General features: G+C 68.7%; 57 protein-coding genes (2 of these 57 only partly in view). 24 read left to right on the top strand and 33 right to left on the bottom strand.

What is annotated here, in order from left to right; translation table 11 throughout:
* From H4W30_RS34455 to H4W30_RS34470, 4 genes are all read right to left on the bottom strand, one after another.
* A protein-coding gene (locus H4W30_RS34455; protein ID WP_192746387.1) for a tautomerase family protein crosses the window boundary here: on the bottom strand, positions 1-122 show its beginning. It extends 241 nt beyond the left edge of the window; only the first 122 of its 363 coding nucleotides appear in the window; the start codon lies at positions 120-122; its stop codon lies beyond the left edge, outside the window.
* 1 nt (position 123) lies between these two features.
* Positions 124-687, bottom strand: coding sequence for a TetR/AcrR family transcriptional regulator (locus H4W30_RS34460; RefSeq protein ID WP_192746388.1), 564 nt, complete (start codon positions 685-687; stop codon positions 124-126).
* 223 nt (positions 688-910) lie between these two features.
* The gene (locus H4W30_RS34465; RefSeq protein WP_192746389.1) at positions 911-1,492 is read right to left on the bottom strand and encodes an Rv1733c family protein; all 582 of its coding nucleotides are present in this window, start codon (positions 1,490-1,492) and stop codon (positions 911-913) included.
* Between the two features lie 100 nt (positions 1,493-1,592).
* Positions 1,593-4,169 (bottom strand): sensor domain-containing protein, encoded by a 2,577-nt coding sequence (locus tag H4W30_RS34470; RefSeq protein ID WP_192746390.1) that lies wholly within the window; start codon positions 4,167-4,169, stop codon positions 1,593-1,595.
* A gap of 134 nt (positions 4,170-4,303) precedes the next feature.
* Here H4W30_RS34470 and H4W30_RS34475 point away from each other — a divergent pair, with 134 nt between their 5' ends.
* From H4W30_RS34475 to H4W30_RS34485, 3 genes are all read left to right on the top strand, one after another.
* A complete protein-coding gene (locus tag H4W30_RS34475) occupies positions 4,304-5,455 on the top strand; it encodes a beta-ketoacyl synthase N-terminal-like domain-containing protein (RefSeq protein WP_192746391.1) in 1,152 nt (383 codons plus the stop codon).
* Positions 5,456-5,536: 81 nt separating this feature from the next.
* Positions 5,537-6,202: a DUF998 domain-containing protein gene (locus H4W30_RS34480; protein WP_192746392.1), complete on the top strand. Its 666-nt coding sequence runs from the start codon at positions 5,537-5,539 to the stop codon at positions 6,200-6,202.
* A 55-nt stretch (positions 6,203-6,257) separates the two neighbouring features.
* Positions 6,258-6,884: an AAA family ATPase gene (locus H4W30_RS34485; RefSeq protein ID WP_192746393.1), complete on the top strand. Its 627-nt coding sequence runs from the start codon at positions 6,258-6,260 to the stop codon at positions 6,882-6,884.
* A 134-nt stretch (positions 6,885-7,018) separates the two neighbouring features.
* On the opposite strand, the gene H4W30_RS34490 is transcribed toward H4W30_RS34485, so the two are convergent.
* The 4 genes from H4W30_RS34490 to H4W30_RS34505 form a co-directional block, all read right to left on the bottom strand.
* Complete coding sequence (locus H4W30_RS34490; protein WP_192746394.1) at positions 7,019-8,173, bottom strand: 4-hydroxybenzoate 3-monooxygenase; 1,155 nt, start codon at positions 8,171-8,173, stop codon at positions 7,019-7,021.
* A gap of 71 nt (positions 8,174-8,244) precedes the next feature.
* Positions 8,245-9,192 (bottom strand): DNA polymerase domain-containing protein, encoded by a 948-nt coding sequence (locus tag H4W30_RS34495; RefSeq protein WP_192746395.1) that lies wholly within the window; start codon positions 9,190-9,192, stop codon positions 8,245-8,247.
* 71 nt (positions 9,193-9,263) lie between these two features.
* Positions 9,264-9,779, bottom strand: a complete 516-nt coding sequence (locus H4W30_RS34500) for a lytic polysaccharide monooxygenase auxiliary activity family 9 protein (RefSeq protein WP_034317732.1) — start codon at positions 9,777-9,779, stop codon at positions 9,264-9,266.
* Between the two features lie 211 nt (positions 9,780-9,990).
* Positions 9,991-12,441, bottom strand: a complete 2,451-nt coding sequence (locus H4W30_RS34505) for a CHAT domain-containing protein (protein ID WP_378234876.1) — start codon at positions 12,439-12,441, stop codon at positions 9,991-9,993.
* Between H4W30_RS34505 and H4W30_RS43965 the strand changes: the two genes are divergently transcribed.
* Positions 12,433-12,606: a hypothetical protein gene (locus H4W30_RS43965; protein WP_225950757.1), complete on the top strand. Its 174-nt coding sequence runs from the start codon at positions 12,433-12,435 to the stop codon at positions 12,604-12,606. The two genes, H4W30_RS34505 and H4W30_RS43965, sit on opposite strands and share 9 nt — an antisense overlap.
* Before the next feature lie 88 nt (positions 12,607-12,694).
* Here H4W30_RS43965 and H4W30_RS34510 read toward each other — a convergent pair whose 3' ends face one another.
* Positions 12,695-12,868: a hypothetical protein gene (locus tag H4W30_RS34510; protein WP_192746397.1), complete on the bottom strand. Its 174-nt coding sequence runs from the start codon at positions 12,866-12,868 to the stop codon at positions 12,695-12,697.
* A 366-nt stretch (positions 12,869-13,234) separates the two neighbouring features.
* Here H4W30_RS34510 and H4W30_RS34515 point away from each other — a divergent pair, with 366 nt between their 5' ends.
* Both H4W30_RS34515 and H4W30_RS34520 read left to right on the top strand, forming a co-directional pair.
* On the top strand, positions 13,235-13,867 hold the full coding sequence (locus H4W30_RS34515; protein WP_192746398.1) for a hypothetical protein: 633 nt from the start codon (positions 13,235-13,237) through the stop codon (positions 13,865-13,867).
* Complete coding sequence (locus tag H4W30_RS34520) at positions 13,785-14,207, top strand: hypothetical protein (protein ID WP_126737089.1); 423 nt, start codon at positions 13,785-13,787, stop codon at positions 14,205-14,207. Before H4W30_RS34515 ends, H4W30_RS34520 begins: the two co-directional genes overlap by 83 nt.
* Positions 14,208-14,264: 57 nt before the next feature.
* On the opposite strand, the gene H4W30_RS34525 is transcribed toward H4W30_RS34520, so the two are convergent.
* Positions 14,265-14,723 (bottom strand): hypothetical protein, encoded by a 459-nt coding sequence (locus H4W30_RS34525; RefSeq protein ID WP_192746399.1) that lies wholly within the window; start codon positions 14,721-14,723, stop codon positions 14,265-14,267.
* A gap of 156 nt (positions 14,724-14,879) precedes the next feature.
* Between H4W30_RS34525 and H4W30_RS34530 the strand changes: the two genes are divergently transcribed.
* Together H4W30_RS34530 and H4W30_RS34535 are read left to right on the top strand one after the other, a co-directional pair.
* Positions 14,880-15,776 (top strand): ABC transporter ATP-binding protein, encoded by an 897-nt coding sequence (locus tag H4W30_RS34530; protein WP_192746400.1) that lies wholly within the window; start codon positions 14,880-14,882, stop codon positions 15,774-15,776.
* A complete protein-coding gene (locus H4W30_RS34535; protein WP_192746401.1) occupies positions 15,766-16,590 on the top strand; it encodes an ABC transporter permease in 825 nt (274 codons plus the stop codon). The genes H4W30_RS34530 and H4W30_RS34535 overlap by 11 nt, the downstream gene beginning before the upstream one ends.
* A 59-nt stretch (positions 16,591-16,649) precedes the next feature.
* Here H4W30_RS34535 and H4W30_RS34540 read toward each other — a convergent pair whose 3' ends face one another.
* The 3 genes from H4W30_RS34540 to H4W30_RS34550 all read right to left on the bottom strand — a co-directional run bounded on the left by H4W30_RS34540 (position 16,650) and on the right by H4W30_RS34550 (position 18,705).
* Positions 16,650-17,507 carry an oxidoreductase gene (locus H4W30_RS34540; protein WP_192746402.1) on the bottom strand — a complete coding sequence of 286 codons (858 nt, stop codon included), beginning with the start codon at positions 17,505-17,507 and terminating at the stop codon, positions 16,650-16,652.
* Between the two features lie 86 nt (positions 17,508-17,593).
* On the bottom strand, positions 17,594-18,262 hold the full coding sequence (locus H4W30_RS34545; RefSeq protein ID WP_378234877.1) for a TetR/AcrR family transcriptional regulator: 669 nt from the start codon (positions 18,260-18,262) through the stop codon (positions 17,594-17,596).
* Positions 18,263-18,291: 29 nt separating this feature from the next.
* Entirely contained in the window at positions 18,292-18,705 is a 414-nt protein-coding gene (locus tag H4W30_RS34550) for a PGPGW domain-containing protein (protein WP_034317710.1), read from the bottom strand.
* A gap of 144 nt (positions 18,706-18,849) precedes the next feature.
* Between H4W30_RS34550 and H4W30_RS34555 the strand changes: the two genes are divergently transcribed.
* A complete protein-coding gene (locus H4W30_RS34555; protein ID WP_192746404.1) occupies positions 18,850-19,191 on the top strand; it encodes a YciI family protein in 342 nt (113 codons plus the stop codon).
* Between the two features lie 228 nt (positions 19,192-19,419).
* Here the strand turns inward: H4W30_RS34555 and H4W30_RS34560 are convergent, their stop codons facing one another.
* Positions 19,420-20,004, bottom strand: a complete 585-nt coding sequence (locus H4W30_RS34560; RefSeq protein ID WP_192746405.1) for an FMN reductase — start codon at positions 20,002-20,004, stop codon at positions 19,420-19,422.
* Entirely contained in the window at positions 20,001-21,074 is a 1,074-nt protein-coding gene (locus H4W30_RS34565; protein ID WP_192746406.1) for an LLM class flavin-dependent oxidoreductase, read from the bottom strand. The genes H4W30_RS34560 and H4W30_RS34565 overlap by 4 nt, the downstream gene beginning before the upstream one ends.
* 135 nt (positions 21,075-21,209) lie before the next feature.
* Here H4W30_RS34565 and H4W30_RS34570 point away from each other — a divergent pair, with 135 nt between their 5' ends.
* Positions 21,210-22,634, top strand: coding sequence for a glycoside hydrolase family 76 protein (locus H4W30_RS34570; protein WP_192746407.1), 1,425 nt, complete (start codon positions 21,210-21,212; stop codon positions 22,632-22,634).
* On the opposite strand, the gene H4W30_RS34575 is transcribed toward H4W30_RS34570, so the two are convergent.
* Positions 22,618-23,511: a nucleotidyl cyclase domain-containing protein gene (locus H4W30_RS34575; RefSeq protein ID WP_318780716.1), complete on the bottom strand. Its 894-nt coding sequence runs from the start codon at positions 23,509-23,511 to the stop codon at positions 22,618-22,620. The two genes, H4W30_RS34570 and H4W30_RS34575, sit on opposite strands and share 17 nt — an antisense overlap.
* Before the next feature lie 278 nt (positions 23,512-23,789).
* On the opposite strand from H4W30_RS34575, the gene H4W30_RS34580 reads away from it, so the two are divergent.
* A complete protein-coding gene (locus H4W30_RS34580; protein WP_192746409.1) occupies positions 23,790-25,841 on the top strand; it encodes a DNA gyrase/topoisomerase IV subunit B in 2,052 nt (683 codons plus the stop codon).
* Between the two features lie 29 nt (positions 25,842-25,870).
* Positions 25,871-28,357: a DNA gyrase/topoisomerase IV subunit A gene (locus tag H4W30_RS34585; protein ID WP_192746410.1), complete on the top strand. Its 2,487-nt coding sequence runs from the start codon at positions 25,871-25,873 to the stop codon at positions 28,355-28,357.
* Positions 28,358-28,765: 408 nt separating this feature from the next.
* On the opposite strand, the gene H4W30_RS34590 is transcribed toward H4W30_RS34585, so the two are convergent.
* From H4W30_RS34590 to H4W30_RS34610, 5 genes are read right to left on the bottom strand one after another with little or no spacing between them, the layout of a single operon-like run.
* Entirely contained in the window at positions 28,766-29,980 is a 1,215-nt protein-coding gene (locus tag H4W30_RS34590) for an acyl-CoA dehydrogenase family protein (RefSeq protein WP_192746411.1), read from the bottom strand.
* Complete coding sequence (locus H4W30_RS34595; RefSeq protein WP_192746412.1) at positions 29,977-30,846, bottom strand: SDR family oxidoreductase; 870 nt, start codon at positions 30,844-30,846, stop codon at positions 29,977-29,979. The genes H4W30_RS34590 and H4W30_RS34595 overlap by 4 nt, the downstream gene beginning before the upstream one ends.
* 11 nt (positions 30,847-30,857) lie before the next feature.
* On the bottom strand, positions 30,858-31,700 hold the full coding sequence (locus tag H4W30_RS44640; RefSeq protein WP_192746413.1) for a MaoC/PaaZ C-terminal domain-containing protein: 843 nt from the start codon (positions 31,698-31,700) through the stop codon (positions 30,858-30,860).
* Positions 31,697-32,128 (bottom strand): type II toxin-antitoxin system Rv0910 family toxin, encoded by a 432-nt coding sequence (locus tag H4W30_RS34605; protein ID WP_034322070.1) that lies wholly within the window; start codon positions 32,126-32,128, stop codon positions 31,697-31,699. The genes H4W30_RS44640 and H4W30_RS34605 overlap by 4 nt, the downstream gene beginning before the upstream one ends.
* A 17-nt stretch (positions 32,129-32,145) precedes the next feature.
* Positions 32,146-33,339 (bottom strand): lipid-transfer protein, encoded by a 1,194-nt coding sequence (locus H4W30_RS34610; RefSeq protein ID WP_318780717.1) that lies wholly within the window; start codon positions 33,337-33,339, stop codon positions 32,146-32,148.
* Between the two features lie 116 nt (positions 33,340-33,455).
* Between H4W30_RS34610 and H4W30_RS34615 the strand changes: the two genes are divergently transcribed.
* A complete protein-coding gene (locus H4W30_RS34615) occupies positions 33,456-34,163 on the top strand; it encodes an RraA family protein (protein WP_192746415.1) in 708 nt (235 codons plus the stop codon).
* A 64-nt stretch (positions 34,164-34,227) separates the two neighbouring features.
* Here H4W30_RS34615 and H4W30_RS34620 read toward each other — a convergent pair whose 3' ends face one another.
* Complete coding sequence (locus tag H4W30_RS34620) at positions 34,228-35,043, bottom strand: ThuA domain-containing protein (protein WP_192746416.1); 816 nt, start codon at positions 35,041-35,043, stop codon at positions 34,228-34,230.
* A 124-nt stretch (positions 35,044-35,167) separates the two neighbouring features.
* Between H4W30_RS34620 and H4W30_RS34625 the strand changes: the two genes are divergently transcribed.
* Positions 35,168-36,052 carry a LysR family transcriptional regulator gene (locus H4W30_RS34625; protein ID WP_192746417.1) on the top strand — a complete coding sequence of 295 codons (885 nt, stop codon included), beginning with the start codon at positions 35,168-35,170 and terminating at the stop codon, positions 36,050-36,052.
* A 119-nt stretch (positions 36,053-36,171) separates the two neighbouring features.
* On the opposite strand, the gene H4W30_RS34630 is transcribed toward H4W30_RS34625, so the two are convergent.
* Positions 36,172-36,966 (bottom strand): DsbA family protein, encoded by a 795-nt coding sequence (locus H4W30_RS34630; protein ID WP_192746418.1) that lies wholly within the window; start codon positions 36,964-36,966, stop codon positions 36,172-36,174.
* A gap of 2 nt (positions 36,967-36,968) precedes the next feature.
* Positions 36,969-37,457 (bottom strand): MauE/DoxX family redox-associated membrane protein, encoded by a 489-nt coding sequence (locus H4W30_RS34635; protein WP_192746909.1) that lies wholly within the window; start codon positions 37,455-37,457, stop codon positions 36,969-36,971.
* 91 nt (positions 37,458-37,548) lie between these two features.
* Here H4W30_RS34635 and H4W30_RS34640 point away from each other — a divergent pair, with 91 nt between their 5' ends.
* Both H4W30_RS34640 and hrpB read left to right on the top strand, forming a co-directional pair.
* Positions 37,549-38,376, top strand: a complete 828-nt coding sequence (locus tag H4W30_RS34640; RefSeq protein WP_192746419.1) for a glutamate ABC transporter substrate-binding protein — start codon at positions 37,549-37,551, stop codon at positions 38,374-38,376.
* Entirely contained in the window at positions 38,373-40,763 is a 2,391-nt protein-coding gene (gene hrpB / locus H4W30_RS34645; RefSeq protein WP_192746420.1) for an ATP-dependent helicase HrpB, read from the top strand. The genes H4W30_RS34640 and hrpB overlap by 4 nt, the downstream gene beginning before the upstream one ends.
* A 40-nt stretch (positions 40,764-40,803) precedes the next feature.
* Here the strand turns inward: hrpB and H4W30_RS34650 are convergent, their stop codons facing one another.
* Positions 40,804-41,592, bottom strand: a complete 789-nt coding sequence (locus H4W30_RS34650) for an ion transporter (protein ID WP_192746421.1) — start codon at positions 41,590-41,592, stop codon at positions 40,804-40,806.
* A 135-nt stretch (positions 41,593-41,727) separates the two neighbouring features.
* Here H4W30_RS34650 and H4W30_RS34655 point away from each other — a divergent pair, with 135 nt between their 5' ends.
* Genes H4W30_RS34655 through H4W30_RS34665 form a run of 4 tightly spaced genes read left to right on the top strand, consistent with a single transcriptional unit; the run spans position 41,728 to position 44,418 of the window.
* Positions 41,728-42,645, top strand: coding sequence for an ABC transporter ATP-binding protein (locus H4W30_RS34655; RefSeq protein ID WP_192746422.1), 918 nt, complete (start codon positions 41,728-41,730; stop codon positions 42,643-42,645).
* Positions 42,642-43,352 carry an alpha/beta hydrolase family protein gene (locus tag H4W30_RS43970; RefSeq protein WP_318780718.1) on the top strand — a complete coding sequence of 237 codons (711 nt, stop codon included), beginning with the start codon at positions 42,642-42,644 and terminating at the stop codon, positions 43,350-43,352. Before H4W30_RS34655 ends, H4W30_RS43970 begins: the two co-directional genes overlap by 4 nt.
* Positions 43,319-43,675, top strand: coding sequence for a hypothetical protein (locus H4W30_RS43975; RefSeq protein ID WP_225949964.1), 357 nt, complete (start codon positions 43,319-43,321; stop codon positions 43,673-43,675). The genes H4W30_RS43970 and H4W30_RS43975 overlap by 34 nt, the downstream gene beginning before the upstream one ends.
* A complete protein-coding gene (locus H4W30_RS34665; protein WP_192746423.1) occupies positions 43,672-44,418 on the top strand; it encodes an ABC transporter permease in 747 nt (248 codons plus the stop codon). The genes H4W30_RS43975 and H4W30_RS34665 overlap by 4 nt, the downstream gene beginning before the upstream one ends.
* Positions 44,419-44,730: 312 nt before the next feature.
* Here H4W30_RS34665 and H4W30_RS34670 read toward each other — a convergent pair whose 3' ends face one another.
* Positions 44,731-45,276, bottom strand: a complete 546-nt coding sequence (locus H4W30_RS34670; protein ID WP_192746424.1) for a TetR/AcrR family transcriptional regulator — start codon at positions 45,274-45,276, stop codon at positions 44,731-44,733.
* Positions 45,277-45,319: 43 nt separating this feature from the next.
* On the opposite strand from H4W30_RS34670, the gene H4W30_RS34675 reads away from it, so the two are divergent.
* A complete protein-coding gene (locus tag H4W30_RS34675) occupies positions 45,320-46,441 on the top strand; it encodes an FAD-dependent monooxygenase (protein ID WP_192746425.1) in 1,122 nt (373 codons plus the stop codon).
* On the opposite strand, the gene H4W30_RS34680 is transcribed toward H4W30_RS34675, so the two are convergent.
* On the bottom strand, positions 46,386-47,060 hold the full coding sequence (locus H4W30_RS34680) for a response regulator transcription factor (RefSeq protein ID WP_192746426.1): 675 nt from the start codon (positions 47,058-47,060) through the stop codon (positions 46,386-46,388). The genes H4W30_RS34675 and H4W30_RS34680 overlap by 56 nt on opposite strands.
* Entirely contained in the window at positions 47,035-48,639 is a 1,605-nt protein-coding gene (locus H4W30_RS34685; protein ID WP_192746910.1) for a histidine kinase, read from the bottom strand. Before H4W30_RS34685 ends, H4W30_RS34680 begins: the two co-directional genes overlap by 26 nt.
* Positions 48,640-48,754: 115 nt before the next feature.
* On the opposite strand from H4W30_RS34685, the gene H4W30_RS34690 reads away from it, so the two are divergent.
* Genes H4W30_RS34690 through H4W30_RS34700 form a run of 3 tightly spaced genes read left to right on the top strand, consistent with a single transcriptional unit; the run spans position 48,755 to position 50,484 of the window.
* On the top strand, positions 48,755-48,964 hold the full coding sequence (locus H4W30_RS34690; protein ID WP_192746427.1) for a hypothetical protein: 210 nt from the start codon (positions 48,755-48,757) through the stop codon (positions 48,962-48,964).
* Complete coding sequence (locus tag H4W30_RS34695) at positions 48,961-49,710, top strand: hypothetical protein (protein WP_192746428.1); 750 nt, start codon at positions 48,961-48,963, stop codon at positions 49,708-49,710. Before H4W30_RS34690 ends, H4W30_RS34695 begins: the two co-directional genes overlap by 4 nt.
* A gap of 6 nt (positions 49,711-49,716) precedes the next feature.
* Positions 49,717-50,484, top strand: a complete 768-nt coding sequence (locus H4W30_RS34700) for a hypothetical protein (protein WP_192746429.1) — start codon at positions 49,717-49,719, stop codon at positions 50,482-50,484.
* On the opposite strand, the gene hutI is transcribed toward H4W30_RS34700, so the two are convergent.
* The 5 genes in view from hutI to hutH are tightly spaced (at most 4 nt apart) and all read right to left on the bottom strand, a layout consistent with a single transcriptional unit that may run on beyond the window.
* Complete coding sequence (hutI, locus tag H4W30_RS34705; RefSeq protein WP_192746430.1) at positions 50,447-51,589, bottom strand: imidazolonepropionase; 1,143 nt, start codon at positions 51,587-51,589, stop codon at positions 50,447-50,449. The genes H4W30_RS34700 and hutI overlap by 38 nt on opposite strands.
* A complete protein-coding gene (locus H4W30_RS34710) occupies positions 51,577-52,881 on the bottom strand; it encodes a formimidoylglutamate deiminase (RefSeq protein ID WP_192746431.1) in 1,305 nt (434 codons plus the stop codon). The genes hutI and H4W30_RS34710 overlap by 13 nt, the downstream gene beginning before the upstream one ends.
* Positions 52,878-54,074 (bottom strand): allantoate amidohydrolase, encoded by a 1,197-nt coding sequence (locus H4W30_RS34715; protein WP_192746432.1) that lies wholly within the window; start codon positions 54,072-54,074, stop codon positions 52,878-52,880. Before H4W30_RS34715 ends, H4W30_RS34710 begins: the two co-directional genes overlap by 4 nt.
* Complete coding sequence (hutU, locus tag H4W30_RS34720; protein ID WP_192746433.1) at positions 54,071-55,723, bottom strand: urocanate hydratase; 1,653 nt, start codon at positions 55,721-55,723, stop codon at positions 54,071-54,073. The genes H4W30_RS34715 and hutU overlap by 4 nt, the downstream gene beginning before the upstream one ends.
* A 4-nt stretch (positions 55,724-55,727) precedes the next feature.
* Positions 55,728-56,125, bottom strand: partial view of a histidine ammonia-lyase gene (gene hutH, locus H4W30_RS34725; RefSeq protein WP_192746434.1) — the end only. 1,129 nt of this gene lie beyond the right edge of the window; the window shows 398 of its 1,527 coding nt (coding positions 1,130-1,527); the start codon falls outside the window, past its right edge — the gene reads right to left on this strand; the stop codon is at positions 55,728-55,730.

Genomic DNA, 56,125 nt, shown 5'->3' on the forward strand with positions numbered 1-56,125 from the left:
TTGAGGACCTGGAAGCGGTCATCGTCCGGGATGCCGAGCGTTTCGACCATCGCGTCGTGGACCGCGTTGCCGAGGGATTCGAGCTTGCCGGTCCCGATGGCGTCGATGCGGACGAAGGGCATGTCAGTTCTCCTTGGTGGCGAGCAGGCCGAGGGCGCCGTCGACGGCTTTCGCGAACACGTCCGGGGAGCCCGCGGCGCGGGCGAGGATGTAGCCGCCCTGCAGCGCCGCGACCAGCGCGGTCGCCGTGGCGAGCGGGTCGAGCGACCGGTCGAGTTCACCGGCCGCGCGGCCCTCTTCGAGCAGCTCGGCGATGCGACCGGTGAGCCAGCCGAAGAACTCCTCGACCGGCTTTCGGAGCTCCGCGTCGGCCATCACGTCGGGATCCTGGGCGAGCCTGCCGACCGGACACCCCTTGAGCACGGCGCGTTCGCGGCGCAGGTAGACGGTGAGGCGCTCGATGGGCGAGCCTGGGCCGGAGAACTCGGCCTCCGCCCTGGCGCGCAGATCGTCGGCGCTGCGGGCGATCGCGGCGAGCGCGAGTTCGGACTTGCCCTGGAAGTGGTGGTACATGCTGCCCTGGCCGGCGCCGGAACGCTCCTGGATCGCCTTCGGGCTGGTGCCGACGTAGCCGCGCTCCCACAGGAGCTCGCGGGTGCTCTCGATGAGTTTCTCCCTCTTGTCCACGTCGTGACCGTACATACTAGTAGGTACAACTCTCAAGGGGGAGCAAGGGACCTTTGCTACCACTTTCGCGAGAACCCGCAGGTCAGGGCCCACGTCTCCGCATTTAGCCGACCAACTTGCGTCCCCTGCGAGGGCCGACGGCCGCGAAGGCCTCCTTCCCTACCCTCAAAGTAGGCAAGGGGGCCTTCACGTACCTCAAAGCGTTTAGTCGACTAAATGCGCCTCAAGACCGCGAGTCCTGCCCGAACCGCTCCCACTCCCGGCCCCAGGCCGCCCACCGCGCCCGGTTCAGCAGGCACCGCGCGAGCACATACCCCGCCGCCAGCAGCGTCACCGCCGCCAGCCACACCCCCACCCCGACGCCGATCCCCGCGCTGGTCGCGTCCAGCGGCATCACCGGCGGCTCGACCACGGCGCCGGACTCGTCGAGCCATACGGTCACCGCGTCCCCGGCCGACGCACCGAGATCGGCGGCGACACGCGCCTCCTGAAAGTCCCCATCCGGCAACGCCCACCGCGCAGCCACCGAAGCCGTCTCCGCGGAGGGCATCCCGTCGACGCCGATACGGGCCGGCGGAGCGTCCTCAAGCAGGAACGCGGTCGTCGAGTGCCGCGAAGCCGTCTCCAGCGCCGAACGCTCCATCATGGCCGCGTAGGTCTCCGAACCGGCCGCCGCGGCCAGCGGCACACCGAGCAGCGCGATCAGGACACCGAAGACGAGGATCGCCGCCTCGACCCGGTCCGAGCCGCGGGCGAGCGGATTCCGGCCGAGGTGGATCCGGCGCCACAGGTACACGAGCGACACGACGGACCTCCTTCACCGGGTAAGCCTGCGCCGGAGAAAGCCGTCGCGACAGGAGGCTTTGGTCCCGCATCCGGTACCACGTCCACAGTGGCCGCCCGGTTCATCGCACGACGTGTTCGTACGCGCGCTTCAAGTCGTCGACCCGGCCCGGCGGCGCGACCAGGGGCCCCTTCGCCCAATCGCAGCCGAGTTCGTGCAGGACCTCCAGCTGCCGCGCGGTTTCGACCCCTTCGGCGACCACCACGAGGTCGACGGCGTGCGCCATCGCCATGATCCCGGCGACGATCGGCTCGGCGTCGCTCGACCTGCCGAGATCGGCCACGAACGACCGGTCGATCTCGATCACGTTCAGATCCAGGCGGCACAGCTGGGCGAGCGAGGAATACCCGGCGCCGAACCGTTCCGCGGTCACGCGCACGCCGGTCTTCCGCAGCGCGTCGACCGCGTCGGCCGCGTCCTTCAGGGCCGTCTCGTCGACGTCGAGGCACAGGTCCTGCGGCCCCAGCCCAGCGGCCTCCAAGGTTGTCTGAACCACTTGCAGCAAGGCGGGATCGCCCAGTTGGCGGACCGAAAGACTCACATTCACATTACAGTGCACACCATGATCGGCACGCCATCGAGAGATCTCGCGGGCGGCCTTGGCGAGGACCTCCGCCCCGATGACCGTCATGAGATCGCCTTCGTCGGCGATCTCCGCCAATTCCGCCGGATCGATCGGCCCGCGTTCCGGGTGCGCCCAACGGGACTTCGCCTTCACCGCGACCATGGCACCGGTCCGCAAATCGACGACGGGCTGATAAACGGTCTCGACCAGGCCTTCGGCGACGGCGTTGCGCAGATCCTGCTCCAACGCGAATCGGTCTTGTACTCGTTTCCGCATGATCGGCGCATAGAACGCATATCGGCCGGGCCCGAATGTCTTTGCCTGATACATCGCCAGATCGGCGTCTTCCAGCAATTCGTCGGCACTGCGCTGATCGCCCGGTTCGGCGATCACTATTCCAATACTCGTATTTATATGCAGTTCGCGGCCGTGCACGGTGAGCGATTCGGCGAGCCGCCGCTGGAGGTGGTCGGCCAGCGCCCGCACTTCGGCGGCTTCGGTATAACCGGTGGTGATGACCAGGAACTCGTCCCCGCCGAGCCGTCCGACCAGGTCCGAAGGCCCGGCGGCGGCCCGCAGCCGGTCTCCGATGATGCGCAGCACCTGGTCGCCGACGGTATGACCGAGCGAATCGTTGATGATCTTGAACTTGTCGAGGTCGATGAACATCACGGTGGTCGTCCGCGCCGGATCGGCGATCGTGCGGCGCAGGTGGTTCAGCGCGAGCGTGCGGTTCGCGAGCCTGGTCAGCGGGTCGTGGGTCGCCTCGTAGGCCAGCCGTTCACTGATCGCCCGCCGCTCGGTGATGTCGGCGAAGGACGTCAGCACCGAGGGCACGCTCTGCCCCGGCGCCATCAGCGGGCCGGAGGTCAGCGAGAGCCATCGATGGGCGCCGTCGCGCCGCCGCACCTGCACGACCCTCCCGGTCTCGACCTTCCCGGAACGCCGCACGCGCGCGGACGGCAGATCGTCGACGGGCACCGGGGCGCCGTGCTCGTCGTGCAGCCGCAACGTCCGGCTCTCCAGGCCCACCAGGGATCCCGGCGGCACGCCGGCGATGCGATGCGCCGCGGAGTTCGCCAGTTCGATCCGTCCGCCGGGGCCGACCAGCAGCACTCCTTCGTCGAGCGTCTCGACGACGGTGGCGAATTCGGCCTCGGCCCGGCGCTGCGCGGTCTCGTCGGCGCACAGCAGCACGTAACCGTCGAACATCTCGGCCGCCGAGACCCGCACCGCCAGCGCCGTTCCGTCGGCGCTGTAGTGCGTGGCCTGCATGACACCGCCCGCGGCGACGACCTGCCGGGGGCTCATCGGCGCGCCGACGACCTCGGCCACCGGAACCCCGATGACCTGGTCGAGATCGTGGCCGTAGACGGCCTCGGCCGCCGGATTCCAGCTGGTCACCAGCCCGTCGGGAGAGGTCGCGATGATCGCGTCGCTCGCGTGGCCGACCAGCGCGGCCTGAAACCGCAGACCGGCCTCGGCCGCCTTCTGCGTGGTCAGGTCGCGCATGATCACCTGGTACGCGGGTTCGCCCTCCCACGTCGTGAGCACCGCCTGCGATTCGACGGTGACCCGCCTGCCCTGCAGGGTCCGCAGTGTCATCTCCGTCGGCTCGCTGAACGACCCCGGCGAGACCAGCGAGCCGATCCGCGCCAGCAGCGCGTCCTGCGAGCCGGCGTCGACCAGATCCGTGATGTGCATCCCGATGATCTCGGTCGACACCGTCGCGCCGACGAAGCGCATCGTGGCCGAGTTCACGAAGACGACTTTGCCCCGCTGATGGACACAGATCCCGTAAGGGCTCGCCTCCACCATCGTGAGGTATTGCGTTCCCAATGCGCCGCCGTCGGAATTTTGCTCCAAAAGGCGGTACCCCTCACCGAGAAAGGCGAGCGCGGGTTCGCCGCGCTGATCCCTCTCGACGGACAACTCGGTCAGCAGACGGACGAGCGACGCGTGCCGGCCGGGTTTTCCCACCGTGCGGGTCGCGGTGCCGTTCGCTGGCGAGGAATCCTGATCCGAGGGCCGGTGGGTGTCGGGAGTCCCACCGTCGAGATCGTCAGGATCCATCTGATCCAAACCCCCTACTCGACTGATGTAGCTTCCGATTAGATCACTAAATCGACGTAGCCGTCCTCCCCGGACAGCTGATCGGCGCGGCTATTCCACCCCAGCGTTGACTGAATGTAGTTGAAGGGAAACACGTGCGGAGCAAAACAGACATCTGCGGCATCGGCGCCGTAACCGCCTACGGCTGGGGGCGCGAATCACTGTGGGAGGGCCTGGCGAGCGGCGTCCCCTGCGCCCAATTCGCCGAAGGCTTCGGGGAAACCCCGGATCAGCCGGGCTGGGTCGCCCACGTCCCCGAGGGCGGCCGGGCCAGGGACGGCAGCCTGCACGCGCGCGCCCTGCTCGCCGCGGCACGGGAAGCGATCGAAGACGCCGGCGCGCGGGGCTGGACGCCGGGACGCCGGGTCGGCGTCATCTCCGGCGGCGTCCGCGAGGACCTGCGCACCTGGGACCGGCTCACCGAGATGGGCGAGCAGCTCATGTACCGGCGCGAATTCATCGGCATGATGCCCTCCACCCCGATCGCGACGCTCATGTCGGAGTTCGGTTTCCACGGCCCTTCCATGGCCACCTCCGCCATGTGCGCGACCGGCAGCGCCGCGGTGCTCACCGCGAAGATGTGGCTGGACGCCGGCATGGCCGACGACGTGGTCGTGGTCACCACGGATCTGTCCGCGACCAGGCCGATGGTGCGCAACTTCGTGCACTGCGGGGTGGCGGTCACCGACGTGCCTCCGCTCGACGCGTGCCGTCCTTTCCAAGAGGGCACAAGGGGTTTCACCTTCTCCGAGGCCGCGGTCGCGGTGGTGCTGACCCAGCGGAAGACCGAGTCGTACGCGACGCTGCGAGGCGGCGCCATGACCCACGAGGCGCACAACGCGATGGCGCTCGACCCCGATCCGTCGAACGCCATCGCGGCGGTGACCGGCGCGCTGGAGAACGCGAACGCGGCGCCGTCCGACGTCCGCTACCTGAACGCGCACGGGACGGGCACGAAACTCTGCCACCGCACGGAATCCCGGATCCTCGAAGCGGTCTTTCCCAAGGAGACCGAGATCTACTCGATCAAACCGCTGACCGGGCACAGCCAGTCGGGCAGCGCGCTGACGGAGATCGCGACGATCTGCCTCGCGGCCGAGCGGGATCTGGTCCCGGCGCCGAAACCGGTGGCGGACGGGCATTCGCAGCTGATGGACGGGCCGTCCCGGCCGGAAAGCGGGCTGACCGTCAAGACGTCGATCGGGATGGGCGGTTACGTCGCGGCTGTCGTGCTGGAGAACGCCTAGCGACCAATTCGATAACACACGGTCCCACCACCGTCACGAGCTGTCATCATATGGCGACGAGTACTCAGCACGGAGGCGACCATGGGCCCGCGAACGGCGACCGACAACCTTGTCCACAACTACCTGTTCCTGCGGCGTGCCATCGGTTTCCTCGGAACCGGACTGCCCTTCGTGCTGATCTTCGGGAAGCTGATCGTCGACGGCGGCGGCCTGCTCAACTCGATCAGCGGGTACTACTACTCGGGAATGCGGGACGTGTGGGTCGGCGTCATGTGCGCCATCGGTGTCTTCCTGTTGTCGTATCGGGGTTACGGCCGGGTCGACGACGTCGCCGGGAACATCGCGGCCGTGGCCGCCGTCGGGGTGGCGCTCTTCCCCACGACACCGGCGAACGGCGACCGTACGGACGAGATCATCGGTCTCCTGCATCTCGGTTTCGCCGCGGTCTTCTTCCTCACCTTGGCGTTCTTCTGCATCGTGCTGTTCACCAAGTCGGACAAGGAGATCCCCGGCGGCCGCAAATCCGAGCGGAACCGGCTGTACGTCGCTTCCGGCGTGATCATGCTGGTGTGCCTGGCGTTGATCGTGCTGTGCGGGCTGGTCTTCGACGAGCTGACGAGGGATCTGTACCCGGCGCTGTGGCTGGAGTCGATCGCGATCCTCGCGTTCGGTGTCGCGTGGCTCACCAAGGGCGGAACGCTGCTGCCGGACAAGCCGGTGACGGCGGGGACCCGGGTGACCGCCTGACCTGCGCCGCCGAAGGTAAAGGAACCTTTGCCCTCGGCCGGGTCGTTGACGCCGTATGACCGATCGCATCGCATTCCGCCTCGGCCGCCGCGACCTGCTGGTGGTCGCGGGGATTCCCGGGGCCGGCAAGACCACCCTGCTGTCCCGGGCGGCGACCGGCGCCATACCGGTGCTCGACTCCGATCAGGTCCGCGCGCGGCTGCGCGAACGGCTGCCGCCCGCGCTGCCGTACCGGTTCTACCGGCCGGTGGTCCACCTCTGGCATCGCGCGCGGGTCGTCCGGTTCGCGCTGGCCGACGGCGGCCCGCTCATCGTGCACGAGCCCTCGACCCGGGCGACGACCCGCGGCCTGCTGGCCCTGCTCGGCCGGGTGAGCCGCCGCCCGGTCCGGCTGCTGTGGCTCGACGTCACCCCGGAGGACGCCCGCGCGGGCCAGGTCGCGCGCGGGCGCGTCATCCGGCGGCACTCCTTCGCCCGCCACGTCAAAAGGGCCGAGAAGGTGCGCCGGGCCCTGCGCGACGGCTGGGTGCCGTCCGGCTGGCGCGGCGCGCGGATGGTGACCCGCGAGGCCACCGGGGTGCTGCGTTTCGTCACCGAGGAGGAGCCGGGGAGAGACCGCTCAGGCGACGTCCGGCTCCTTCGCGTCGAGCGGCCCGCCGCACCCGCCGTCCGCGCCGGCTAGCGGCTCCGGCTCGGGTTCTTCCGCCGGCACGGGGCGATTCGGGTGCGGGTTCAACGGCGTCCAGCGGATTCGTACCGGCATCGTCGTCCGTCCTTTCCCTCTTCACCGGAATACGGACGCGCCGGGCGATCGGTTCAGATACCCACGTAGTTCTCGGCGAAGAAGTCTTGGTGCGCGCGGGAAACCCGCAGGCTCTCCAGCCGCGCGTCGCGCAGTGCCCGCTGGAAGACGGCCTCGTCGTCGTAGCCGGCGGGGCCGTGCAGGAGGTTGATCATCCAAAGGGAGAACTCCTGCGCGCGCCAGATCCGGGGCAGGCAGTCGGCGGAGTAGCGCTCGAGTGCCGTCGTGTCGCTCTCGACGAGGGCATCGATCAACGCGTGCGCGAGGATCTCGGCCTCCATCAACGCGAGATTCGCGCCCTTAGCCGCGGCCGGGCTGATCAGGCTCGCCGCGTCGCCCGCGAGGAACAGGTTCCCCCGCTGGATCGTGTCCATCACCCGCGACGCCAAGTCCACGATCCGGCGCTCGATGATGGCGCCGCGTTTGAGCTCGCCGTAGCGGTCGGCCCGCATCCGCAGCTGCAGTTCGTCCCAGATCCGGTCGTCTCCCCAGTTCTCCGGATCCTCGCCGCGCGGTAGTTCGAGGTAATACCGTGTCACCGTCGGCGTCCTGGCCATATGCCCGGCGAATCCGTGTTCGTGGATCGCGTAGCCGATCGCGGACATGCTCGGCGGTGCCTCGGCGAGGATCGCGAGCCAGGAGACATCGTGGTCCCGCCGGAAGACCCGCGCGGGCACGGATCTCAGCGAGATCCCGCGCCTGCCGTCGCAACCGGCGATGTACTTGGCACGCAAGAGAAGGTCGTCGGCGATGACCGTCGCGTCCATCCCGGACACCGAGCTGACCTCGGCCCCGAACCTGATCTCCCCGCCTCGGGCGAGGAATTCCGCGATCAGGTCGGTGACCAGGAACTGTTGCGGGTAGACCGTGTGCACCTCGCCGTTCCCGAGTTCACTGTACTTGAGCTCGAATTCGGCCTGATCATTACGAAAGGCACAGGTGTCGTGCCTCAGGCCCTTTTCGAGCAGCCCTTCGGCGAGCCCGTTCTCCGTGAGCACGCGGACACTGTTCGCGGCCAGAAAACCCGCCCTGGCCCGGTTTTCGACATGCTCCCGGCTCCGGCGCTCCAGGATCACGCAGTCGATTCCGGCGGCCCGCAACAGGTTTCCCAGCACGAGCCCCGCCGGACCAGCCCCCACGATCAGTACGTCGGCATCGATCTTCCCCACGAAAGCCCCCAGTACCTTCGCCCGCCCCAGTGCGGTCCAAGGTACACAAAACGCCGTGGCGTCGTGGGTGTTCAGTCCTTCCGAGCGCGCGCCCTCGCCCTGCGTTTCCCCTCGTGCATCGCCACGACACGGGCGATCGGGATCGTGTGTCCCTGCTCGACGAGATCGGCGGGCAGTGTCTGCGGCTCAGGCATCGACTCGGCCCACGGATCCTTGTCCCCCAGGAGCCGCGGCGCCGTGTGGACGGTGAAATCGGCGGGAACCACGTTTTCGAGCTCCGCCCAGGCCACCGGGAACGACACCGTCAGCCCCGGCCGCAAGCGGGGGCTGTACGCCGCCGCGACCGTGTTCCCGCCCGCGCGGGTCGAATCGAGGAAGACCTTTCCCTCGCGGTCTTCCACGATGTACGCGGTCGTCGCGACCGCCGGGTCGACCTGTTCCGCGCGGGCGGCGAGGGCGCGGGTCGCGGCCGCGACGTCCTCGAAGCCTTGTCCCGGCGTCAGCGGGACGAAGATGTGCACGCCCTTGGAACCACTGGTCTTCACCGCTCCGGCGAGACCGGAGTCGGCGAGAGCCTGCCGCACCAGCATCGCGGCCTTCACGACATGGGCGAAATCGTCCCCGGCGGGCGGGTCGAGGTCCAGCACCAGATGGGTCGGACCCGCGTCGGCGTCCGTGGTCATCAAGGTCGGGTGGTATTCGACGGCGCGCTGGTTCGCGAACCACAGCAGCGTCCGGCGGTCGTCGCAGAGCGCGTACGACACCTGCCGTTTCGACGTCTCCGCCCACATCCCGTACCGCTTCACCCAGCCGGGCGTGTATTTGGGCAGGTTCTTCTGCATGAACGGGTCCTGGCCGCGGAGGATGCGGATGACCGAAAGCGGCCTGTTCTCGAGGACCGGGAGCAGGCGGCTCGCGACGGCGTCCAGATAGTCCACCAGGTCACGCTTGGTCGCACCCTCGAACAACGGCTGGTCGAGGTTGGTCAGCTTGACGCCGTCGCGCTCCTCATCGCTCATGAGGTGAGCGTGGCACAAAAAATCTCGTGAGTGGTAGTGACGGCCTCACTACCACTCACGAGAGTCGATACCTAGCTGATGTTGGCGTCGATGCAGGCGTAGAACGCGTTCGCCGTGTCGTAGACGTTCCAGCGGGCGAGGATCTTGTGCCGCCCGCTCTGCTGCAGGTTCACGCTGTGGGTGACCGTGGCACCCGGCTGCGCGCCGCCGTCGTTGAAGCTGGCGACCTTGGCGCCGTCGACGAAGTACTCCCAGGTGCTGGTGCGGTGGCGAGCCGTCAGCGTCCACCGGAACGTGGTGGTACGGCCGAGGGAATGCACCTTCCAGCCCTTGCTGTCGTCGTTGAGGTCCGCGAAACGGCCGACGCCGCCGTTACAGCTCATGAGCCCCTTGGGGCCCTCGACGCTTTGCGGCTCCCATTTGATCGAGCCACAGGAAACGGTGTTCTGCGCGCACTGCGCCTGCCTGCTCGCAGGCGAGGAGACGTAACCGTGCGCGTTGGCGGTGCCCGCCGGGATCGCGACCAGGGCCGCCGGCACCATCGCCGCACCGGCCGCCAGGGTCAAAAGCCGTCGTTTGAAGCTCATGCCTACCCCTTTCCCATCTCTACACCCACCGCGGACTCGAGATTCCTGGGTCACAGCGAGCGAAATACCAATGAAGGTCGGGACACATCCGCCGAAACGCCGAGCGAGCGAATGTGGTCTAGACCATAATTGGTTCAGACGACTCGGTCAAGAGTAACCAACCGGGCACTTGGAGTCGTGAAGATCGAACAGGGGTTGTCAAGCCGGACGTTCAGCCCGCACCCAAACAGACGAACGGTCGCCGGAACGGATCAACGGCGATGGTGTCCGCCAACGCCGTCGCCGGCCCGGCCCCTTCGGCGAGTCCGCGGTGGTAATCGTCCATCGCGGCCGCCGCGGCCTCGTCACCGACTCGGCTCAACGGCGCGATCACCGTGCGCGAACCGCTCGCGAGCAACGCGCTGGCGAAACCGAGGACCTCGTCGCCGGGCCGGATCCGGTTCAGCGCCAGTTCACAGGCCGCGAAGACGACTTGTGCCGGAGGCTGCGCGAGCCCGGCCATCTCGTGCGCGAAGAGCGCGCCGTCGGCCAGTTCCAGCCGGGAGAACAGGGCGTTCTCGGGTTCGTGCGCGCCGTGCGCGGCGATATGCGCGAGCTTCGCGCCGTCCAGCGCGCGCAGGACGGAGGACACGGTCGCGTCGGCTCCGGCCAGCGTATGCGCGGCCCGGTAATGCGTGGCGAGCTTGTCCAGTTCACCCCTGGTCCCGACGAGGCCGGGCCCGCGGACCAGGACTACCTTCCGCGCGCGGGGCATCGCCGACCGCTCCGCGCCCAGCCACGCCGTCGCCGAGGGAGCCACGACGATCGGCCGCGACCGCAGCGTCGGCAGCACTCCCCAGGGAACGGCGAACAGCGGTCCGGTCGGCACGACGACCAGGCCGCGGCCGCCGAGCAGCGCTTCGAGCGGCCGGATCAGCTGGCCGTCCAGCCGTTCGGCCTGTTTGCGCGCCGAAGCGAGCACCGACTGGACCAGCGGCGCCGGCAACCTGTCCGGAGCGAGGGCGTCGAGATCGACGTTCAGCATCCGCGCGGACTCCGCCGCCAGCTCGGCCGAACCGAGCCGTACCAGGTCGCACCGCCCGCCGACGACGACCATCGCCACCAGGTCGTCGTCCGACGACGCGAAACTCACCAGCGCGCGTTCGCCCAGCTCGTCGGCCACCTCCGCGAGCCGCGCGACCGGTCGCGGCCTGCCCCAGCGACCGGTATGCCAGCCGAGCCGATGCGCCTCGCGCAACCGCTCGGCGTGTTTGGAACGCAAGACCGCCGTCGGATGCCCGTCGTGCTGCGCCTGGTGGATCGCCTGATCGAGCCCCCGGACCTCGCCGACCCGCTCCGCGAGCTCCGGATCGGCCGCCACAACAGGTTCGTACCGGTAACTCTGGGCGCGGGTCCGCTCCGTCCAGCCGAACAACCGGGCCGCGTCGGCGCGCTCCAGCACGATCTTGACGGCCAGATCCGCCAGCTCCCGGCCGTGCAACGCCGTCCCGGACACCAGCTCGATACCGCCCATCCGATCGCGAACGCGGTCGAGCTCGGTGAGCCCGGCCCGGATCTCGGCCAGCGCCCTGCTCTTGTCCCCCTCGGCCACCGCGAGTTCCGCACGGCAAAGCCTGCGCAACATCCGGTAATCGACGGAGGTCAGCCGCCCCGGCCGCGGAATCCGCTCGAGCAACTCGGCGGCACGCTTGCGTTTTCCCTTGCGCAGCTCGACCCGGACGGCCAGCATCCGCGCCAGCGCCGCCTGGTCGGCGAGCCTCGGCATCGGCATCCCGTTCGCCGCGCGCAGCGCGCGAGACGTCAAGGTCGGCGGGATCACGTTGGTGCGCAAGGCCTCCTGGACGTCGGCGCGGAGGCCGACGATGGTCGCGTTGGCGACGCAGGTCTGGCAGCCCCAGCGGAGTGTGCGACGCCTGGCCGAAGCGGCATATGTCCGCGCAAGCTCCAGGTCATCGGTCATCAACGCGGCGGTCGCGCGGAACAGCTCAACCCCGCCCAGATCCCTTGTGATGCTCCGCTGCTCCAGCATGACCGGCAGGATCTCGTCGAGATGCACCCCGGCCTCCTCGGCCAGACCCGCGGTCAACAGCGCTTCGGCACGCTCCCACCTCAGCAGCGGCGGGATGTCCAGGTCGAGCGAGCGGTAGATCCTCTCGCTCTCGTCGTAAAGCCGCAGCGCGGCGGGAACGTTTCCGACCCGGAGCTCCAGCGTGCCCAGCGGACGGCGGGCGTCCGCCGCCTGTGCCCGAAGACCGTTCCGTTCCGCGAGTTCCACCGCGCTGGCGAGATCTCGCCTTGCCCGGCGGATGTCGCCCAGCCTCGTGTAAGCGAGTCCTCGAGTGGTCAAGGTGCCCAGGTAGGGATCGAGCGCCCCGGAGGGATCCTTTTCCATGGCGAGCGCGGCCTCTTTGTGCGCCAGCGACGAATCGAAGTACGCCGTGCTTTCCTCGTTCCGCCCCACCGCCATGAGCAGGAGTCCGTAATTGTGGTCGAGCTGGCCGCGCAACTCCGCATAAAGCCTGGGATCGTCCACCGCTTTCAGCAGCAGCCGGACGTCGTCCAGACCGGCGAGGCCGGAAGCGACGCCCCCGCTGGTCTCCGACCCCACAGTCGCGATACTGGAGGCCAGCCGGATGCGGGCGGCGAGCCAGTCGTGCCTCATTCGCTCGGCGACCGGATGGACCGAATCGAGCAAGGCCATACCCCGGCGAAGCAGAAGAATTCCTTCGCGTTGACGGGCCGAACACGCGGCGTCGATACCGGCGCGCTGGAGTTCGCGCGCTTTGCGAATGACCTCGGCTTGATCGAGCTGTATTACCGCCACTGATCTATGACAGCACACTCCGTAGCCGAGAGTCGCCCGCCACCGGTTCGAAACCGGGTGACGGGCGGACCTCTTCAGCCAGGAGCATTGCTCAGGGAGTAGGCGGCGGCGTCTGCGCGCATCCGCCAGGGCAGTCCCGGACCCGTTCGTTCTGGTGCTCACAATCGGGGCTGTGCTGGTGTTCTCCCTGGTCGGGCTTCGGTTGAGCCGGGTCGACCGGCTCCTCTTCGCCGATGGGGTCCTTGACGTCCGTAGGCGTCGACATTTGACGATCTCCTCCCCTGATGATCTTTCTTTGTCATACCAGGCAGCCTCGATTACGACGGCCCCTCTGTCGCAGGCCCTCTTCCTGCGAACGGGGCAATAGTGCCACAACGGAGCAGTGATCGGGAGTTTTTACCTACACTGAGTCATCGTCGGCACCCGAACGAGGGACGCCTATTTAGCGAGCCTCACGATCTCCGCCGAATGGCCGCACCGGCCCGCGAGAGGGCGGAGAATCGAGCTCATTCCACTGCGCCATCCGGCCTAAGATCCAAAACTTCTTGCGACATAAGGGTTTCCGGCCGCAAAACCGGGGAACTCACGGCCTGTCGGGGGTTGACCGGCGAAACATCCGGAGGAGATAACGATGCCCACGTGGTTGGTCATCATCATCGTCATCGCCGCGATCCTTGTGGTGGGCGCGGCCGCTTGGTTCGTCGTCGCGGAACAGCGCAAGCGGCGATTGCGAGAGACGTTCGGGCCGGAATACGACCGTGCGGTCGAGGAGCACGAAAGCCCGAGGAAAGCCGAACGTGAGCTTTCGTCGCGAGTGAAACGACATTCGGATCTCGACATCCGGCCGCTACCGCAGTCCACAAAGGACCGGTATGCCCAGGAATGGGCGCTGATCCAGGAACAGTTCGTCGACCGCCCGTCCGGCGCCGTCGTCGAAGCGGATCGGGTACTGGTCTCCTTGATGGCCGAACGCGGCTACCCGACCGAGGGGTACGACCAGCAGCTCGCGGATCTGTCCGTCCGGCACGCGAACGCGTTGCGGCACTACCGAGCCGGACACGACACGTTGGTGCGCCACAAGGAATCCGAAATGTCCACAGAGGACATGCGCGAAGCGATGAAGCACTACCGCGAAGTGTTCGAAGATCTGTTGACCGATGCCGGCGAAGGAGCGGAAAGCCATGGAAAGCAGGCCCCTGGAAACCGAGGGAACGGAACGCGTCGCGGGGACGACGGATCGGCTCGGCGAGGAACGGACCGCTGACGGCGAGACCGGGCAGGCTTTGAGCACCGAAGATCTGGTGGCCACGGAACCCGAGCGCACCGACGAAGACGAAGCGCAGACGCTGTTCGCCGACGCCGACGTCGATCGGTTCCGGGAGAGCTGGCAGGGTATCCAAACGGCCTTTGTGGACGATCCGCGGCGGGCGGTCAAGGAGGCCGACGAACTCGTCGCGGTGGTGATCCAGAACCTGGCCACGACATTCGCGGACCACAAGAAGGAACTCGAATCCGCGTGGAGCCAGGGCGAACCGGCGACCGAAGACCTCCGGATCGCGCTGCGCCGCTACCGGTCGTTCTTCAACCAGTTGCTGAGCGCCTAACCCAAGGCCTCGTGAGTGGTGAGGACGGTTAGAACCGTCCTCACCACTCACGAGGTTTCAGGCGCCGGTCGTCGATCCGGGCCGGACGATCATCAGCACCGTCACCACGGCCCAGAGCAGGTTGAACATCCCCGTGTACATCGCCACCCGCCCGGCCGTGACCGGTTCCGACGGCGGTTCGGTGTCCAGCGCCGCGAGGATCGCGTTCTGCCCCGGCAGGACGAGCAACGCCAGCACGCCGGCGGCGGCCGCGGTGAGCACGATCGACACGATCACCCACATGTCCCCGAAGACCCGCATGCTGCCCGCCGTCGCCAGCCCGAAGAACGGCACCGCGATCCCGAAGATCGCGTAGACCCGGCAGATCCGGTTGAGCGCGCGAAGCACGGACAGCCCGGATCCCGGTTCGGCGTAGGCCTTGCGTGCGGCGGCGGGGAACATGCTCGCCGCGACGGTGACGGGACCGACGGCGATGACAGCGGCGAGCACATGAAGAATCAGAAGGACTTTCGACACGCCACCGAGCCTATGGTCGTCGCCCCGGCCTCCGGTACCGGTGTTTTCGACAGATGTCGCAGGATTCCGGCCATCCGGCTACGTCCGTCGACGTATGCGCGGTGCCGCCTGTGAACGGATGTGGTGACGGCCTCACCCGGGACACCATTCGTCACCATGAACCTTCCCGTGGACACAGACGAACTCACGAAACGGTACGGCGAGCAACTCGCTGTGGACCGGATGAAGCTGACCGTGCTGCCCGGCGAGATCTACGGCTTCCTCGGCCCGAACGGCGCGGGCAAGACGACGACGTTGCGGATGTTGCTGGGGTTGGTCCGGCCGACGTCCGGCAGCGTCCGGCTGTTCGGCAGGCCGCCCGGTGATCTCGGCGGGGTCGGCGCGCTGATCGAATCGCCGGGCTTCTACCCGTATCTGTCCGGTTCGGACAATCTCAAGGTGCTGGCCCGGTACAGCGGAACGGATCCGCGCCGCGTCGGCGAGGTGCTCGCGATGGTCGACCTCGCCGATCGCGGCAAGGACCGGTACTCGGCCTACTCCCTCGGCATGAAGCAGCGGCTCGGTGTCGCGGCGGCACTGCTGAAGGATCCGCGGTTGCTGATTCTCGACGAGCCGACCAACGGGCTCGACCCGGCCGGGATGGCCGACATGCGGGTGCTGATCCGCAGGCTCGGCGCGGAGGGCTGCACCGTGCTGCTGTCGAGCCATCTGCTTGGCGAGGTCCAGCAGATCTGCGACCGGGTCGGCGTCGTCTCGCGCGGGCGGCTGGTCGCGGAGAACACGGTGGCCGAGCTGCGCGGAGGCACGGTGCTGCACATCGAAACCGACGAGGTCATGCGCGCCGCGGACCTGGTGCGGCACTGGATCGGCGCGGAGAACGTGCGCGCGAGCGGGACCGGTCTCGACCTGACCGTCGACCCGGAACGCGCGTCGTGGCTGAACCGCGAACTTGTCACGGAAGGGATCGCGGTCCGCGAACTGCACGTCCGCGAGCGGGATCTGGAACAGGTGTTCTTCGAGCTCACCGGAGAGGTGGCGGATCATGTGGGGTAGTTGCGGCGCCGAGCTGGCGAAACTCGTCCGGCGGCCGGCGAACTGGTTCATGCTGGGGATCGCGGTCGTGCTCGGGCTGACCTTCACCTATCTGCTGCCGCTCGCGGGCGCGGCGGGTTCGTCGAGCGGCGCGCCCGGTACGGATCGCGGGCTCGCCGCGACCCTTCCGGCGAATCTGGTCGGCAACTCGATCAGCGGGCTGCCGGTGTTCCTCGGGGCGATCCTGCTGGTGATCGGCGTACTGGCCGTCGGCACCGAATACGGCTGGAGCACGTGGAAGACCGTGCTGACGCAAGGACCTTCGCGGCTGACCGTCTACAGTGGAAAGTTGTTCGCGCTGGCCGTCGCCTCCTTGGCGGTCGTGCTGACGTGCTTCGCGACCGGCGCGGTCACAAGTGCGCTCATCGCCTCGTCCGAGGGCGAGCCGATGAACTGGCCGACGTTCGGCTCGCTGCTGACGGGGATCGGCGCCGGCTGGCTGATCGCGATGACCTGGGCGGCACTCGGCGCGGCGCTCGCCATCGCGATGCGCGGGGTGGCGCTGCCGATCGGGCTGGGCCTGGTGTGGCTGCTGGTGGTCCAGAACCTGCTGTTCGGCGTCGCGGCCCCGCTGGTGGACTGGGTCGGCACGCTCCAGCTGGCGCTGCCGGGGGCCAACGCCGGTTCGCTGGCCGCGTCGCTGGGCGCCTCGGGCGCGACGCCCGGCGTCGGGGAACTCGTCGGTGCCTCACAGGCGACTCTGGTCGTGGCCGGCTACCTGGTGGTCTTCGCCGGTCTCGGCGGCTGGCTGCTGCGGCGCCGGGATGTCCTCTGAACGCGCGTGAAGGCCCCCTTCCCTCGGCTCAGCGAAGGGAAGGGGGCCTTCACGCGGGATCACGCCAGGGCGTCGAGGTCGGCGACGACGTCCGCGGGCAGCTCGAGTTTCGCGGCGGCGACGTTCTCGTGCAGGTGCAGCAGCGACGAGGTCCCCGGGATCAGCAGGATGTTCGGCGACCGCTGGAGCAGCCACGCCAGCGCGACCTGCATCGGCGTCGCGTCGACCCGGCGGGCGCAGTCGTCGAGGACACCGGACTGGAGCGGCGTGAACCCGCCGAGCGGGAAGTACGGCACGAACGGGATGTTGATGGCCGCGAGGGCGTCGAGAAGGCCGTCGTTGGCACGGTTCGCGACGTTGTACTCGTTCTGCACGCAGACGACCGGCGCGATGGCGCGGGCTTCCTTGACCTGTTCCGCCGAGACGTGGCTCAGGCCGAGGTGCCGGACGAGCCCCTGCTGCTGGAGTTCGGCCAGCACCTCGAACGGTTCCGTGATCGAGACCGGGATCGGGAAGACGCCGTGCTCCCCCGCGAGCCGCAGGTTGACCACGTCGAGGACGTCGAGGCCGAGGTTGCGCAGGTTGTCATGGACCGCCGAGGTCAGCTCCTCGCGTGAGAGCGCCGAAGGCCAGCCTTTGTCCGGAGTCCGCTTCGCGCCGACCTTGGTGACGATGTGCAGGCTGTCCGGGTACGGGTGCAGCGCCTCGCGGATCAGCTCGTTGGTCGTGTGCGGACCGTAGAAGTCGCTGGTGTCGATGTGGGTGATCCCCAGCTCGACCGCCTCACGGAGGACGGCGATCGCGGCGTCGCGGTCGCTCGGCGGCCCCCAGATACCGGGGCCGGACAGCCGCATGGCGCCGTAGCCCATCCGGCTCACGGTGAGATCGCCGAGGGTGAGGGTGCCGCCTGGGCTCATGGTCGCTCCTTGTGCAAGTGGGTTCGGCTCACCTTATGCAGGCTCGCCCGTCCCGGCGCGTGCGGGAAGGGAGCAAGGGACCTTTGCTACCACTCGGGGCTCTGACCTGCGCGAACAGCCAGACCCACCAGCTGGTTCGCCAGTCCTTCGGTCAGCCCGTCGACGAACATCGCGGGGCCGGCGGGCATCCCGCGCTCGGCCAGGACCGTCGCCACGGCCTCCCCTGGGTTCGCGTAAGGCCACAGTCCCGCGACGAGGATGAAGACGGCCTTCGCGAAGTGCCCGGCCGCTTCGGCGTCCAGCGGGGCATGGGCGCGGACGAGGCCGGCGAGCCGTTCGGTCCGGTCGGCAGCCCGGGTCTTGAACGCCCGGGCGGTCTCCACGGAGATGTTGCGTTCGAGTACGGCGGCCATCGTGCTGATCAGCTCGCACAGCAGGCGCTGCCGCGAGATCGACGTCGCGATGACGGCCGCGACACGCTCGTAGCCCGAGCCGTCGAGGTCGCTCAGCTCGCCTTCGAGCTCGTCGAGCCACGCGACCCAGACCGAGTCGAGGACTTCCAGGAAGACCGCCTCGCGGCTGTCGAAGTACCGCAGCACGTTCGACTTCGCCAGGCCCACGCGGTCGCTCAGTTCCCGCAGGCTGATCCGGGAGACGGGCCGCTCGGACAGGAGTTCGCGCGCCGCACCGAGGATCGCCGCGCGCCGGGCCTCGACCTGTTCCGGCCGCCGAGCGCGCTGGAAGTCGGGGGCCACGCGCCGCACGGTACCAGACCACCCGGCTGTTATTCGGTCTTCGCGGCCCTCCTGGCCTGCACCCGCTTGTAGCTCCAGATCAGCAGCGCGAACAGGATGAGCCCGGACAGGATCAGGCTCGATCCGGTGCTCCAGCCCCCGAGCGGCAGACCGGGCACGAGTCCCCAGACGACCCCCGCGGCCAGCAGGCCCAGCCCCGCCAGCACCGAACCCGCGATACGCAGCGGCGACGAGACGCTGTCCTCGGCCGCCTTCATCGCCCTGTCGCGGATCGGATCGACGTACTTCTCCACCACGGGGAACTCCGAGGCCAGCACGAGCAGGCCCGCTAGCACGAGCAGCAGGCCCGGTCCGGGCAGCACGAGGAGCGCGATGCCGACCAGCAGCAGAACGCCGCCCGCGATCAGGATCAAGACCTGCTTCACGGGTTTTCCGATGCCCACCGTCTTCTCCTCGCCGTCGTCCCTTTCGTCGATTGTGCCGGTCGCGCCGGGAACGCGCTGGTCCGACACGTTCGGGTCATGCCCCTGTCGGTGGCGGACGAGCCCGTTCGTCGGGATGGTGAACAGGTTCAGACAGGAGGACCGATGCGCTACATGTTGCTGATCTGCGGAAGCCCGTACCCCGGCGCGGACGAGAGCGACGAACCGCTGGACGAAAAGACGCGGGCGTGGGTCGACGAGATGACCGCTCGCGGGGTCCGGCTGTCCGGCAGCAGGCTCCGTTCGGCGGCCACCGCGACCACCGTCCGGCGCCGCGACGGCGAACTGCTCGTCTCGGACGGGCCGTTCGCGGAGACGAAGGAACAGATCCTCGGCTACGACCTGATCGAGTGCGCCGATCTCGACGAGGCGATCGAGATCGTGTCGAAGCATCCGGTCGCCGAGTTCGCGACCATCGAGATCCGGCCGATCTGGCCGACCCCCTGACCCGGCTCGTGAGTGAGGGGTGTGTGGATATAGGGACGTTGGATGCCCCTATATCCACACACCCCGTCGCGACCGGACCGGTCACGAAGACCGTGTGGATTTCTGGTCATCCAACGCCCCGAAATCCACACAGTCGTCATCCCGGAGCCGACCCCCTGACCCCGGCCTCGTGAGTGGCAAGGATGGTCCTAACCGTCCTCGCCACTCACGAGAGCAAAGGTCCCTTGCTCACTCCCCCGCGCGCAGCAGCTGCTCGAACGGCACGAACCCGCTGTCCGGCGCCGTGGCCGTCCCCTCCGACGACAGCCGGGCGGCGAACTCCCGTCCCGCCCGCGAAGCCCGCGTGTCGAGGTCGCCCGGAGAAGCCCAGTCCGACGAAGCCGCGTACACCGCCGTCGCGACAGGCTCGGCGCGAAGGTAGGCGAAGAGCGGACGCAGCGCGAAGTCGAGCACCAGTGAATGCCGTTCGGTTCCGCCGGTGGCGCCGATCAGCACCGGCTTCCCGTCGAGCGCCTTCTGGTCCAGCACATCGAAGAACGACTTGAACAGCCCGCTGTACGACGCGGTGAACACGGGAGTCACGGCGATCAGGCCGTCCGCGGAGGTCACCGTGTCGATGGCCGTCCGCAAGGCGGGCGAAGGGAATCCGGTCAGCATGTTCTTCGTGACGTCGACGGCCAGGTCCCGAAGTTCGATCACCTCGATCCGCACGTCCGGCAGCACGGAGGAAACCGCCGCCGAGAGTTTGTCCGCGAGCAGCCGCGTCGACGAGGGCTGGCTCAACCCCGCGGTCACCACTGCGATCGTCGTCATGCCGCAACCTCCAACCGGGAAGCGTGAGTAGGCGCCTCGGGCACGTGCGCCGGGCGGAGCGAGTCGAGTTCCTTGCGCAGCACCGGAATCACGTGCTCGCCCAACAGGTCGAGCTGTTCCAGCACGGTCTTCAGCGGCAGGCCGGCGTGGTCCATCAGGAACAGCTGACGCTGATAGTCACCGAAGTGCTCGCGGAAGGTCAGCGTCTTGTCGATCACCTCTTGCGGGCTGCCGACGGTCAGCGGTGTCTGCTCGGTGAACTCCTCCAGCGACGGCCCGTGCCCGTACACCGGCGCGTTGTCGAAGTACGGCCGGAACTCCCGCACCGCGTCCTGCGACTTCGGCCGCAGGAACACCTGGCCGCCAAGGCCGACGATGGCCTGGTCCGCCTTGCCGTGCCCGTAGTGCTCGTACCGCTCGCGGTAGAGGTCGATCAGCGCCTGGAAGTGCTCCTTCGGCCAGAAGATGTGGTTCGCGAAGAACCCGTCGCCGTAGTAGGCGGCCTGTTCCGCGATCTCCGGGCTGCGGATCGAACCGTGCCACACGAACGGCGGGACACCGTCGAGCGGCCGCGGCGTCGAGGTGAACTCCTGCAGCGGCGTCCGGAACTTGCCGGACCAGCTGACCACGTCCTCGCGCCACAACCGGTGCAGCAGGTGGTAGTTCTCGATGGCCAGCGGAATGCCCTGGCGGATGTCCTGCCCGAACCACGGGTACACCGGGCCGGTGTTTCCGCGTCCCATCATCAGGTCGACACGGCCGTCGGCGAGATGCTGCAGCATCGCGAAGTCCTCGGCGATCTTCACCGGGTCGTTCGTGGTGATCAGCGTGGTCGAGGTGGAAAGGATGATCTTCGACGTCTGCGCGGCGATGTAGCCGAGCATCGTCGTCGGCGAAGACGGCACGAAGGGCGGGTTGTGATGCTCGCCGGTCGCGAAGACGTCGAGGCCGACTTCTTCGGCTTTGAGCGCGATGCGCACCATCGCCTTGATCCGCTCGTACTCGCTGGGCGCCTCCCCGGTGGTCGGGTCGGTCGTCACATCGCCCACCGTGAAGATTCCGAACTGCATGACCTGCTCCCTGGGCCGGGGTTACGTTGCTTGAGCGTTCAACCTCACGCGCGCAAGAAGTATTCCAGACCATCGGCGCGAGCTGAAAGGGTGACTTGATCGGCCCGGAAAGTGGCCGCCCTCACACTCGAAACCATGTGGCTCACCTCCCTGCTTGTGACAACGTTGACATTCGCTCTCACACCGGCCACCACCACTCCCGAACCCACCGTCGCGGCGACGATCTGTGCCAAGTACTGCGACAGCCGCGACCCCGCACTGGCCGCCGGCGAAAGAAGACCCGGCACCGCGTCCGTCTGGGGCCGCGGCATCACGCTGCATCTCTCCGACGGCGACAACATGGGCTGGGGCAGCATCGGCAACGGCGACCCCGGCGACGAAGTCTGGCTCGACCGCTCCTTCGACGGCGGCCGCACCTGGGCGGGCGACAGCCGGATCGGCGACACGAAGATCCCGTCCGGCCAACGCGGCTGGCGGACCCTGATGTTCAACGTCGACGACCCCGCCACCCACCGTTTCGGCGCCCTGCGCGCCTGCGGAAAAGCGAGCAACCGACCGGAAATCGCCTGCACACCATGGTTCCGCACCACGATCGCCGCCAATACCCGGGCCGAAGCCGCGGCGACCGCGCTCATGCAGTTCTACGACAACGGCACCGGGCTCTGGCAGACCACGGGCTGGTGGAACTCGGCGAACGCGCTCACCGCGATCCTGGACTACAGCACCCGCACCGGCTCGCCGAACTACCGCTACGCGATCGCGAACACCTTCGACCGCAACCGCGGCGACAACTTCACCAACGAATACATCGACGACACCGGCTGGTGGGCACTCGCCTGGATCCGCGCCTACGACCTGACGAAGGACCGCCGATACCTCGACACCGCCGTCATCGCGGCGGACTACATGTACTCCTACCGCGACGGGACCTGCGGCGGCGGGCTCTGGTGGTCGACGGCGAAGACGTACAAGAACGCCGTCACCAACGAGCTGTACGTCAAGGTGGCCGCGTCACTGCACAACCGGCTCCCCGGCGACACGCTCCAGCTCGCGCGGGCGCGCGAGGTCTGGGACTGGTTCCGCGCGAGCGGCATGATCAACGGGAGTTCCCTGATCAACGACGGCCTGAACGCCTCCTGCGCCAACAACGGACAGGCCGTCTGGAGTTACAACCAGGGCATCGTCCTCGGCGCGCTGGTCGAACTGAACCGCGCGACCGGTGACGCCGCCCTGCTCACCACGGCCCGGCGGCTCGCGGACGCCTCCACGACGACGTCGCTGCTGCACTCGAACGGGATCCTCCGCGACCCGTGCGAGTCCGGTGACTGCGGCGCCGACGGGCCGTCGTTCAAGGGCGCGTACGCCAGGGGGCTCGGCGAACTGGACCGGGCGCTGGCGGGCAGGCCGTACCGCGCTTACCTGACGCGGCAGGCGAACGCGACGATCGCGAACAACCGCACGTCGCTCGACCAGCACGGCCTGCGCTGGGCGGGGCCGGTCGACAAGATCGACGCCGCCCGTCAGCACAGCGCGCTGGAGGTCCTCACGGCAGCCCTCTGAGCACCGGATCCGGAACGTGCAGCCAGGCGCGGACCTCGGTCTCCTTCTCGTGCACGAGCACCTGCCGGTAGCTCATCGTGTCGAGACCGGGGCCGCCCTGGTCCTGGACGTCCTCGTGGAACCGGTCGGAGACGAGCACCACCACGGGCGACTCGCCCGGCGCTTCGGCGAGCGCGTCGCGCAGCACGCGTGAATCGAGCAGCCGCGCGAGGAGCACCTTCGGCCGTCCCGTCACGCCGTACTCGTCGAGCGCGATCTCCCCGGCGTGGATCGCCACCCGCACCCGGATCCGCAGGCCGGGCTCGGTGGCGACGTTGTACCTGGCCAGTTCCGCGGTCAGCCGTGAGAGAAGCGGATACACCAGGCGGAACTTCGGGAAATGCGGCGGGACGACGACGATCATGCCGTCCCCGGTGTCGCGTTTCAGGCAGGCGTCCCAGGCGATGCCGCTGGTCTCGAAGGCTTCGGCCAGCATGCCGAAGAGCATCCTCCGGACCCGGACGAAGACCTCGCTGCTGCGGCCGACCTGACCGAATCCGGCGATGTCGATCGAGAACAACCCGCAGTGCATGCCGGACTCGACCCACGCCGTCGGCGGCGGATAGAGGATCTTCCGCCGCAGCAGGGCGAGATGCACACAGGCCACGGTGACCAGGAGGATCGTGCCGAAGAGCCAGGCGAACGAGAGCATCGCCTCCGACTCGCCTTCCGCCGCGGCCCGTTCGAGCAGGAGCAGCATCGCGAGGGCGACACCGCCGTAACCCAGCACGAACAGCCAGAGGGCGGCTCGACGAAGGCGGATCGCGGCGTGCGCGACCGGTAACAGCGCGAGCATGCCGAACGACCCGACGACCACCACGAAATACCAGAGACTCACGACGCGTTGTGCGGTCGAGACGCGTGTGGGACCGGTTCCGACGGCCACCTTCTTCCCCCCGTCACCGTGTGACACCGGGAACGATAACGCCTCATCCGAGCCGGGAGGAAGTCGCTTTCCCCAGCCGTGACCCGGCCATCGGGACGGCGTGATGCGCCACACCGGAGGCTCGGGAGGACGAAGCTGTCGGAGGGGACGGATATCCTCCAGTACGGTGTCGCGTTGAACACCACCTCCACGAGCTAGTTCGCGAGCCATGACTCCAGGAGAAGTACCCAGTGACTGCTGAGACCCTGTACGGGGCCGACGACCTGACGCATCTCGAGGGTCTGGAAGCGGTCCGCAAGCGCCCCGGGATGTACATCGGTTCCACCGACAGCCGCGGCATCAACCACCTGTTCTCCGAGGTCGTCGACAACTCGACCGACGAGGGTGTGGCGGGTCACGCCACGAAGATCGTGGTCACCCTGCACGCCGACGGCAGTGTCCAGGTCGACGACGACGGCCGCGGCATCCCCACCGGCACGCACGCCAAATCCGGCCTGTCGGGCGTCGAGCTGGTGCTGACGAGGCTGCACGCGGGCGGCAAGTTCGGCGGCTCCGGTTACAAGACCTCCGGTGGCCTGCACGGCGTCGGCGCCTCGGCGGTGAACGCTCTGTCGCACCGCTTCGACGTCACGGTGAAGCAGAGCGGCAAGGTCCATCAGATGTCGTTCGCGCACGGCGTCCCCGGCGTGTTCGACGGGCCCGGCCCGAAGGCGAAGTTCACCCGCAAATCCGGGCTGAACATCACCGGAAAGATGAAGCGGGGCGAGCGCTCCGGCACGTCGATCCGGTACTGGTACGACTCGCGTTACTTCGAAAGCGGCGCCGCGCTCGACGTCGAAGGCGTCCGCGCGAAGATGCGCAACACCGCCTTCCTCGTCCCCGGCGTCACGTACGTGCTGCGCACCGCCGTCGACGATTCGATCAGCGAAGAGACCTTCCACTTCCCCAACGGCCTCGCCGACATGGTCGACTTCCTCGCCCCGGACAGCGAAAAACCCGTCTGCGGCACGCTGATCATCAATGGTGAAGGCACGTACAAGGAGAACGCGGCCGACGCCAGCGGTGTCATGCAGTCCAATGTGGTGCGTCACGCGGAGGTCGAGGTCGCGCTGCGCTGGGGCACCGGCTACGAGCGCACGGTGGAGTGCTTCACCAACACCATCCGCAACGTGCACGGCGGCACGCACCGCCGCGGTTTCGACCGCGCGGTACTGAAAGCCTTGCAGGACGCCATTTCCAAGACCCGCGGGCTGCTCAAGCCCAAGGAGGAGATGCCGACCGTCGAAGACGTCCTCGAAGGGATGACGGCGGTCGTCCACGTCCGGCTGCCCGAGCCGCAGTTCACCTCGCAGACCAAGGACGAGCTGTCCACCGCCGGCGTCACCCGGGTCATCCAGGGCATCGTCGACAAGCACATCCGCGCCTGGACCGAAGAGCGCAAGACCAAGTCCGAGGCGAAGATCGTGCTGCAGAAGGTGGTCGACGCGGCACGCGTCCGGCTCACCCAGAAGCAGCAGAAGGACGCCGCCCGGCGCAAGACCGCGCTCGAAGGCGCGGCGATGCCGCCGAAACTGGTCGACTGCCGCACCACCGGCGTCGCCCGCAGCGAGCTGTTCCTCGTCGAGGGTGACAGCGCGCTCGGTTCGGCGCGGATGGCGCGCGTGTCGGAGTACCAGGCGCTGCTTCCCTTGCGCGGCAAGATCCTCAACGTCCAGAAGGCGTCGCTCGGCGACACCTTGAAGAACGCCGAGATCGCCTCGATCGTGCAGGTGCTCGGCGCGGGCAGCGGGCGCACGTTCGACCTGTCGACCATGCGCTACGGCCGGGTGATCCTGATGGCCGACGCGGACGTCGACGGTTCGCATATCCGCACGCTGCTGATCACGCTGTTCGCCAAGTACATGCGGCCGGCGATCGAGGACGGCAGGCTCTACGCCGCGATGCCGCCGCTGCACAAACTGGTCACCAAGGGCCGCAACCCGGAAACCCACTTCACCTTCACCCAGAAGGAGATGGAGACCAAGTACGCGGAGCTGGAGCGCGCGGGCAAGCAGATCGTCACGCCGGTGCCGCGGTTCAAGGGCCTCGGCGAGATGGACGCCGACGAACTGTGGGAGACCACGATGAACCCCGCCACCCGCTCGGTCCGCCGGATCACCCTCGACGACGTCGAAGCCGCGGAGAACGCGCTCGAACTGTTGATGGGCGAGAAGGTCGAACCGCGCCGCAACTGGCTGGTCGAATCCTCCGACCGGGTCGACCGCGAAGCCATCGACGCCTGATTTCGCTGCTATTCAAGGAGCTTTGAGCAATGGCACGCCGTAAGGGCACCACCACCAAGGTCGATCCCTCCGCGTTCGACAAGCCCGGCGCGAACGTCTTCGACAACTCGCTGAAGACGGAGATCGAGGATTCGTACCTGGAGTACGCCTACTCGGTCATCCACTCGCGGGCGCTCCCGGACGCGCGGGACGGGCTGAAGCCGGTGCACCGCCGGATCATGCACTCGATGAACGAGAACGGCTACCGGCCTTCGCACGCGTACGTGAAGTCGGCGCGTGTCACCGGCGACGTGATGGGTAAGTACCACCCGCACGGCGAAACGGCGATCTACGACGCCATGGTCCGGCTCGCACAGGACTTTTCGCTCAACGTGCCGCTGGTCGACGGGCACGGCAACTTCGGCTCCCCCGACGACGGACCGGCCGCCTCGCGATACACCGAGGCGCGGCTGTCCCCCGAGGCGATGCTGCTGGTCGGCGAACTCGGCGAGGACACCGTCGACTTCCGGCCGAACTACGACGGCTCGCTCGAAGAGCCGTCCGTGCTGCCGGCTGCGTTCCCGAACCTGCTGGTCAACGGCACTTCCGGGATCGCGGTCGGGATGGCGACCAATATGATCCCGCACAATATGAGCGAGGTCATCGGCGCGGCGCGGTGGCTGATCAACCACCCGAACGCCACCCTCGACAAGCTGATGGAGTACGTCCCGGGCCCCGACCTGCCGACCGGTGGTTCGCTGCTGGGGCTGGACGAGGTCCGCCGCGCGTACGAGACCGGCCGTGGCGTGGTGCGCATGCGCGCCAGCGCCGAGACCGGGCCGCTGGAGGGCAGCCGCGGCCGTCAGGCGATCACCATCACCGAGCTGCCGTACGGCGTCGGCCCGGAGAAGGTGATCGAGAAGATCACCGACGAGGTCAACAAGTCCAAGCGGCTCACCGGCATCGCCGACGTCAAGGACCTCACCGACCGCGAGAACGGCACCCGGCTGGTCATCGAATGCAAGGTCGGCGTGAACCCGCAGGCGCTCCTGGCGGATCTGTACCGGCTCACGCCGCTGGAGCAGTCGTTCGGGATCAACAACCTGGTGCTGGTGGACGGGCAGCCGCAGACGCTGGGGCTCAAGGCGCTGCTGGAGGTCTTCCTCAGCCACCGCTACGAGGTCGTCACCCGCCGCACGCGGTACCGGCGCCGTAAGCGTGAAGAGCGTCTGCACCTGGTCGACGGTCTGCTCATCGCCCTGCTCAACATCGACAAGGTGATCAAGCTGATCCGCGAGAGCGAGAACGCCGCGGCCGCGAAGGACGGCCTGATGAAGCGGTTCAAGCTCTCGGAGATCCAGGCGACCTACATCCTGGACACCCCACTGCGGCGGCTCACCAGGTACGACCGGATCGAACTCGAAGCCGAGCAGGACAAGCTGCGCGCGGAGATCGCCGAGCTGTCGAAGATCCTCGACGACGAGTCGGTGCTCAAGAAGGTCGTGTCGGCCGAGCTGGCCAAGGTCGCCAAGGACCACCCCACCGAACGCCGCACCGCGCTGATCGACGGCGACCTCAAGGAGGTTCTCGCCGCGTCGAAACCGTCGGGTCCGCTGGAGGTCGCCGACGATCCGTGCCAGGTGATCCTGTCGGCCACCGGGCTGGTCGCGCGGACGGCGGCGGAGTCGGAGGAGGCGTCGGAAGTACGGCGCCGCAACGGCCGCGTCAAACACGACTCGGTGTCCGCGGTGGTCCATTCGACCGCACGTGGTCAGGTGCTGCTGGTGACCAACCGCGGCCGTGCGTTCAAGACCGACGTGCTGCCGTTGCCGGTGCTGCCCGAGCAGGCGGGCACGGTGTCGCTGCGCGGCGGGATGGCCGCGAAGGAACTGGCGCCGCTGGAGAAGGGCGAGCGCGTCATCGGGCTGGCCCCGCTCGGCGAACAGGCGGCCGGCTCCCCCGGTCTGGCGCTCGGCACGAAGCACGGTGTCGTGAAGGTGTGCGCGCCGGAATGGCCGGTCCGCTCGGACGAGTTCGACGTGATCAGCCTGAAGGACGGCGACGAGGTCGTCGGCGCCACCTGGCTCACCGACGGCGAAGAGACGCTGGCGTTCCTGTCGTCCGAAGCGTCACTGCTGCGCTACCCGGCTTCGCTCGTGCGGCCGCAGGGGCTCAAGGGCGGCGGCATGGCCGGGATCACCGTGCGCGGTGAAGCGGAAGTGGTCTTCTTCGGCGCGATCCGTACCGACGACGCCGAACACGGTGAGCCGATGGTCGTCACCGCGACCGGCGCGAGCGTGAAGGTGACCCCGTTCAGCGAGTACCCGGCCAAGGGCCGGGCGACCGGTGGTGTCCGGGCGCAGCGGTTCCTCAAGGGCGAGACGCGGCTGGTCGTCGGCTGGATCGGCCCGCGTCCCGCCGGCGCCTCGCGCACCGGTGACCCGGTGGAGCTCCCCGAAGTCGACATCCGCCGCGACGGCTCCGGCCACGCCCACCCCGGCCCCGAGGTCGTCGGTCACCTCATCGAACGGGACTAGCCCCGCCCACGCGAGCCCTAACTCCGCACTCGCGTGATCGGGGGCGTAACTCACGTGATCGGGCGCGGAACTCGCGTGATTGGAGCCGGAACTCACCCACCACCCGAGTTCCGCCCCCAATCACGCGTGATACGCCCCCAATCACGCGAGTCACGCCCCCAAACACACGAGTTACGCCCCCAATCACGCGAGCTGGCCACTCAATCACACGAGCCGTTCGCCCAAACACGCGTGTCGGCCATCCAGTCACGCGTGTCGGCCATCCAGTCACACGTGCCGTCCGCCCGATCACGCGTGTCGTCCGCCCAAACACGCGAGGCGGCCCATCGGTCACCGGCCAGCCGACTCCTCACGCGGTAGCAAAGGTCCCTTGCTCCCCCGCGGCCCGTGCCCACCGCATTCAGAGGACTAAACGCGAGGGCTCAGGAGGCCTTTCGCGATGTGAGTCACCTGAATCTCGTTGCTCCCCGCGTAGATCATCAGCGACTTCGCGTCCCTCGCCAGCTGCTCCACCCGGTACTCCGCCATGTACCCGTTCCCGCCGAACAGCTGCACGGCCTCCATCGCCACCTCGGTGGCCGCCTCCGACGAGTACAGCTTCATCGCCGAAGCCTCGGCCAACGTCGGCATCTTGCCCGCGCGCAGGGTCTCGATCAGCTGGAACACCATGTTCTGCACATTGATCCGCGCGACCTCCATCTTCGCCAGCTTCAGCTGGATCAGCTGGAACCGCCCGATCTCCTGCCCCCACAGCTTCCGGTTCTTCGCGTAGTCCACGCAAAGCCGATGACACTCGTTGATGATCCCGAGCGCCAGCGCCGCGACACCGATCCGCTCGACGGCGAACCCGGACTTCACCTCGGCCTTGCTGTCGCCGTCGCGGCCGGTCTCGGATTCGCCGAGCAACCGGTCCCGCCCGAGCCGGACGTCGCTGAAGAACAGCTCACCGGTCGGCGAGGACATCATGCCCATCTTCTTGAACGGCTTGCCCTGCGTGAGCCCGGGCATGCCCTTGTCCAGCACGAACGTCAGCACCTTGCGGTCCCGCACGTCCGAGCCGTCGTCGAGCTTCGCGTACACGATGATCGTGTCGGCGTAGGGCCCGTTGGTGATGAACGTCTTCTGTCCATTGAGGACGTATTCGTCACCGTCGCGCCGCACCGACGTCTTCATCCCGCCGAAAGCGTCCGAGCCCGAGTCGGGTTCGGTGATCGCCCACGCGCCGACCTTCTCGAACGTCGCCAGCCCGGGCAGCCACCGTTCCTTCTGCGCCTGCGTGCCCTTGGTCAGGATCGTCTGCGCGGTCAGCCCGATGCTCACGCCGAGTGAGGCGACGATCCCGAGACTCACCCCGGCCAGTTCGCTCACCGCGATGAGCGCCATCGCCTCCTGCCCACCGAACGCCAAGCCACCGCCACCGGACCCACGCTCCTTCGACAGCAGTTTCGACACCGATTCCCGCGCGAGCGCGTCGATGCCGAAGGACGCGAACATCTTGCGGATGATGTCGTACGGCGGCAGCGTCCCGCTTTCCAGCGCGTCGAGGTGCGGCCGGATCTCCTTGTCGATGAACTCCCGGATGGCGTCCCTGATCAGCAGTTCGGTCTCGGACCACTCGATCACGGCAGCCTCGCGGCGATGTCGTCGATCTCCCAGGCGGCCTCGGTTTCGATCACCTTGACGTCGTGCCAGCCCGCGAGTTCGGAGATCGCGCCGCCCTGCACCGCGAACACCTTGCCGGTGAGCGGGCATTTCTCGGTCGCGAGATAGGCCACCAGCGGTGAGATGTTCGCCGGGGAGAACGCGTCGAACTCCCCTTCCTCGACCTCCTGCGCGAAGATCGCGCCCATGCCCGGCGTCGCCAGGGTGAGCCGCGTGCGCGCGATCGGCGCGATCGCGTTGACCCGCACGCCGTAGCGCTCCAGCTCCTCGGCGGCGACCAGCGTCAGCGCGGCGATCCCCGCTTTCGCCGCGCCGTAGTTCGCCTGCCCTGCGTTCGGCAGCGTGGTCCCGGACGCCGACGCGGTGTTGATCACCGAGCCCGCCACTGGTTCGCCGGCCTTGCTCGCGCTCTTCCAGTACGCGGCCGCGTGCCGCAGCACCGCCGCGTGCCCCTTCAGGTGTACCGCGATCACGGAATCCCATTGGGACTCTTCCAGTCCCGCGATGAACGCGTCGCGCAGGATGCCCGCGTTGTTCACGACGACGTCCAGCCTGCCGAACTCGCCCACCGCCTGCGCGACCAGTTCCTCCGCGCCCGCCCAATCGGCGACGTTGGCCGTGTTCGCCACGGCCTGCCCACCCGCCGCGCGGATCTCGTCGACGACCTCCTGTGCGGGCCCGGTGTCGCTGCCGCTGCCGTCGTTCGCGCCGCCGAGGTCGTTGACCACGACGCTCGCGCCCTCCCGCGCGAACAGCAGCGCGTGCTCGCGGCCGATCCCGCGTCCGGCGCCGGTGATGACGGCGACCCGCCCCTCGAGTGCTCCCATGGCTTTTGCTCCTACTCCGCGAATTCCGCGAGGCCGTCCTTGATCACGACGGTCTCGCCGACGGTGGTTTCGAACGCGTAGCTCCCGGCACCCGCGCTCCAGATGGACGTCGTCAGGTCCTGCCCCGGCAGCACCGGCTTGGCGAACCGCACGGCGAGCCGCTTCAGTCTGTCCACATCGGACCCGGCGACCTCGGTCAGCAGCGCCCACGAGGTGAACGCCATGGTGCACAAGCCGTGCGCGATGATCCCTGGCAGCCCCGAATCCTTCGCGACCTCTTCGTCGAGATGGATGGGCATGGGGTCGCCGGCGGCGGGCGCGTACCGATAGGTCTGATCGTCGTCGACGTGCTGGCTGACCTTCGCCACCGGCGCCCGCGCACGCAGGTCTTCGTCGAACTTGTGCTCCGGCCCGAGTTCGCCCCGCGTCTCGCCGGTGTCGAACCCGCGCACGAACAAGGTCACGTACTGCTCGTTGACCAGGTCGCCGCCCTCGGTCCGGCAGTCGAGGTGGATGGTGCCGCGGCTGCCGTTCTTCAGGCCTTCGTAGCCGGTCATCCGCGCCCGTGACACGAGCTTGTCGCCGGGGCGGATCGGCCGGTGGAACCGGAATTCCTGCTCGCCGTGCACGATCCGGCCGAACAAGCCGACCGGGACGACCTCGAGCGCGGGTTCCATCAGCGACTCGAACACCGGCACGATCGCGAACACGGGGCTCGCGACGTCACCCGCGAGATGCGCCGGGATCGGGTCGTTGGTGGCCTTCGCATACTCGATCAGCCGCTCCCGGGTCACCTCGAACCTGGACTCGTCGGTCCACTTGCCGAGCCCGCCGGGGTCGAACCGCTCGGTCACGAGACCAGCGCCTTGAAGTTCTCGAGGGAGGCGTCGAGGTTCTTCTTGCCGTCCTTCTCGACGGCCTTGCCGAGCGCGCCGACGATCATCTGGCCGGCGAACTCCGCGTCGATGCTGGCGAGCGAACCTTCGCCGGAGGCCTCCACCGACAGTTCGAACTTGACCTTCACCCCGGCCATCCCGGTCCCGGAGATCGCCAGTTTCGACGGCGCTTCGAACTCGTCGACGGTCCAGGTGATGGTGTTCGGCATCCCGAGCATCGTGACGACCTCGGAAGCCTGAGCCCCCTTGGAGAACTCGGCCGGCACCTCGCCCTTCCACTTGGTGTGGATGGTCAGCCACTTCTCGAAGTTGTTGGGGTTGGAGAACTCCGCCCACACCTTGTCGGGAGCGGCGGGGAGTTCGACGGAGGCACTGATCTTGCCCATGGTTCTTCCTCTCGGGATCAGCGCTCGGCGCGCTGGTAGGCGGTGACGACGGCGGCGCCGCCGAGTCCGATGTTGTGCTGCAGCGCGGCCTGGACGCCGTCGACCTGGCGTTTGTCCGCGGTTCCGCGCAGCTGCCAGGTGAGTTCGGCGCATTGCGCGAGGCCGGTGGCCCCGAGCGGGTGCCCCTTGGAGATCAGCCCGCCGGACGGGTTGACGACCCACTTCCCGCCGTAGGTGGTGTCCCCGGAGTCGACGAGTTTCCCGGCCTCCCCCTCGGCGCAGAGCCCGAGCGCTTCGTAGAGCAGGAGCTCGTTGGCGGAGAAGCAGTCGTGCAGTTCGATGGCCTGGAAGTCCTCCGCACCGAGCCCGGCCTGGTCGTACACCTGGCGGGCGGCCTGGACGTTCATGTCGTAGCCGATGATGTTCTTCGCGGTGCCGTCGAAGGTGCTGGCGAAGTCGGTGGTCATCGCCTGCCCGACGATCTCCACGGCCTGCCCCGCCAGCCCGTGCGAGTCCACAAAGGACTCGCTGGCGAGGATCGCCGCGCCCGAGCCGTCCGACGTCGGTGAGCACTGGAGCTTGGTCAGCGGGTCGTAGATCATCCGCGAGTCCAGGATGTCCTGCAGCGAATAGCTGTCCTGGAACTGCGCGTACGGGTTGTTCACCGAATGCCGGTGGTTCTTCTCGCCGATCTTGGCGAAGTGCTCGGCGGTGGTGCCGTAGGTCTTCATGTGCTCGCGGCCCGCCGCGCCGAACATCCACGGCGCGGGCGGGAAGAGCACTTCGGAGATCTCCGCGAGCGCCTGGATGTGCCTGCCCATCGGCTGCTCGCGGTCGTCGTAGGTCGAGCCGAGTGATCCAGGCTGCATCTTCTCGAAACCGAGCGCGAGCGCGCAGTCCGCGCGGCCGCCCCGGATCGCCTCCGCCGCCAGGTACAGCGCGGTCGACCCGGTCGAGCAGTTGTTGTTGACGTTGACCACCGGGATCCCGGTCATGCCCAGTTCGTAGACCGCGCGCTGCCCCGAGGTCGACTCGCCGTAGACGTAGCCGACGTAGGCCTGCCGCACCTCGTCGAACGAGATCCCGGCGTCTTCCAGCGCCTTCGTCCCGGACTCCTTGGCCATCTGCGGGTAGTCCCAGCCCTCGCGGCGTCCGGGTTTCTCGAACTTCGTCATGCCCACGCCGACGACGTACACCTTGTTGGCCACCACGACGCTCCTTGTCGTTGCTGTTGAGACTGAAGATACAGACAGGACTGTATTTATCAACCCCTTACATACAGGTCTGCACGGATGTTACTTAGGGCACGTGTCGCTAAAGTCGGGGTATGGATCCCGAGGAGCTTCGGCAGCGGTTCTCCCTGCTGACCACCGCGCATCTGACCGACGGCTGCGTCCGCGCCGGCGTCCCGGTCCGGTGCGCGCCCGCCGGTACGCACGCGGTCGTACCCGGCGGCCGCGTCGCCGGGCGGGTCACCCCCGCACGGCACGTCGGCAGCGTCGACGTCTTCCTGGAGGCGTACGAAATCGCGAACCCCGGCGACGTCCTGGTCGTCGACAACGGTGGCAGGCTCGACGAGAGCTGCGTCGGAGACCTCGCGGTGCTCGAAGCCGAGGCGGCCGGGCTGAGCGGCGTGGTCATCTGGGGGCTGCATCGCGACACCGCGGACATCAAGAAGATCGGGTTGCCGGTGTTCAGTCTCGGCTCGATCCCGACCGGTCCGCTCTCCGTCACCGCCCGCCCGGACGACGCGCTCGAGTCGGCCGTCGTCGGCGAGTGGACGGTGACGCGGGAGGATCTCGTGTTCGGCGACGAGGACGGCGTGCTGTTCGTCCCGGCCGGCCGGGCGGACGAGGTCCTGGACCGCGCCGAGGGCATCCGCGACACCGAGCGGCTCCAGGCCGACCGGATCCGCGCCGGAGAGTCGCTTCGCGAGCAAGTGCGCTTCGCCGACTTCCTCGAGGAGCGCGCGAAGTCGCCTTCGCTGACGTTCCGGCAGCACCTGCGGGCGGTCGGCGGCGCCATCGAGGAGTAGCAAGGGACCTTTGCTGCCACTGGAGGCCCTGACCAGGGGAAACACGCCTGGTCAGGGCCCCGGATCACGACGTCTTGACGCCGCCCAGCCACAGCAGACCGTCGACGACGAAGCGGTTCTGCACCTCACTGCCGAAGGTCGACGAAAGCGGCTGGTTCGTCTCGTAGTTCATCTTGTCGTGCCCGAAATTGGCGTACAGCATCTTGTACTTGGTGTTGGTCCAGAGGATCGGGTAGTACCCGCTGTACCAGGACTGGTTCGGATCGGTCCCGAGCGGGAAGCTCACCGGATCCACCGAGGCGAGGATCCGGATGTCCGGGTTCTTCCGCAGATCCCTGTTCCAGGCGTACCACTCGCTCACCGACGAGGTGAAGGTCGCGGGCAGCCGCGTGGTCGACGGATGCGGCCGGTTCTCCACCTTCAGCGTCGCCGTCGTCGGGCCCCAGGTGTTGGACTTGAACGCACCCGTGCCGAGGAATCGGTCGTGGTACCAATCCCAAGTGGACGGATCGGTGTTGAACGCCGCAACATGGAAGCCGAAGAACGCGCCGCCCGCGTTCATGTACCGCTCGAAGCCCGAACGCTGCGCCGAGGTCTGCGGAAGGTCGTCCAGGAAAAGCACGACCTGGTACTGCGATGGTCGCAGCGAGTTCAGCCGGTTCCAGTCGTTGGTCGCGGTGTAGCCGAAGTTGTTCTGCGAAGCGGTTTTCGGGAACCACTGGTTGGCTTCCTTGACGAAACTGATGTGCGCCGCGTCGTAGGTGCCGTTGTAGAAGGCCAGCACCTGGAAAGCGGGGGCCGCCTGTGCCGTCACCGGTGCCAACGCCAGCGCGAGACAGGATGCGAACAGCAGAGCGAGCTGGACCGCGATTCTCCTCATACGCACCATCCATGCCGGGAGTGTTTAAATTCATATCTTGAATTAACGCATGGCAAAGCGCTAGACCTGCGAAAAAGACGGTTCCCGCTGAGCGGCATCGGCCGGTATCGATAACCTGGGGATTATGGAACTGCGGGACATCGAGATCTTCCTGGCGCTGGCCGACGAACTGCATTTCGGCCGCACCGCGGAACGCCTGCACGTCTCGCAGGCACGGGTGAGCCAGACGATCAAACAGGTGGAGCGCCGGATCGGCGCGCCGCTGTTCGCCCGCACCAGCAGGCGGGTCCGGCTCACGCCGATCGGCGAACGGCTGCGGGACGACCTCGGCCCCGCCTACCGCGCGCTGCACGAAGGCATCGACCGCGCGATCGCGGCCGGACGCGGGATCGGCGGCGTGCTGCGGCTGGGTTTCGAGGCACCCGGCGTCGCCGACCTGATCGAAGACCTCCTGGACCGCTTCCGGCAGCGCTACCCGGACACGGAACTGCTCATCCGCGAAGCCGATTTCGCCGATCCGATGGCGATGCTGCGATCGGGTGAGATCGACGTGCTGGTGACCCTGCTTCCGGCCGACGAGCCGGATCTCACGACCGGTCCGGTCGTGTACACCGAACCGATGGTGCTCGCGGTGGCGTCGAAACACCCCTTCGCGCGGCGGAAGTCAGTGACCCTCGACGACCTCGCCCGCGACACCGTCCTTCGCGCGGCGCATCCGCCGGAGCCGTACTGGATCGAGGAGCCACGGCAGTGGCTGACGCCGGCCGGGCACCTCGTGACCCGGGGCAATCCCTTCGCGACCTTTCAGGAACTGCTCGCCGCGATCGCCACCGGTGCCGGCATCTGCCCGCTCGCCGCACACGCGCGGGACTACTTCAGCCACCCGCGAATCCGCTTCGTGCCCTTCGCCGGCTCTCCCGACGTCGAGTGGGGCCTCGTCTGGCCGCGCTCCGCGGAGACGGCGCGCGTGCATGCCTTCGCGAGCGTCGCCTCCGCTTCGCGCCCCTGACCTGCGGAAAGAGAGCAAGGGACCTTTGCTACCACCCCGCCGCCGACCCCCGACCCCGAACAGCGTGAAGGCCCCCTTCCCTCGGCTGAGCCGAGGGAAGGGGGCCTTCACGGGGAAACCTAGCTGACGACCTTCTGCACCCAGTCCTGCTCCAGCTTCACGACCTGCCCGTTCGCCGTCACGGTCGGCGTGCCGAAACCGGGGCCGTTGCCGAAGTCCTGCTGCAGCGACGGGTCCGTCGAGATCTTCTTGTACGCATCCTGGATCTCCTGGTCGTAAGCGCCGCTGTTGACCTTGAGCGCGAAGGCCGGGTCTGTGATGCCGACGTCCTGGCCGAGCTTGATCAGCTGCGCCTTGTCGAACCCGCGCCCGCCTTCCTCCGGCTGGTCCTTGAACAGCGCGTCGTGGAAGGCGACGAACTTGCCCGCGTCGGCCGCGGCGAGCGAGGCGTTGGCGGAGTCCAGCGAGTAGCCCGGCGGGTCGGAGCGCTGGTTGAGCATCGGCAGCATGTGGTACCGGACCTGCAGGGTCCCGTTGTTCACCTGCTCCTCGATCTGCCCCTTGAACGACTCTTCGAACTGCTTGCAGACCGGGCAGAGGAAGTCGGCGTAGATGTCGATGGTCTTCTTCGCCTCAGGTTTGCCGACGACAACGGCCGCCCCCTCGCGCTTCTCGACGACACCGGGCGCGGAAGCGGTCGGCTGTGCCCCGATCACCTTGCCCTCGGTGCTGTCCTTGCTGGACGTCGTCCAGATCACGCCACCGATCACCAGCGCGGCGAGCACGACCACCGCGACGGTGATCGCGACGACCTTCTTCTTGTCGCCGCCCGCGACGCCCCTGGCCTGTGCCACCGAGCGCGCAGCCGTCTGCTGCTGCTTGCGTTTCCGAGCGTTGCGCTCAGCTCCACCCACGATTATTCGTTCCCTTCAGCGATACCCACATAGTCGTCGTCGGCGGGGGCTTGAGAGTTCCCGAGCCAGCCGTCCACGGACAGCCACGTCCGCGGCCGCACGATCAGCCAGACACCCAGTAGCGCGAACCCGAGGTCCCTGGCGATCTCCTGCGGATACTGCGTCTGATCCGCGGCGATCTGACCGCCACCGCCGAAGCAGCCGCAGTCGATGCTCAGCCCGCGCGCCCAGGATTGGGCGATCGCGGCGATGAGCACCGCGAGCAGCAGCACCGACAGCACCGATACCCACCGGGTGACGAATCCGGCGAGCAGGAACAGGCCGAGCGCCAGTTCGACGAGCGGCATCCCGATCGCGACCGGGCGGACGAGCCCGTCCGGCAGGACGTCGAACGCCTGGACCGCGATGTAGGTCTGCCCCGGATCGCTGATCTTCAGCGCTCCGGAGACCAACCAGACGGCGGCCAGTCCGAGCCGGACGAGTGTGCCCACGGCGTCGAGTACGACTTGGGGCGGTCTACGCACGGGCCTAGGCTAACCGCCGACCCTGAGAACAATGTGAGGCGGCGGACGGAGGCACCCGATGAGGGGACGCACCCTGCTGGTGGCCTGTTTGATGCTGGTCACAGCGGCGGCCTGCGGCGAAGAGGCCGGTCCGTCGGATTCTCTCGTCGCGCGCGCCGTCGCGTCCAACAAGCTCACCATCGGCATCCGCTTCGACCAGCCGGGACTTTCCCGCCGGACGATGGACGGCCGGTACGTCGGTTTCGACGTCGACGTTGCGAAGTACGTCGCGAGCGAGCTGGGTGTCGACGAGGATCACATCACCTGGCACGACAGCAGGCCGTCGTCGCGCGAGACGGACATCACCTCGGGGATCACGGATCTGATGGTGGCGACCTATTCCATCACCGAAAAACGGAAACAGGTCGTCGGTTTCGCCGGGCCCTATTTCGACACGGGCCAGGATCTGCTCGTCCGCCTCCGGTCGACCGACATCACCGGCCCCGAGAACCTCAACGGCCGCAAGCTGTGCGCCGTGGGCGGCACCACCTCCGCCGAGCAGGTGCGCGACAAGTTCGCGCAGGCCGTCCAGCTCGTCGAGTACCCGCGCTACCAGGATTGCGTCACGGCGCTGCTCGCCGGGCAGGTGGACGCGGTGACCACCGACGACGTCATCCTCGCCGGTTACGTGGCGCAGAACCCGGAGCTGCTGCGCGTCGTCGGCAAACCGTTCTCGAAGGAGAAGTACGGTGTCGGCCTGCGCAAGGAAGACACCGAGGGGCGGGCGGCCGTGGCCAAGGCGATCGAGAAGATGATCTCGTCCGGGGAATGGCTCGAATCGCTGAACCGCAACATCGGCCCGTCCGGTTACCGGATCCCGCCTCCGCCTCAGGTCACCGAGAAGTGACCCTTCCCGATCTGCCGGTTCGCGCCGTCCTGCCCGAACTCGAAGCCGCGCTCGACGCCCATGGCACCGCCGTGCTCGTCGCGCCGCCGGGCACCGGCAAGACCACGCTTGTGCCGCTCGCGCTGGACAACGGAGATGGCCGGGTGATCGTCGCCGAACCGAGGAGGCTGGCGGCACGGGCCGCGGCGGCGCGAATGGCGTCACTGCTGGGCGAACGGGTCGGTGAGACGGTCGGCTATTCGGTCCGCGGAGACCGCAAGGTTTCCTCGTCGACGCGGATCGAAGTGGTGACGTCGGGTTTGCTGGTCCGGCGGGTGCAGGGCGATCCCGAACTCACCGGAGTGTCGACCGTCCTGCTCGACGAATGCCACGAACGCCATCTCGACGCGGATCTGCTGCTCGCGCTGCTGCTGGACGTGCGCGCCGGGCTGCGCGACGACCTGCGCCTGCTCGCGACGTCCGCCACCGTGGCGTCCGGGCGGCTGGCGACCCTGCTCGGCGACGCGCCGGTGATCACCGCGCACGCGAGAACCTACCCGGTGGACGTCTCGTACTCCCCGCCGGCGCGCGGAGAACGGATCGAGGCGACCGTCGCCAGAGTGATCCACAAAGCACTGTCCGAAGGGGACGGTGACGTGCTCGCCTTCCTGCCCGGCGCGGGAGAGATCGCCAGGGTGAGCGGCCTGCTCGGCGGCCTCGACGCCGACGTGCTGCCCTTGCACGGACGACTGTCGGCGGCGCACCAGGACGACGCCCTGCGCCCGCGCGCCCGCCGCCGCGTGGTGCTCTCGACGTCGGTCGCCGAGTCCAGCCTGACCGTGCCTGGTGTGCGCGCGGTGGTGGACTGCGGCCTGTCCCGCGTGCCCCGGGTCGATCACCGGCGTGGCCTGCCCGGGCTGGCGACGGTACGCGTGTCCGCCGCGGTCGCGGAACAGCGCGCCGGCCGGGCCGGGCGTGAGGCACCGGGCCGCGCGTACCGATGCTGGGCGGCGCACGAACAGGGTTCCCTGCCCGCGTACCCCGAACCCGAGATCCGGACGGCCGAGCTGGCGCGGTTCGCGCTGGAGCTCGCGTGCTGGTCCACTCCGGACGGTTCCGGCCTGGCCTGGTGGGATCCGCCCGGCGAGGGCGCGCTCGCCGCCGGTCGCGCGTTGCTGACCACGCTCGGGGCGACCAGGGAAGACGGCACGGTGACCGAACGCGGCCGGAAGATGGCCGGTCTGGGCCTGCATCCTCGGCTGGCGAGGGCGTTGCTGGACGGCGCGGCGCGGACCAACGCGCGTTCGGCGGCCGAGGTCGTCGCGCTGCTGGACAGCGGTGGCACGTTGACCGACCTCGAGGCCGAGCTGCGGCGGGTACGCGGTGACGAGCGTTGGAAACGCGACGTGCGAAGGCTTTCCCAGCTCGTCCCCGACGGCGGCAACGCCTCCGATCCGGCGCTGGTCGTGGCGCTGGCGCATCCCGAGCGGCTCGCGCGACGGCGGTCCGCGGGGACACCGGTGTACCTGATGGCAAGCGGAACGGCCGCCGAACTCCCCCGCGGGAGCGGGCTGGCCGACGTCGAGTGGCTGGCGGTGGCCGAAGCGACCCGGGATCCCGGGCGCGCACAAGGGATCATCCGTCTCGCGGCACCCGCCGACGAAGACCTCGCCGTGCGCGCCGCGCCGAATCTGGTGTCCTCAGTGGACGAAGTGCACTGGTCTTCGGGTGACGTCGTCGCACGGTCGGTGCGGCGGCTCGGCGCGATCACACTGTCGGAGAAACCGTTGCGCTCGCCCGCACCGGACGCGATCCGCGCGGCACTGCTGGACGGCTTGCGCACCGAGGGGCTCGGTCTGCTGCGCTGGACCGAGGACGGTAAGCGGCTGCGCGAACGACTGTCCTTCCTGCATCGTGTATTGGGATCACCTTGGCCCGCGGTCTCCGACGCGGCGTTGATGTCCACTTTGGACACTTGGCTTGATCTCGGTTCCGCTCGCCGCCGATCGGATCTGGCCGCGCTGGACGCGGGCGCCACGCTGCGCGGGCTGCTGCCTTGGCCCGAAGCGTCGCGTTTGGACGAACTGGCGCCGGACCGGCTGGAGGTGCCGTCGGGCTCGCGGATCAGGGTCGACTATTCGGGCGAACAGCCGGTGCTCGCCGTCAAACTGCAGGAGACCTTCGGCTGGCTCGCGACGCCGAAACTGGCGGGCGTCCCGGTGGTGCTGCACCTGCTCTCGCCGGCCGGACGGCCCGCGGCGGTCACCGCGGATCTGGAATCGTTCTGGCACAACGGTTACGCGGCCGTGCGCGCCGATCTCCGCGGGCGCTACCCGAAGCACCCTTGGCCGGAGGACCCGCTGACCGCCGCACCCACCCGGCGGACCGCGCGCCGCACTTCCTCGTGAGTGGTAAGGACGGTTAGAACCGTCCTTACCACTCACGAGGTCAGTCCATCAGCTGATGCTGGGGCTTGGTCGGCAACTGCGCCGCCAGCTCCTCGTCGTCCTCGCGCTCGTTCAGCCCAAGCTGCACCGCGCTGCGGATCTGCTCGCGGTTCTCGCGCACCACATGCGCGAAGAATTCGTCGATCCGCGGATCGGTCAGCACTTCGAGGATCACGCGCATCGCGGTGTCGATCACCGAACGCACCACTTCATCGTGGAACGGCAGTTTCGAAAGCCGCCCGGCCTGCGGATCGTTCTTGAGCTTCTCGGCGATGATCCCCCGCAGCAACGTCTGGTTCTCGCCGAGTGAGCGCGCGAGGTTCTGCGGATAGTTCCCCGTTTCCAGCACCTTGACGACCTCGTCGAGCACCGCGATCGTGATCGGCTTCTTGATCGCGAGCACGATCGGCCGGGAAAGCCGTTCGACCAGACGCTGCGTGAACCGTTCCCCGAACGCGCGGTCGGCGGTGCGCGCGAGCCGGACCAGCACCACGATGATCCGCAGCAGCCGGAACCCGCGCAGCGCCGGATGCGCGATGGGGATCATGCCGAGGATCTCGTACCAGTTGCGCAGCGGGAACCGCTTCTCCCAGCCACTTCGCCGCCAGCGCCAGAGGAATTCCAGCGCGAAGATCCCGCACACCGTCGTGTCGATGACGAAGACACGATGCGCCGTCTCCTCCGAATGAGGGAAGAACGTCACGTAGGCGAGCAGCCCGACGGAGAACACGGCGAGGACGAGCATCACCAGGTCGAGCGGATTCACGCGCCGTTGTTCGCGGGTGGTCATGGCGCCGATTGTGCCTTTCCACGGCGACTCGTGCCGAGCGGCACCTGCCGAAAGTAAGGGGTGGCCGATGACTTCGGGGCACTGCGCCCGGGCGTCCCCGCGCCGGAGGATTCAGGGACACGAAGGAGGACGCGGATGATCACGCTTCGAGGACTTACGAAGCGCTATGGCGAGAAGACGGTGGTCGACGGGCTGACCTTCGCCGTCGAGCCGGGCAAGGTGACCGGCTTCCTCGGCCCCAACGGCGCGGGCAAGTCGACGACCATGCGGATGACGCTCGGCCTCGACGCGCCGAGCGCGGGCCAGGTCTTCATCGACGGCAAGAGGTACGAGGACCTGCGATTCCCGCTGCGCGAGGTGGGCGCGCTGCTGGAGGCCAAGGCGCTGCATCCCGGCCGGAGCGCGGGCAAGCATCTCCTGGCGATGGCGCGCAGCAACGGGATCCCGGCGAGCCGGGTGGACGAAGTGCTCGCCACGGTGGGCCTGACCGAGGTCGCGGGCAAACGCGCCGGGACGTTTTCCCTCGGCATGGGGCAACGTCTCGGGATCGCCGGCGCCCTGCTGGGTGATCCCGGCGTGCTGATGTTCGACGAGCCGGTGAACGGCCTCGACCCCGACGGTGTCCGCTGGGTGCGGCAGCTGATGCGGTCGCTCGCGGAGGAGGGCCGCACGGTGTTCGTGTCGAGCCATCTGATGAGCGAGATGCAGCTGACCGCGGACCGGCTGGTCGTCATCGGCAAGGGAAAGCTGCTCGCCGACGCGCCGGTCGACGAATTCATCGCGGGCAATTCGCGGACGTCGGTCGTGGTGCGGGTGCCCGCTCCCGCCGATCTGCGGGTCCTCGAACAGCGTCTTCGCGCACTCGGCGCGACCACGGAATCCGATCAGGACGAGCTGCTCGTGCACGACCTGCCCATTCACCTCGTCGGTGACGCGGTGCACGAACTCGGGATCCGGCTGCACGGACTGGCCGAACGGACCGCGTCACTGGAACAGGCGTACATGGAGCTGACCGCGTCGTCGGTCGAATACGGAACGGGAGTCACGGCGTGAAATCACTCATGGTCCTGGTGGCGGTGATCGCCGGCCTGCTGGGGGTGCCGGCGGCCGCGTCGGCGGCACCGGAACTGTCGCTGCCCGCGCCGGGCGGCCCGTTGCCGATCGGGCTGCGCACGCTGCACCTCACCGATCAGCGGCGAGCCGATCCTTGGGTGCCGGAGAAGCGGCGCGAACTGATGGTCAACGTCTGGTACCCGGCCGTCCCGATCGGACGCGCGCCGCTGTACATGACCAACGCCGAGTCCGCGGCGACCGTCGCCGGGCGGAAACTCGACCTGCCGCCGGACGCCCTGAGCAAGGTGCGGGTCCACTCCCGGGAAAACGCGCCTTCCCTGCCAGGACGACGTCCGCTGGTGGTGCTTTCGCCGGGAGCGGGCAACAACCGGATCACCCTGACCTCGGTCGCCGAACACCTTGCCGCGCAAGGCTTCGTCGTCGCCGGGATCGACCACGCCTACGAAGCGTGGGCGACGGAATTCCCCGACGGACTGCGCCAGTGTGTCGCTTGTGGACTCCCTGGCGAGCCGTGGCCCGCCGCGATCGCGAACCGCGCCGTGGACACGACGTTCGTCGTCGACACGCTGCTGAAGGACCGGCGCTGGTCGATCGACGCGACGAAGATCGGGATGGCCGGGCATTCAGCCGGCGGTCGGCGACCGCCGCCGCGATGGCCGCCGACCGGCGGATCAAGGCGGGCGTGAACGTCGACGGCCCGTTCTACGGCACCGTCTCGCTCGACCGGCCGTTTCTGCTGCTGACCAGCCCGACCGGCGAGAAGTACTTCCGCACGTCCTGGGACGAGACCTGGCCGCGGCTCACCGGGCCGAAGAGGCAGGACCTGGTCGAGAACAGCGGTCATTCGTCGGTGACCGACGCCGCGATCCTGATCGACCAGCTGGGGCTGCGACCGCAGCTTCCGCCGTCCGAAATCGAGAACCAGTACGGATCGATCGGCTCGCGGGAGGCGCTGAAGTTCTTCCGCGACGAGCTGACCGGTTTCTTCAAGCAGTGGAGCGCACGATGAACGCGATCTCTTCGGAATGGACCAAGTTCTGGTCGGTCCGGTCGACCTGGTGGTGCCTGATCAGCGGGATCTTCCTCATGCTCGCGTATTCGGGCGCGCTGGGCCTGATGTCGCACACGGGCACCGAACGGCACGTGGCGCCGCACGCCGTGGTGACCGGCGGGGCGTTCTACCTCACTCAATTCGCCGTGGTCGCGCTGGCGACGCTGTTCATCACGAGCGAATACGCCAGCGGCAGCATCCGCTCGACCCTGCAGTGGATCCCCGTTCGGAACCACGTCCTCGCCGCGAAATCGGCCGCACTGTTGCCGGCGCTGTTCGGCTACGGCGTCCTGAACACGCTCGCCGGCGTGGCGATCTCGGCGCCGCTGATCGCCGACCGGGACTCTTCGGTGGGTGATGTCCTCGCCACCGCGGCGGGGATGGGTGGTTACTTCGCGCTGCTGGGCCTGCTCTGCCTCGGCCTGGGGACGGCGCTGCGCTCGACAGCGGGGACGATCGTGTCGATGTTCGTGCTGCTGGTGATGATCCCCATGTTCGCCGGTTCGCTGGGCGGGGAGGACATCGTGAACTACTTCCCGGGCTTCGCGGGTGTCAATGCGATGGTCACGCCGGGGGAGCCGAATCCGATCTTCGGCGGCGTCGCGCCCTACGCGCCTTGGGTCGGCGTCGCGCTCTGTGCGGCTTGGGCGGCGGCTGGTCTGGTCACGGGTTCCACCGTGCTTAGGCGCCGGGACGCCTGAGGGGAGAGCAAGGGACCTTTGCTACCGCTTGGGCGCGCGGGCATGTCGCGAAAGCCACTTTCAGGACGTCAGATGTCCCGAAAGTGGCTTTCGCGACATCCCGTTCTGGAGCCTGCGGTCGACGGCTTGTCTCAACGTTGAGAGAGCGATAGCAAAGGTCCCCTGCTCTCTTTCCGCGGGTGACCGTGTGGATCTCAGGTCACCCAACGCACCGAAATCCACACGGTCACTACGGCGTGCAGGGTGTGTGGAAATAGGGACACTCAACGTCCCTATTCCCGCACACCCCTCGGCGACAGCAAAGGTCCCTTGCTACCCCGCCACCCCGAGCCCAGCCAAAACCTCCCGCGCCCCTCGCGTCAGCTCCTCCACCCCAGGCGGCCGCAGCGAACCCGTCCCGGCCAGCGCGTCGAAGACCGTCCCCTCCAGCCAAGCGACGAGCACCCGCGCGTGCCGCTCCGGCTCCGCCGATCCACACGCGGCGAGCACCTCCGCGCACCGCCGCCGGATGACCAGCCCACCCCGGTCGTAGGCCTCCCGCAGCTCCGGCCGCCGCGTCGCCTCCAGCGCGAATTCGTATCGCGCGAGCATCCGCGTCCGCCCGTTCGTGATCGCCGCGTGGGCGAACCCCGCCACGTACTCCGCCAGCCGTCCGGGTGGCGGGTCGAGGGTGACCTCGTCGAGTTCGATCATCCGCGAGATCGCCAGCTCCAGCAGCGCCGCCCGCGTCCGCGCGTAGTACGAGGTCGAACCCGCCGGCAGCCCGGCGAACCGGTCGACGGCGCGATGCGTCAGCCCCCGCATCCCCTCGGCCGCGATGACCTCGATGGCCGCGTCCCCGATCGTCGCCTTTCGCACTCTACAAGTGTAGTAGTACTCTACAAATGTAGAGGAGGTCGACATGCGCAAAGCGATCGTGATCGGCGGGGGAATCGGCGGACTGAGCGCCGCCATCGGGCTGCACGGCATCGGCTGGGAGGTCACCGTCCTCGAACAGGCACCGGACCTCACCGCCGTCGGCGCGGGCATCTCCCTGTGGCCGAACGCCCTGCGCTCACTAGAGACCTTGGGCGTCCGCCTCGCCGGACAACAAGAACAATCCTCCGGTGGCCTCCACGATCGCGACGGCCGCCGAATCACCCGTTGGGATGCCGAGGCGTTCCGCCGTCACCACGGCCGTCCGCTCGCCGCCATCCACCGCGCGGATCTCATCGGTGCGCTCCGCAGCGCCCTCCCCGAAGGCTGCGTCCGCACCGGCGTCGAGGTCACGAGCCTCGACGATCTCGACGCCGACGTCATCGTCGCCGCGGACGGCATCCACAGCATGGCCCGCAAGAAACTCTGGCCACACCACCCCGAACCGGTCTACAGCGGCAGCACGGCCTTCCGCGCGGTGACCACCCTCCCGCACCCGGTGGAGCTCAGCACGAGCTGGGACGACGGAGCCGAGATCGGCGTCATCCCGCTGCACGACGGCCGCGTCTACTGGTGGGCGAGTTACGTCGCCGAAGCGGGGGTCCGGCATGAGGACCCGAAGTCGTATCTGCGAAACCGCTTCGGCGGCTGGCACGAACCGATTCCCGAGCTCATCGACGCGACGACGCCCGAGACGCTGCTCCACCACGATCTCTACCTGCTCGGCACTCCCCTGCCCACCTACGTCCAAGGGCGGGTCGCGCTCCTCGGCGACGCTGCCCACGCGATGCCGCCGTTCCTCGGCCAGGGCGGCTGCCAGGCGATCGAAGACGCCGTCGTCCTCGCCGCCACGCTCAGCACCACCGAAGACGTCGACGCGGCACTGAAGAGTTACGACGAGCAGCGCCGCCCGCGCAGCCAGAGCGTCGTGAAAGCCTCGGTCCAGGCGGGGAAAGTCGGCCCGCAGCTGCGCAACCCGCTCGCCGTGGCCGTCCGCAACGGCGTGTTCCGGCTGCTCCCCGGCGCGCTCACCGCCCGTATCGGCGCCGGCGTCAGCGGCTGGACTCCGCCTGTCCTCCGCCGACCAGCCCCGCCTCGTACGCGGTGATCGCGGCCTGCACCCGGTTCCGCGCGCCGAGCCGGTTCAGGATGGTGCTGACGTAGGCCTTCACCGTGCCCTCGACCACGAACAGCTTCGCGGCGATGTCCGCATTGGACAGTCCGGAACCGAGCAGCGCCAGCACTTCCTGCTCACGCGGGGTCAGTTTGCCGATCAGCGCCTTCGCCTCCTCGGCGCGGGAGACCTGATTGCCGGAGAAGCGGGCGATGACGCGCTGCGCGACCTTCGGTGAAAGGAACGCCGCGCCACCCGCGACCGCGTGGATCCCGCCGAGCAGTTCACGAGGATCGCCGGATTTCAACAGGAAACCGCTCGCACCGAGCCCGAGCGCGCGTTCGATGTAGGCGTCCTCGCCGAACGTGGTCAGCATGATCACGCCCACCTCGGGCAGCAACCGGCGGATCTCCTCGGCCGCCTTGAGCCCGTCCATGACCGGCATCCGGATGTCGAGGAGCACGACGTCCGGCCTGGTCGCGCGGGCCTGCTCGACGGCGGCGCGGCCGTCCTCGGCTTCCGCGACCACCTCGATCCCGGCGTCGGCGGCCAGGATCGCCGACACGCCGGCGCGGATCATCGCCTCGTCATCGGCCAGCACCACCCGGATCATCCGGGTCCCCCCTTTGCTCGTCTTCACTGATCACGTGCTTCGCCACGAGTCTCCCCTCGGCGAAGCACAGCCGGTAGGCCTCGTAGTTCAAGTTGAACACGCTGCGCTCGGTGCCGTAGTACTCGCAGGTCGCTCCGTCGGGTACCGGCGGTTCCACCGCGCGCGGCCGCGCGATCCGCTGGCCGTCGGGCAGGAGGGACGCGACCTCCGCCCGCGTCTGGCCGATCCGGATGCGGTCGTAGTCCCCACCGGGGAGTTCGGAGCGGTACCACTGGACGAGGAACACCGCACCGCTGATCCCGACCACCAGGCCGAACAGCCCGATCGGCACGACGATCGCCTGGATCAGGCTGCGCCGCACGTCCCGGCGCGCACGCTCGAGTTCCCTGGCCGACGTCGACTGCCCCACCTCGGCGTCCATCGCCGCCTGGCTCTCGGGCGATTCCTCCGACGGCGCGGCGTCGTGCGGCAAGGTGGCCCTGACCTCGAATCCGCCGTCTTTGGGACCCGCCCGCAGAGTCCCACCGACCAGCCGGACCCGTTCGCGCAGGCCGATCAGGCCGCGTTTGCCCGACGTCCTGCCCGGGAGCGGCCCCGCGGGCGGCGCGGCGTTGGTGACCACGACGTCCGTCCGTCCCTCCGACCGCGTCACCCGGACGGTGACCGCGGCACCCGGCGCGTGTTTCACCACGTTCGTGACCGATTCCTGGACCACGCGATACGCGGCGCGGTCGACCATCTGCGGTTCGCCGTCGAGCGGCGCGTCCACAGAGGACTCGATCAGCACGCCCGACGCCCTGGTGCGGTCGAGCAGTTCGTCGATGCTCTCGTGCACCGGCTCGGTCGGCGCGTCGTCCTCGCGCAGGACCCCGATGATCTCGCGCAGCCGTTCGGTCGCCGTCGCGGCGCTCTGACGCAACTCGCCCGCCGCCTGCCGCTGCTGCTCGTCGAGTCCGCCCGCGACCTCCAGCGCCGCCGCGCGCACCGCGATCAGGCTCAGCTCGTGACCCAGCGAGTCGTGCATGTCGCTGGCGATCCTCGTCCGTTCGCGCAGCCGCGCGCGGTCGGCGACGAGCCGCTGACGGCTCTCCATCTCCTCGGCGCGCCGCCAGCCGTCGCGTGCCATGTCCTCCCGCTGCCGGATGTACCTGCCCAGCAGCCAGGGCGTCACGCCCGCGAAGACCAGGACGCCGAGCAGCGCGCCCCAGGACGCGAACCCGTCCTTGCTCCACACCAGCGCCACGGGGACCGCGATCACGGAAACGACGGCGAACACGCGCAGCATCGGCTTCGCGACCGGCCGCCGGTAGCCGGCGAGGTAACCCACCGCGACGAGGACGAACCCTTCCCAGATGGGCACCCGGCCGCCGAAGCTGCCCATGACGACGAAAGCGGCGAACATCGCGATGGCGAGGGAGACGAGCGGATACCGGCGCGACACCGCGATCGCGGCCGTGGTCGTGGTGAGCCCGAAGAGCAGCTCCCAGTGCCTCGTGCTGGATCCGGCGTCGATGACGACCCAGCCGCAGAGCCCGAGCCACAGCGCGACATCCATGACCAGCCGCCGCCCGCGCCGCACGGGTTCCTCAGGATCCTTCACACGACAGGACGCTACAAGCCGTGACGAGCGCTCCGCCATGGACGAAAGTAAAGGTCCCCTGCTTCCCCCGGTCGATGAGGCATGATGATCGACCATGGCCGAGCGCACACTCACCGGTCAGCTAGGCGGTCCTGTCCCGGCAGGCATCGAAGCCCTGGCCGACAACGAGAAGCAAGACCTCTCCGACGCGCTGCGCGACGCGCGCCACCGACAGGCCAAGGCCTTGGCCGAAGCGGGCGAAGAGGGCCTGAAGTACGTACCCGCGCTTCTGCGCGGCGCCGTACGCAAGGTGGTGGGCCTGTGACCACCGAAAACGTCGCCGCGCAGGCGGAGATCCTCAAACTCGCCCGTGTCCTCGGCACCACCCCGGAGCGGCTTTCGTACTTGGAGCGCGTGGACGCCGCCGAGCTCCAGACGTTCCGCGAGCAGGTCACGGACACGCTGTTCGACGCCAACCTCGCCGCCCTCGAGCGGATGGCGATGGCGAGCAAGCTCGTCCCGAGCCCGATCCTCGCGAAGATCGCCGAGAAGGTCTTCGGCCCGCTTCTGTGCGCGCGGATCGCCGGGCTGGTGGACGTCTCCCGGGGCGTCGACGTCGCGAAGCGGCTGAGGACGCCGTTCCTGGCCGACGTCGCGGCCGAGCTGGACCCGCGCCGCGCGAGCGCGATCATCGCCAGGATCCCGCTCGACACCGTCGTCGCGGTGGCGGGCGAGCTGGTGCGCCGCGAGGACTGGATCACCGTCGGCCGGTTCGTCGGTCATCTTCCCGACCCGACGGTGCGCCGGGCGCTGGCCGTCATCGGCGACGACGCGCTGATCCGGATCGCGTTCGTCCTCGACGACAAGAGCCGGATCGATCACGTCCTCGGGCTGCTCCCCGAAGCCCGGTTCCGCGGCCTCCTCCAGGTCGCGGCCGCCGACGAGGACCTGTGGGCGCCGGTGCTCGACCTGCTCACCCACCTCAGCCAGAAGCGGGTCGAGCAGTGGTCCCATCTGCTCGGCGAACTCCCGCCGGAACTACGGGCCCGCGTCGAAGAGACCCTCCGGTAGCGCGACGTGAACAACGTTTCGGTGATCTCCGCGGTGGTCTCGGTGGCCGGCGCGGTGCTGACCGCCGTGCTCGGCGGGGTGTTCGAGGCACGCAGGCGGCGGACAGACCGCGAGCAGCTCCGCCGGGACCTGGTCAGCCGCTACCGGGATCCGCTGCTGCAGTCGGCGGCGTCGCTGGCCGCGCGGCTGCGGAACGGAATCGACCTGCTGTCGGGCAGAGAAGTCCACCAAGCGGCACCCGGGACAGAGCGCCAGGACGAGTACAACCGCTACGAGAGCCTGTACCGGCTTTCCGCCTACCTCGGCTGGGTTCAGATCCTGCAGCAGGAGGCTCACTTCCTGGACATGGGGAGCCGCGGCCGGAACAGGCGGCTGATGCGTCATCTCGGCGCGGTCAAGGCCGCGCTGTCCGGGCACACCGAGCCGAGCGACGCCCGCGTGTTCCTCCTCCTGGGCGGGGAGCAACAGGCCATCGGCGAATTGATGATCGACCCGGACAGCCCGGATCGCCCCCGGTGTCTCGGCTACGTGCAGTTCCGGCGTAAATACCGGGACGACGCCGAATTCGCCGAATGGTTCGCCCCGTTGCTCGAAGAAACCGGGAAACTCCTGGAACATCGAGAGCAGGGCGCGGCGCGGCTCACCACCGTCTACAACGCCCTGATCGACCTGATCACCTACCTCGATCCCAAGAAGGTCTGGATTCTCGGACCGAACCGCAAGTTCGAACCCGCGCTCACAACCGGATCCCCCGGCGCCACACCGACGAAGTGAGCGGAACGCCCGGCCGGTACGCGAGGTGCGTCGTCGAGGGCGCCTCCAGCACGTGAAGGTCGGCGCGCGCCCCAGGCCTCACGAAGCCCACATCGTCACGCCGCAACGCGCGAGCCCCGCCCGCCGTCGCCGCCCACACCGCTTCGTCGATCGTCATCCGCATCTGCAGCACCGCGGTCGTCACGCAGAACGCCATCGACGTCGTGTACGAGCTGCCCGGGTTCGCGTTGCTGGCCAGCGCCACCGTCGCCCCCGCGTCGAGAAGCCGCCGCGCCGGCGCCAGCGGCTGCCGGGTCGACAGGTCGCACGCTGGCAGCAAGGTCGCGACAGTCTCCGAAGCAGCGAGAGCCTCGACGTCCGCGTCGCTCAGGTACGTGCAGTGGTCGACACTCGCCGCCCCCAGCTCGACGGCGAGCCGCACGCCCGGCCCCTCCCCCAGCTGATTCCCGTGCACCCGCAGCCCGAGCCCGCGCTCCCGCGCCGCCTTCAGCACCCGCCCGGACTGTGCCTCGTCGAACGCGCCGGTCTCGCAGAACACGTCCGCCCACCGCACGAGCGGCGCGACGGCATCGAGCATGTCGCCGCAGACCAAGTCCACATAGGACTCCGCGTCCGCGCCCGGCGGCACCAGATGCGCACCGAGGAACGTCACCTCGTCCGCCACCTCGGCGGCGATCCGCGCCGAACGCGCCTCATCCTCGACGTTGAGCCCGTATCCGGTCTTCGTCTCCAGACAGGTCGTGCCCTGCCGCGCCGCTTCATCGACGTGCCGCCGCAGATTCGCCGCCAGTTGCTCGTCGGACGCCGACCGCGTCGCGTCGACGGTCACCGCGATCCCTCCGGCGCTGTACGCCTTACCGGCCATCCGCGCCTCGAACTCGGCCGTCCGGTCCCCAGCGAACACCAGGTGCGTGTGACTGTCCACCCAGCCGGGCAGCACCGCACGCCCTTCGACGTCGACCCGCTCGTCCGCGTCGGGCGCGTCCGCGGCCGCGCCGACCCACGCGATCGCTTCGCCGTCGATGACGACGGCCGCGTCCCGGAGCTTGCCCAGTTCGGCGTCGTTCGTGGTGAGCTCGCCGATTCCCGTGATCAGAACTGCCACAATGCCTCGATCTCCTTGGCCAAGACCGTTTCCGGCCGGTCGATCAGCTGATGCACGCCATCGCGGACGATCTCCCGCCCGGCGACGACGACTTCCCGGACGTCGGCGCCTGAAGCGGCGAAGACCACCCCGGACGGCTCGATCCCCGCGGTCCGCACCGAACCGAGGCCGACCGTCACCAGGTCCGCGCCCGCACCCGGAGCCAGCTCACCGACCTCGTCCCAGCCGACCGCGCCGTGATCAGTGGCCGCCGCGAGCAGTTCCTCCGCGGTGAACCGGCCGCGTTTCTCGCTGGCGAGCCGCTCGTTCAGTTCCAGCGCCCTGGTCTCCTCGAACGCGTCGACGACCGCGTTGCTGTCACTGCCGAGTGACAGCCGCACCCCCGCGTCCAGCAGCGTCCGCGCGGGGCCGATCCCGTCGCCGAGATCCCGTTCGGTCGTCGGGCAGAAGCAGGCGCGGCTCTCCGCCTCGCCGAGCCACTTGATGTCGCCCGGGGTCAGGTGCGTCGCGTGCACCGCGGTGAGCCGCTCGGTGAGCACTCCGTTGTCCCAGAGCAGGCCGGTCGGAGTCCAGTGATAGGCCGCCATGCACTGCTCGTTCTCGGCCCGCTGCTCGGAAAGATGGATGTGCAGCGGCCGATCGTCGGGCGTCCCGTTGTCCACTTCGGACAATTCGTCCTCGGGAACGGCGCGCACGGAATGGATCGCGCCGCCCACCCGGAACGTCTCGTCCTCCCGCAGTTCGCCGGCTCGTTGCGCCCATTTCGTGGCCGTCCCATCGGAGAACCGCCGCTGGACTTCGTCGGGTTCGATGCCGATCCCACCCGCGAGATAACACGTGTCGAGCAACGTCAGCCGGATCCCGGCGTCCCTGGCCGCTTGACGCAGCGCCTCGCCCATCGCGTTCGGCTCGGCGTAAGGCTTTCCACCCGGCGCGTGGTGCAGGTAGTGGAACTCGCCGACGCTCGTGTAGCCGGCCAGCACCATCTCCGCGTAAACCCCACGCGCCAGGCGATAGTACGAATCCGGGTCCAGCCGGGACGCGAGCGAGTACATCCGCTCGCGCCACGTCCAGAAGGTCCCGCGATCGTGATGCGTACGGCCGCGCAGCGCACGGTGGAACGCGTGCGAGTGCCCGTTGGCGAACCCCGGCAAGGTGAGTCCATTGAGGACTGTTCCTTCGCGAGGCGCGTTCGCCGTCACCGAAGCGATCTTGCCGCCGTCGACCTCGATCCGGACGGCATCGGCGATCCCGTCCGGCAGCCAGGCACGTTCGCACCAATATGTCGTCATGTCGACAGTTTCTCCAGAACGTCCGCGAGCGCCCGGGCACCGTGGTCGACGTCCGCCGCTTCGGAGAACTCCTCCGGCGAATGGCTGATGCCGGTGGGATTGCGCACGTAGAGCATCCCGGACGGGACGAACCCGGCGAGGATCGCGGCGTCGTGCCCGGCGCCGGTCGGCAGTTCCGGTGGCCCGCCCAGCCAGGTGCTCAGGTCACGGCGCAGCGCGTCGTCGAAGATCACGTCGTCGGAGTACGACTCCCTGGTGGCCTCGACGCGGCAGCCTTCCTGCGCGGCGGCCTCTTCGGCCAGTTTCGCGATCTCGGCGACCAGCTCGGGCGTATCCGTGCCCGGCACCCGCGCGTCCAGCCAAAGGTCCACAGTGGACGCGATGACGTTGGTCCCGCCAGGAGTCGGCACGAGCCTGCCGACGGTCGCCCTCGCGTCGGCGGTCGCGTTCGCCAGTTTCCGCACGGCGAGCACGGTCTCGGCCGCCGGGATCATCGGGTCACGGCGATCGCCGATCAGCGTCGCACCGGCGTGGTTTCCCTGCCCCTGGAAGGAGAATCGCCATCGGCCGTGCGCGATCACCGTGTTGCCGACGGCAACCGGAGAGCCGAGGTCGATCAACCCGCGCCCCTGCTCGACGTGCAGCTCCAGAAACCGCCCGATCAGCCCGAGCCGCTCGGCGTCCCGGCCGACCCGCTCGGGATCGAGGCCGGATTTCGCCGCCGCCTCGGCGAACGTGACGCCGTCCGGGTCACGCAAACCGCGTGCCTTGTCCGCGTCGATCGTCCCGGTCAGCAGGCGCGAGCCGAGGCACGGCACACCGAAGCGGCCGCCCTCCTCCTCGGCGAAGACCACGACGGCGAACGGCTTCGCGGGGCGGAATCCCCTGGCCTGCAAGATTTCCACCGCGTCGAGCGCACTCGCGACGCCGAGCGGGCCGTCGAACGCGCCCCCGCCCGGCACCGAGTCGAGATGGCTGCCGGTGACGACCGCGTCCGGGCCGGGGGTGCCCCACCAAGCCCAGATGTTGCCGTTCCGGTCGGTCTCGACGCCCAGCCCCAGCCGTCCGGCGCGCTCGACGAACCACGCGCGCAGCTCGGTTTCGGCCGCGTCGAAGGCGTGGCGGGAGTAGCCGCCGCGTTTCGGGTCGCGGCCGACGTCCGAGATCTCCTCCAGCAGCGAGGACGCGGTCACTCGGCGTCCCGCATCGGCACGCGCACGCCGCGCTCGTCGGCGACGTCCGCGGCGCGGTCGTAGCCTGCGTCGACGTGCCGGATGACGCCCATGCCCGGGTCGTTAATGAGCACGCGCTCGAGTTTCTGCGCGGCCAGCGGGGTTCCGTCGGCCACGCTGACCTGGCCCGCGTGGATGGACCGGCCCATGCCGACGCCGCCACCGTGGTGGATCGACACCCAGCTGGCGCCCGACGAGGTGTTGACCAGCGCGTTCAGCAACGGCCAGTCGGCGATCGCGTCGGAACCGTCGGCCATGCCCTCGGTCTCGCGGTACGGCGAGGCGACGCTGCCCGAGTCGAGGTGGTCGCGGCCGATGACGACCGGCGCCTTCAGCTCACCGCTGGCGACCATCTCGTTGAACCGCAGACCCGCGAGGTGCCGCTCGCCGTAGCCGAGCCAGCAGATTCGCGACGGAAGCCCCTGGAAGGCGACGCGCTCCCCGGCCAGCCGGATCCAGCGCGCGAGGGATTCGTTCTCCGGGAACAGTTCCAGCATCGCGCGGTCGGTCGCCGCGATGTCCTCCGGGTCGCCCGACAGCGCCGCCCAGCGGAACGGGCCGTTGCCCTCGCAGAACAGCGGGCGGATGTAGGCGGGCACGAAGCCCGGGAAGTCGAACGCGCGCTCGCAGCCGCCGAGTTTCGCCTCACCGCGCAGGGAGTTGCCGTAGTCGAAGACCTCGGCGCCCTTGTCGAGGAAACCGAGCATCGCTTCGACGTGCTCCGCCATCGACTCGCGGGCGCGTTCGGTGAACTCGTCGGGCTTCTTGTCCGCGTAGTCCTGCCACTCGTCGACGCCGACGCCCTTGGGCAGGTAGGAAAGCGGGTCGTGCGCGGAGGTCTGGTCGGTGACGATGTCGACCTCGACGCCGCGGCGCAGCAGTTCGGGCAGCACCTCGGCGGCGTTGCCGACCACGCCGACGGACAGCGCGCGCTTCTCCTTCTTCGCGGCCTCCACCCGGCGGATCGCGTCGTCGAGGTCGTCGGCGACCTCGTCGAGATAGCGCGTCTCGACACGGCGGTGGGCCCGCTGCGGGTCGCATTCGATGACGAGCGCGACACCGTCGTTCATGGTGACGGCCAACGGCTGCGCGCCGCCCATGCCGCCGAGACCGGCGGTGACGGTGAGCGTGCCCTTGAGGCTGCCGCCGAACCGCTTCTTGGCGACGGCGGCGAAGGTCTCGTACGTGCCCTGCAGAATTCCCTGCGTGCCGATGTAGATCCAGGACCCCGCGGTCATCTGGCCGTACATGGTCAGGCCCTGGGCTTCCAGGCGGCGGAATTCGGGCCACGTCGCCCAGTCGCCGACGAGGTTGGAGTTCGCGAGGAGCACGCGCGGCGCCCATTCGTGCGTGCGGAACACGCCGACCGGCTTGCCCGACTGGACGAGCAGCGTCTCGTCCTGCTCCAAGCTGGTCAGCTCGCGGGTGATCGCGTCGAAGCTGGCCCAGTTGCGGGCGGCCTTGCCGGTGCCGCCGTAGACGACCAGGTCTTCCGGACGCTCGGCGACCTCGGGGTCGAGGTTGTTGTGGAACATCCGCAGCGCGGCTTCGGTCTGCCAGTTCTTCGCGGTGAGCGTGGTGCCTCGGGCGGCACGGACCGTGCGGGTCATGGGCTCAGACCTCCAGTTGGGCCGCGGCGAGGACGGCACCCGACGCGACGAGTTCTTCGGCGGCGGCGATCTCCGGCGCCAGATGACGGTCGGGGCCGGGGCCCTCGACCTTGGTGCGGACGAGATCCCGGACCCGGCCGGTGACCGGCGACGGGGCCAGGGGCGCGCGCATGTCGAGGGCGCGCGCGGCGGTGAGCAGTTCGATGGCGAGGACGGTGTTGAGGCCCTCGACGGCCTTGCGCAGCTTGCGCGCGGCGGACCAGCCCATGGAGACGTGGTCCTCCTGCATGGCGCTGCTGGGGATCGAATCGACCGATGCCGGCACCGCGAGCCGCTTGAGTTCGCTGACCACGGCCGCCTGCGTGTACTGGGCGATCATGTGGCCGGAATCGACGCCGGGGT

The organism is Amycolatopsis roodepoortensis (genome assembly GCF_014873915.1).
In the GTDB taxonomy this organism is placed as follows: Bacteria; Actinomycetota; Actinomycetes; order Mycobacteriales; family Pseudonocardiaceae; genus Amycolatopsis; species Amycolatopsis roodepoortensis.

What these genes read in the sequence shown, in the direction of transcription:
- H4W30_RS34470 (WP_192746390.1), bottom strand. Translation starts at nt 4,169, where the DNA reads ATGGATCCTGACGATCTCGACGGTGGGACTCCCGACACCCACCGGCCC.
- H4W30_RS34480 (WP_192746392.1), top strand. Translation starts at nt 5,537, where the DNA reads ATGGGCCCGCGAACGGCGACCGACAACCTTGTCCACAACTACCTGTTC.
- H4W30_RS34485 (WP_192746393.1), top strand. Translation starts at nt 6,258, where the DNA reads ATGACCGATCGCATCGCATTCCGCCTCGGCCGCCGCGACCTGCTGGTG.
- H4W30_RS34495 (WP_192746395.1), bottom strand. Translation starts at nt 9,192, where the DNA reads ATGAGCGATGAGGAGCGCGACGGCGTCAAGCTGACCAACCTCGACCAG.
- H4W30_RS34500 (WP_034317732.1), bottom strand. Translation starts at nt 9,779, where the DNA reads ATGAGCTTCAAACGACGGCTTTTGACCCTGGCGGCCGGTGCGGCGATG.
- H4W30_RS34505 (WP_378234876.1), bottom strand. Translation starts at nt 12,441, where the DNA reads ATGAGGCACGACTGGCTCGCCGCCCGCATCCGGCTGGCCTCCAGTATC.
- H4W30_RS34510 (WP_192746397.1), bottom strand. Translation starts at nt 12,868, where the DNA reads ATGTCGACGCCTACGGACGTCAAGGACCCCATCGGCGAAGAGGAGCCG.
- H4W30_RS34515 (WP_192746398.1), top strand. Translation starts at nt 13,235, where the DNA reads ATGCCCACGTGGTTGGTCATCATCATCGTCATCGCCGCGATCCTTGTG.
- H4W30_RS34520 (WP_126737089.1), top strand. Translation starts at nt 13,785, where the DNA reads ATGGAAAGCAGGCCCCTGGAAACCGAGGGAACGGAACGCGTCGCGGGG.
- H4W30_RS34530 (WP_192746400.1), top strand. Translation starts at nt 14,880, where the DNA reads ATGAACCTTCCCGTGGACACAGACGAACTCACGAAACGGTACGGCGAG.
- H4W30_RS34535 (WP_192746401.1), top strand. Translation starts at nt 15,766, where the DNA reads ATGTGGGGTAGTTGCGGCGCCGAGCTGGCGAAACTCGTCCGGCGGCCG.
- H4W30_RS34540 (WP_192746402.1), bottom strand. Translation starts at nt 17,507, where the DNA reads ATGAGCCCAGGCGGCACCCTCACCCTCGGCGATCTCACCGTGAGCCGG.
- H4W30_RS34555 (WP_192746404.1), top strand. Translation starts at nt 18,850, where the DNA reads ATGCGCTACATGTTGCTGATCTGCGGAAGCCCGTACCCCGGCGCGGAC.
- H4W30_RS34560 (WP_192746405.1), bottom strand. Translation starts at nt 20,004, where the DNA reads ATGACGACGATCGCAGTGGTGACCGCGGGGTTGAGCCAGCCCTCGTCG.
- H4W30_RS34565 (WP_192746406.1), bottom strand. Translation starts at nt 21,074, where the DNA reads ATGCAGTTCGGAATCTTCACGGTGGGCGATGTGACGACCGACCCGACC.
- H4W30_RS34570 (WP_192746407.1), top strand. Translation starts at nt 21,210, where the DNA reads ATGTGGCTCACCTCCCTGCTTGTGACAACGTTGACATTCGCTCTCACA.
- H4W30_RS34585 (WP_192746410.1), top strand. Translation starts at nt 25,871, where the DNA reads ATGGCACGCCGTAAGGGCACCACCACCAAGGTCGATCCCTCCGCGTTC.
- H4W30_RS34595 (WP_192746412.1), bottom strand. Translation starts at nt 30,846, where the DNA reads ATGGGAGCACTCGAGGGGCGGGTCGCCGTCATCACCGGCGCCGGACGC.
- H4W30_RS34605 (WP_034322070.1), bottom strand. Translation starts at nt 32,128, where the DNA reads ATGGGCAAGATCAGTGCCTCCGTCGAACTCCCCGCCGCTCCCGACAAG.
- H4W30_RS34615 (WP_192746415.1), top strand. Translation starts at nt 33,456, where the DNA reads ATGGATCCCGAGGAGCTTCGGCAGCGGTTCTCCCTGCTGACCACCGCG.
- H4W30_RS34620 (WP_192746416.1), bottom strand. Translation starts at nt 35,043, where the DNA reads ATGAGGAGAATCGCGGTCCAGCTCGCTCTGCTGTTCGCATCCTGTCTC.
- H4W30_RS34625 (WP_192746417.1), top strand. Translation starts at nt 35,168, where the DNA reads ATGGAACTGCGGGACATCGAGATCTTCCTGGCGCTGGCCGACGAACTG.
- H4W30_RS34640 (WP_192746419.1), top strand. Translation starts at nt 37,549, where the DNA reads ATGAGGGGACGCACCCTGCTGGTGGCCTGTTTGATGCTGGTCACAGCG.
- H4W30_RS34650 (WP_192746421.1), bottom strand. Translation starts at nt 41,592, where the DNA reads ATGACCACCCGCGAACAACGGCGCGTGAATCCGCTCGACCTGGTGATG.
- H4W30_RS34655 (WP_192746422.1), top strand. Translation starts at nt 41,728, where the DNA reads ATGATCACGCTTCGAGGACTTACGAAGCGCTATGGCGAGAAGACGGTG.
- H4W30_RS43975 (WP_225949964.1), top strand. Translation starts at nt 43,319, where the DNA reads ATGGCCGCCGACCGGCGGATCAAGGCGGGCGTGAACGTCGACGGCCCG.
- H4W30_RS34665 (WP_192746423.1), top strand. Translation starts at nt 43,672, where the DNA reads ATGAACGCGATCTCTTCGGAATGGACCAAGTTCTGGTCGGTCCGGTCG.
- H4W30_RS34675 (WP_192746425.1), top strand. Translation starts at nt 45,320, where the DNA reads ATGCGCAAAGCGATCGTGATCGGCGGGGGAATCGGCGGACTGAGCGCC.
- H4W30_RS34680 (WP_192746426.1), bottom strand. Translation starts at nt 47,060, where the DNA reads ATGATCCGGGTGGTGCTGGCCGATGACGAGGCGATGATCCGCGCCGGC.
- H4W30_RS34690 (WP_192746427.1), top strand. Translation starts at nt 48,755, where the DNA reads ATGGCCGAGCGCACACTCACCGGTCAGCTAGGCGGTCCTGTCCCGGCA.
- H4W30_RS34710 (WP_192746431.1), bottom strand. Translation starts at nt 52,881, where the DNA reads ATGACGACATATTGGTGCGAACGTGCCTGGCTGCCGGACGGGATCGCC.
- hutU (WP_192746433.1), bottom strand. Translation starts at nt 55,723, where the DNA reads ATGACCCGCACGGTCCGTGCCGCCCGAGGCACCACGCTCACCGCGAAG.